We start from the raw sequence: 57,671 nt of genomic DNA on the forward strand, positions 1-57,671 counted from the left end.
TCGCGCGCGAGCCCGAGACCCCAGAGCTCGTCGAGGGCGACGCACACGGCCGCCTCGATCGCGGCCGACGAGGACACGCCGACGCCGACGGGCACGGCGGAGTCGAGCAGCAGGTCGAATCCCGGCTTGTCGTCGAGTGCGTGCTCCTGCCCGATGGCCCAGGCCACGCCGAGCACGTACGCGGCCCAGCCGGCGGCCTCGGCGAGCGTGTCGAGGCTCGACTCGTGGTGGCGCTCGTCGATCGTCGACACGACCCGGACCGTGCGGTCGCCGCGGAGCGCGACCGCGACGCGCGCACGGCGATCGATCGCGAACGGGAGCGAGGCGCCCCCGTTGTAGTCGGTGTGCTCACCCACGAGGTTGACGCGACCGGGCGCGCTCCACTCGCCGTCGGCCGGACGGCCGAAGTGGGCGGCGAAGCGATCGAGGAGGTCATCGGGCGCGGCGGCGGCTCCACCGTTCACGTCGGGGCTCACGGCAGCGGCCGTTCGGCGTCGAAGCGTGCGAGGGCCTCACGCAGCGCGTCGGCCTGCCGCTCCGGCGCGATGTCGCCGACCCAGGCACCCATCGCGGCCTCCGAGCCGGCGAGGAACTTGAGTCGATCGGCCGCGCGCAGCGGGCTCGTGATCTGCCACGTGAGGTGCACGTCACGATGCCGGACGGGTGCCTGATGCCATGCGGCGATGTAGGGCATCGTGCGGTCGTAGCGCCGGTCGAGGGCGCCGAGGAGTCGGATCGAGAGGATCGCGAGTTCGTCGCGCTCGACCTCGTCGAGCGCCGCGAGATCGGGCACCTGACGCTTGGGCATGACGTGCAGCTCGAGCGGCCAGCGGGCCGCGAACGGCACGAACGCCGCCCAGTGCGGCGTCTCGGCGACGACGCGGGGACCCGCGAGCTCGGCCGCGAGCACCTCGGCCTGGAGCGCGGCGCCGTACTTCGCGCGCTGCTCGACGACGCGCTTCGTGCGCGGCGTCACGTACGGGTAGGCGTAGATCTGACCGTGCGGGTGGTGGAGCGTCACGCCGACGTCGACGCCCCGGTTCTCGAAGACGAACACCTGCTCGATGCCCTCGAGTCGCTGCAGCTCGTCGGTCCGGTGTGCCCACGCGTCGATCACGGTGCGGGCCCGTGCGACGGTCTGGGTGGAGAAGGAGCCGGTGCGATCCGGCGCGAAGCACACGACCTCGCACCGCCCGGTCGCGGGGACGGCGAGGTGGATCCCCGTCGTGTCGGGGACGGGGGTGCCGAGCTCGGGGCCGAAGGACGGCGAGCGGTTCTCGAACACGGCGACCTCGTAGTCGTCGGGCACCTCGCTCGGATTGTCCGCTGACTGGGGTGCGAGCGGGTCGAACTCGGCGGCGGGCAGGTGCACGCGCCCCTGCCGTGCCGTCGCGATCGTGATCCACTCGCCCGTGAGCGCGTCCTGACGCAGCTCGGGGGTCGCCGGCCGTGGGGGCAATTCGCGTGTGTCGACGCTCGGCTCGCGTGCCGGGCTCGTGTCCTCGTCGAAGTAGAGGAGCTCGCGGCCGTCGGCCATCCGGGTTCTCGTGACCCTCGTCATGGTCTCTCCGTTCCGAGCGGGACGTGCCTCCGACGGCACCGTCGTCGTCCGATCGCTCATCGGGAGCCTAACCGACTTGTGGCGTTTTGTGAACTCTGTGATTTTTTGAGATGTTCTGTGTGCCTTGTGGCTCGACCGCTCGCCGGACGTGACAGGATGAACACGAGGAGGGGCACATGGCACAACTGCCCGACGAACGTCGCCGGGCCCTCCTCGATCACGTCCTCGAGGTGGGCCCGATCGACTACCCCGCGCTCGCCGACGCGCTCGGGGTGTCCGTCATGACGGTGCGACGCGACGCCGAGTCGCTCGCCGACGAACAACTCCTCGAACGCGTGCGCGGCGGCGTCCGGCCACCCGATCCGCTCCGCGAGCCGACACCCGCCGAGAAGCGCGTCCTCCACCCGGGACGCAAACACGGCATCGCGCGAGCCGCACGCGAACTCGTGCGGCCGGGCGCGGTGCTCGGCATCGGCGCCGGCACGACGACACTCGCGTTCGCGCGCGCGATCGCCGACGTGCCCGACCTCACCGTCGTCACGAACGCGATCCCGATCGCCGATGCGCTCTCGGTGCTGCCGCCCGAGCGCGTCGTCCTCACGGGCGGCACACGCACCGTCTCCGACGCGCTCGTCGGCCCCGTCGCCGATCAGGCCCTCGCGGGCATGCACCTCGACCTCGCGGTGCTCGGCTGCCACGGCTTCGACGCCGCCGCGGGATTCACGGCCCCGAATCTGCAGGAGGCGGCCACCGACCGGCGCTTCCTCGAACGCGCGACGAGCGGCGTCGTGCTCGCCGACGCGTCGAAGTGGGGCACCCGCGGCCTCACGAGCTTCGCGTCACTCGACGAGATCGACGTGCTCGTGAGCGACGCGACGCTCCCGTCGGACGCGGCACTCGACCGCATCATGCGCGTCGTCCGCGCCGGGTGAGCGGTGCGACACTCCCGGCGCGGACGACGCGATGGATCAGAACGAGCCGTCGATGTCGCTCACGACGACGGCCTTCTGGTTGACGAACTCGGTGATGCCGAGGTCGATCAGCTCGTGCCCGTAGCCCGAGTGCTTCACGCCGCCGAACGGGATGTCGGCCTTCACGCCCGTGGGCTGGTTGATGTAGACCATGCCCGTTTCGAGCGCGCGCGAGACGCGCTGGCCGCGCTCGGGGTCGTTCGTGAACACCGAGCCGCCGAGCCCGAACGGTGAGGCGTTCGCGATGCGGATCGCGTCGGCCTCGTCCGTGGCGCGGTACAGCTGCGTGACGGGGCCGAAGAACTCGGTGACGAACGTCTCGCCGTCCTCGGGGATGTCCGTCAGGAGCGTCGGCACGTAGAACGCGCCCTGCTCCGGGACGGGCGAGCCGATCGCCTCGACCGTTACGCCCTCCTCGCGGGCACGCACGACCTGTGCCGCGAGGTCGTCCGCCGCCTTCTGCGACGAAAGCGGGGCGAGCGTCGTCGACGGGTCGAGCGGGTCGCCCGCCTTGAGCGCCTCGACACCCTCGCGGTAGCGGGCGAGGAAGTCGTCGTACACGGCGTCGTCGACGATGAGGCGCTTCGACGACACGCACACCTGGCCGGCGTTCCAGTGCCGACCGAACACGGCCCAGTCGGCCGCCTTCTGCACGTCGGCGTCGTCGAGCACGATGAACGCGTCGGCGCCACCGAGCTCGAGGGTGCTCTTCTTGAGGTTCTCGGCCGCGAGGGCGGCGATCGCCGCGCCCGCACGCTCGCTGCCCGTGAGCGCGACGCCGCGCACGCGCGGGTCGCCGATGATGCGCTCGGTCGCCGAGTGGGGCACGAAGAGGTTCGTGAGGAGGCCCTCGGGCGCGCCCGCCTCACGGAAGAGCGACTCCATCGCGAGCGCCGACTGCGGCACGTTCGAGGCGTGCTTGAGCAGCACCGTGTTTCCCGCGGTCACCTGCGGGGCCGTGATGCGGATGACCTGGTAGTAGGGGAAGTTCCACGGCTCGACGGCGAACAGCACACCGAGCGGCTGGTTCACGAGCTGCACGTCCTGACTGCCGAAGCCCTCCGCCGGCAGGTAGCGCGGCTTCAGGAGCTCGGCGCCCTTGTCGACGTAGTACTCGAGGATCTTCGCCGACAGCTCGACCTCGGCCTCCGCCTCGGCGATGAGCTTGCCCATCTCGAGCGTGAGGATCTCGGCGTAGCGGCGCTTGTCTGCGCGCAGCAGCCGGGCGGCCTCGCGGAGCACGGCCGCGCGCTCCTCGGGGCTCGTGTTCCGCCACTCCTGGAAGGTCGCGTCGGCCCGTTCGATGGCGGCGTCGATCTGCTCCGGCGTCGCGTCGTCGAAGGTCCGCACGACCTCTCCGGTGTACGGATTCGTGGTTGCGTAGGGCATGAGTCCTCTATTCCTGTCGTGGTGCGCCTGCCTGGATGTCGTGATGCGGCGGCGGACGGGCGGCGTGGGGTGCGGGCACGGCCGTCGTCGACCGGCCCGGAGCGAACCCCGACCGCCGGCGCGATCCTCCCACGCCACCCGTTGCAGAGGAGCTGCACGTGACGGATTCCGACGCAGCGTGCACCCGACGGTCAGCGGGCGGTGAGCATCGAGCGGTCGCCGCGGTAGCCGATCGAGTCGAGGGTGACGGCGACCGAGCGGTCGACGAGTTCGTCGTCGATGGGCGGCAGGCCGGGCATGAGGGCACGCATGAGGAGCGGGCCGGTGAGGACGTCGGCGACCCAGTCGGCGTCCGTGCCCGGGTCGAGCTCGTCGCGCTCGACGGCCCGCGCGAGGAGCACGTGGGTGAAGCGGCGGCGCGGTGCGAGGTAGCGGTCGACGAACGGTTGGGCGACCTCGGGCGCGGTGCGCAGGCGTTCGAGTCCGGACCCGAGCGCCCCGACGACGAACTCGTCGCGGAACATCGTCGCCTGGCGACGCTGGATCTCCAACAGATCCCCCGCGAAGGACCCCGTGTCGACGTCCTCGTCGGTCCCGTAGCGCTCCGTCAGCAGCGTCGCGACCGCCTCGGCGAGGCCCGAGAAGCGTCGGTAGAAGGCCGGTTTGTTCGTGCCCGCCACCCGGACGACGTCTTCGATCGTCACCGCGTTGAATCCGCGCGCCGAGACGAGTTCCACGACCGCCCGGCGGATGCCGGCGTCGATGTCGTTCGCCCGAGGGCGACCTCGTGTTGCCATGTCGGTCAACATTAGACCGACGCGAGCGCGACGGATTCAGCGGATACGCGGGAGATGCGGAGGGATGCGCGCGGGGCCGGATGTCCGGGCCCGGCGGTGAGGCAGCGGCCGTGGGATCGGGCTCCTGTGGCACCTGTGCTGGGGCGGCAGCGGTCGTGGGGCAGCCGCCGTGAAGCAATGACCGCGAGGCAACTGCCGCGAAGCAACTGCCGCGAATCCGCCACCCTGAAGCAACTGCCGCGAGGCAACCGTGCGTCGGCCCGAGTGAACATGAACAAGGGATGCGCTGCCCGGAATGTGCCCACTTCACGCTGTGTCGGGGTGCGACCCCGTACCCTCACCGCACCACGCCGACGCACGACCCCGCACCCCACTGCGTCCGCCACCTCGTCCCGCACACCGCTTGCCGCTCGCAGCTTCTCGTTCGCCCTTCCCCACTGCTCGCCGCTCCCCGCTGGCCGAGAGAGCCGGGTTGTTGCTACCCGGCCCCGGGCCGGGTAGCAACAACCCGGCTTGCTGTGTGGCTCGTCGGACGCAGCGGGGCATCCTCGCAGCGTTCTGGGGCCCGTCGCAGTGGATCTCCGGATTGTCCGAGGGTGGTGATGGGGTGTGGGTATGAACGGTCACGAGCCCGACGGCACCGCTGCCGCACCGGCACCGGGCGCCACCACGCGTCCGGCGGCCGGCGGTGGCGCGGGTTGTCGCTCGTGGTCGTGTCTGGCCGGTTCGACGGTGTCGCCGTTCCCGTTCTCGATTCCGGCCCGTTCCCGAGCAGGGTCGGATTGTCCGAGGGTGGTGATGGGGTGTGGGTATGAACGATCACGAGCCCGACGGCACTGCCGCCGCACCGGCCCCGGACGTGACACCGCGTCCGGTGGCCGGTGGTGATGCGCGCCGTCTCGGGCTCTCGCGGTCGCACCTGCCCGGGTCCACGGTGTCACCGTTCCCGTTCCCGTTCTCGATTCCGGCTCCGTTCCTGGGCCGGGTCGGATTGTCCGAGGGTGGTGATGGAGTGTGGGTATGAACGATCACGAGCCCGACGGCACCGCCGCCGCACCGGCCCCGGACGCGACCTCGCGTCCGACGGTCGGTGGTGACGCGCGCCCGTCGGCTGGTGGTGACTCGCCTGCTCGGCCGCGTGGTCAGGCGACGCTCGCGCCGCACGTTGCGTTCATGATGCACCTGCAACATCTCGACGGCATCGGTGCCCACGACGAAGCCTTCGACCTGGCGCTCGACGCGATCCGCGCCGAGGACAAGCTCATCGCGAAAGCCGAAGCGCGCCGCGCGGAGTTGCTCGCGTTCATCCACGAAGCGACCCTCGCTTCGGCTCGGGAGGAGTTTCCCGGGAGCGATGATGCGGTGGTGACGGCGATGCGTGAACGCACCGCCCAGCTCGCGCTCGCGACCAGCCGGTCCGAGCCGGTCGTGTCGCGTGAACTCGGCGAGAGCCTCATGCTTCGCGACGCGTTCCCCACCACGGAAGGAATGCTCCGCGATGGGCACCTCTCCCTCGCGCACGTTCGCGTGATCCTCGCCGAAGGCAGGCGACTGCCCGACGACGAGGCGCGCAAAGCGTACGAACGAGCGGTGGTGGACGGGGCCTCGCGGGAGACGCCCGCCCGGCTGCGGGCTCGCGCGCGGCGAGCCGCGCAGACGCTCATGCGGGAGAGTCTCGACGAGCGCCACAAGATCGCTCGCGAGCAGCGCGGCGTGCGGGTCGTGCACGAGGACGACGGCATGAGCCGACTCGAAGCACACGTCCCCACCCTCCTCGGCGCGGCAATGCTCGACCGCCTCACCGAACAGGCCAAAGCCCTCACCGGGCCGGACGAACCTCGCACGCACGATCAGATCCGCGCGGACCTGCTGTGCGAACTCGTCCTCACCAGCGACCCCGCCGACGGGTGCGGGTCACCGCACGGCGCGGCCGGCGGCATCAACGCGCGCGTCGCGATCACGGTGCCCGTGCTGTCGCTCCTCGATGGTGGTGATGATCCCGCGTTGTTGGACGGCGTGGTGCCGGTTCCGGTGGAGCAGGCGCGGGAACTCGCGGCGCGTGCACCCTCGTTCCTGCGGGTCCTGACCGATCCGATCACGGGCGTCGCTCGCGAGAGCGACACGCGCTTCCCGACGGCGGCGCAGCGCGAGTTCCTCCGCGTGCGGGACGGGCACTGCCGCTTCCCTGGCTGCACGCGCCCCGCCAGGCGGTGCGATATCGACCACACCATCGCGGTCACCGACGGCGGCACGTCCTCGCTGGGGAACATGGCGCACCTGTGCCGCCGACACCACACCTTCAAGCACGCCACCCGCTGGCGCGTCGAACAACGCGAGCCGGGACGGTTGATCTGGTTCGCGCCGAACGGCGATCGCTACTCCGACCGGCCCGTTCCCATCGGGCCGAGGTTCAGACCGTCATGGGCCTACCACGACGATGATCTCGACAGTCCACCCGGAACAGGCGTCACCCAAGCCGCCCCGGCGGGGCTGGTTCGCGCGCTCGACACCTCCGAACACGCGATCGCGCCCACCATTCGACCGGCGACCGAGCGTCCACGCACCAGCATGGAAGCCGAGTTCGAGTTCGACCCCGCGCTCGAGTCGTCCACGGTTGGGCATATGAACGCCGAGCGCCCAGCCGGCCCTCGCGGACACCGGCCGAGGAGAACCGAAACCAACGCGCACGCAGACGCCGATTCCGAGAACGACCCGCCGCCCTTCTGAGCGCAGTGAGACCCGAACCGGGCAAAGCAACATACCCCGGAGGCAACGACACGGGCGCCACGCGCCGTCAGATCTCGCCGCGACGCTTCGCCGCCAGACCGCGCATCGCCAGTCCGGAGGCCGTCAGCCCCCGCGCCACGGCGCCACACGCCGTCATGCCAAGCACCCGCCGCCGGGCCACTCGCCGTGCGCCACCGACACGCGCCTTCAGTCCGCGCAACGTCACCCCGAGCGCCATCAGCCGACTCGCCGGTCGCGCCCGCGTGTCGCCGAGTCCCACGGCGGGAGCCGCGGGGCCCGCTCCAGATCAGCTACAGGTCGGTCCCGATCGGCGCGTCCGGGTCGACGAGCTTCTCGTGCGGGAACAGCTCCGCCACGCGATCGTCCGGGCGTCCGTGCCGGTGCGCCGTGATCGAGATCGTCTGCTCCCGCAAGAACGGCAAGAGCTCGACCCGCCCGGCATTCGTCACCGGATCCGCCCACAGCGCAAGATCCGGATCACCACCGACCGACTCGCGGAACGCCGCCCGATCGCCACCGATGAGCCTGATGCGCAACGAATCGAGCTCACGCCTGCGCGTCCGTTCCGCGAACGCCTCGTCGCCCTCGACGCGCACCACGAACTGCAACTGGTCGAGCACCCCCGCGATCTCGACGGGCAACGGGAACGGCACCGACACGTCGGGAACCGCCCGCACGACGCGCGCCCCCACGAGCACGCGCACGAGATCGGCGAGATCGCCACCCTCCGCCAGACGCACCGTCACCGCCGCCGGGCGGTAGCGCAGCAGGTTCCGCTCGATGCCGAGGTTCGACACGTCGCTCACCTCGCCGAATTCCTCGTTCCACGCGATCTGGTCGCTCAACGCCGACCGCCGCACCCGATCGAACGCGTCGTAGTCGAGCGACGACTGCGCCGCCTCGATGAGCCGCACCGCCTTCTCGTCGAGACCGCGCAGATGCAGCGTCGACGACTGCTGCCCCGGATCGATGCGCCACGTCCCGAGCGCCATGAGCGCATTCGGGCCACCCGTCTTGTACGACCGACCGACCGCCGACCGCCTCCACCCGCCGAACGGCTGCCGCTGCACGATGTCACCGAGCAGATCCCGATTGATCATGAGATTGCCCGCCTCGACCTCCTGGATCCAGCGCGCGATCTCGGCACGGTCGAGCGAATGCAGCCCCGCGGAGAGCCCATACGGCGTCGCGTTCTGCATCGCGATCGCATCGCCGAGCGTGAGCGCGTGCATGATGCTGAGCACGGGACCGAAGAACTCCGTCACGTGCGTGTAGCTGCCCGCCTTCACCCCGGCACGCACACCCGGCGACCACAGACGCCCCGTGTCGTCGAGCTGCCGCGGCTCCACGAGCCAGCTCTCCCCCTCGGCAAGCTCCGTGAGCGCGAAACGCAGCTCCGGCTCCGGCGGCGCGATGAGCGGCCCGATCGCCGTCGCCGGATCGGTCGGATACCCGAGCCGCATCGACGTCACGGCGTCCGCGAGCTGCTCGTGGAACCTCGCCGACCGCGCGACCGAACCCACGAGGATCACACTGCCCGCATGCGCCGCCCGCTGACCCGTCGAGCGGAACGCACTCACGGCGACATCGCGCGCCGCCTGATCGAGGTCCGCCGACGGCGTCACGACGATCGAGTTCTTCCCGGCCGACCCCGCGATGAGCGGCAGCGACGGACGCCACTGCAGGAACGTGCGGGCCGTCTCCCACGTGCCGTTCAGCAGCACACGCTCGACGCGCTCGTCGACGATGAGCCGCTGCCCGAGCTGCTCGTCCGTGACGATACGCTCGTCACACACCGCGACCTGCAACAGATCCCGCGGGATCCCCGCATCCCACAGCACACCGATCGCGACCGCAGCGATCCGCGCCGTGCGAGGCGACGGCTTCGCGACGACGGCCGATCCCGCGGCGAGCGCCGTCAGCACCGGACCGAGCACGCCCGCGACCGGCGGCGACCACGGCGTCGCGACGACGCTCACCCCCACCGGATGGAACGCCGCCCCCTGCATGCGATCGAGCTGCCGCGCGAGGTGCGCCGCGTGATTCGCGACGTCGATCGCGCGACTCACGTCGTGATCCGCGTCCGCGATCGTCGCGCTCGCCTCGCTCATCGACACCTCGATGAGGCGGGCACGGTTCGCCTCGAGGGCCTTCGCGACCTTTTCGAGGTTCGCCGCGCGCTCCCACCCCACCTGATCGCGCCACGCCGGTGCCGCGGCCGCCGCACGCGCGACGAGCTCGTCGACCTGCTCGATCGACGTCACGACGAGACGTCGCGCCTCCTCGACCCCGATCTCGCTGCGCGCGACGCGACGCTGCACACGCGACGCCCACTCACGGTTCGCCGGGATCGTCAGGTCCGTGTCGGGCGCATTGCGGAACGTGTTCCGGAGGATGCGGCCACGCCGCAGCCCGAGCACGATCTCGGTGAGCCGGGCGCTCGGGCCCGTCTCCGCCGGGTTCTCGGTCGCCTCGTCGGGCACGACCGGACGCTGCGCGGCCGATGCACCCGGCGGCAGGAACTCGCCGTCGACGGGCGCGAGTTCGGGGATGAGTTCGTCGTCCGCGCCCGTCGTTCGTGGAGCATCGCGCGGCGTCGGCGTCGGCGGCGCGGGCGCCACGGCCGCCGGCTCGGCCTCGTCGACGAACAGGCCGTCGGGGAACAGTTCGAGCTCGATCCCCGCCGTGACCGTCGCGGCGTCATCGGCGTCGACGCGCTCCTGCTGGCGGTTCTGCCCACCGGGCAGCTGGAACATGCGACCGATCGCGTCGAGCAGCCGCGCGTCGTCCGGATGAATCGACTCGCGCCCCGCGAGCGACGCCTCCGACCACTCGAGCGCCGACGCGGACGCCGTCTCGACATCCACGCGCCGCAGCAGATAGTCGACGGCCGGGCGGAGCGACTCGTCGGGAACGAGCGGCAGCCGCTGCACGACCTCCGCACCCACCGACCGCAACCGCTCGACGGCCGGATCCCCCGCCCCGACCGGGACGACGACCCGCACGGGGTCGGGTCGCCCGCGGGCCTGCCCGATCGCGATCGCGAGCGCCGCCTCGCGGGCCAGATCGGCATCTATCTCCGCGCGCACGGCGGGCGCGTGATCCGGGTGCAGCAACTGGTCGAGCAGGCGGACCGTGTTCGCCGCGACCTCGCCCTCCTCGGCGAAGCTCGCGAGCCGCCAGCCGCCGAGCACGGCGTCCACGCGCTCGGCCGCGAGGTCGCCCGCGTGCGTGACGGCCACCGTCACCGGCGCGCCGAGATCCTCCCGACGCATGTGGGCGCGACCACTCACGCGGCGAAGCAGCCCGGGTGTCTCGGGGAACTCCGCGGGGATCGCGATACCCATCGGCAATTGCAACAGCGCGTCCTCGTCGAGCAGCCGGAGGAAGACCTGCACGGCGAGCTCGAGGTCCCTCGAACCCGTCGCACGCAGCACGAGCAGCGTCGATCCCGTTCCCGGTGCGCCGTTCGGCTGCGGCGCGTCGAGCGCGACGGCGTACACGGGCGCGAGCTTCGCGGCGATCCGCTCGACCGCGCCGTCGAAGTCCCACAGCGAGGTCTGCGGATCGACGTCGGCGAGCGTGAACTCGACCTCCGGGACCGTCGGGTCCGCGACGAGCGCGGCGAGGCGCTGCAGACGTGTGTGCGCCCCGTGCTCGCCCAGCACCGGATCACCGAGCAGCCGCACGCGCGGGATAGCACCGATCTCGCGCGCGTGCGCGATCGCGTTCAACCGCGCATCCGTGGTGTCGGTCACGACCTCACGACCGAACACCGCCCACGCGACCCGCTTCACGAACGGCGCCGTGAGCCACGGCACGCCCGGCCCCGCGAAGGCACCCGCCCGAAGCGCGAGACGGGCACGGCGTGACATGGCAGCGGGGATCCGCTCATTCAGGTCGCCGAGCTGCTGGCCCGCGACGACGGCGTCCTCGGGCCGGACGACGTCGTCGAGCAGGTGGCGCAGGAAATCGCCGCCGCCGGGCTGCTCCGCCGCGCGGCGCAGATCGCCCGACGGGTCGAGATGGTCACGCGCACGCTCGCTGCGGGCCTCCGCCTGTGCCTCCGCGAGCGCCTGTCGATCGGTCTCCGCGTCCGCGCGCCATCGACGCAGGATGCCGAACGCGATGGGTGCCGCGTCCGAGGGGGAGGAGAGCGAGCTCGCCTCGACGACGGGGATGACGGCCGTCGGCGGCGCGAAGGGGTTCTCGGCTTCCGGTGCTCCGTGCCCGGCGCCCCCCGGGGCGGCATCGTCCACGACACCGTCGACGGTCGGATCCGCGGCACGATGCCGGAGCGGATCGATCCGGACCGTGTCGGAGGTGTCCGGCACGGCCGTCGACGCGGCCCCCGGGCCGCGGGTTCGGCGCAGTTCCTCGCGATCGATGCGCACCGTCTTCTCCGCGGACACCGCGTGGGGCGCATCGGGTGCGGCGGCCGCACGACGCAATTCGCTCCGATCGACCTGCACCGTCTCCGACGTGTCGGGTTCCCCCGGCGCGGGCACCCCACCCGGCACGATGACGACGGCCTCGCCGTCACCGACCGTCGCGGCGGACCCCACCGGCGACGCGGGGCCGTCGTCGAACGCCCGCGGCGCCTCCCCCGCGGCCGCGTCGTCGGCGACGTCACCCGCCCTGCTGACCGACGCGACGATGCCACGCTCGGTACCCGGCGCCGCCCGGCGGCCTCGACGGAGCTGCACCGTGTCGTCCGGCCCGCCCGGGGCCGCGTCACCCGTGCGCTCCTCCTCGGGAAGTCGTTCCTCGGCCGTGGCCGCGTCGCGACGCTTGCGGATGATCGAGCGCACGAGATCGGCACGCTCGACGCGTCGTGCGTCGACGTCCTCGAATTCGCGTCGCCCGATGCCGCTCGTCTGCCGTCGCTGCGCGCCCCGTCCCGCGCGTGCTGCGTGTTCGGCGGCGTCCTGGTCGTCGGAGTCGGAAGGTGGCCGCATAGAGCGACCATAACGACCGAGGCTGCACGATCCGTCGGACGCGCCGAGTCGTGCCGACGGAGACGCCGATCAGCGGCGCGCGCCGCTCGGCAGCTCCTCCACGTCCTGCACGCCGCCGCCGTACCGGCGCACCGTCGCACCGGCGAACGCCATCGCACGATCGAGAACCCGGCTCGCGTCCGCGGGGGTCGTCGGGATGCCGTCACGGACGACGGCCTCTACCGCGACGGCGAACGCCGCATCGCCGCCGCCGAGCGTGTCCGCGACCTGCACGTCGGGCTCGACGGCCGGCACCCACGAGTCGATCCCGTGCCGGTTCACCCATCGCCCACCGTGGCGTCCCTCGGTCGCGAGGATGTTCGCGGCGCCGAGGTCGAGGAGGTCGCTCGACGCCTCGTCGATGGGCGACGAGAACACGAGGTCGGCGTCGCCCGTGCCGAGGTGCACGAGGAGTGCACCGGATGCGTGGCGCTCGAAGTTCACGCGGAACTCGTCGAGGTCGGCGATGAGGCCCGCGCGAGGGTTCGCGTCGAGCAGCAGACGGTTGTGCGGCTGCCGGACGGCCTCGAGCAGGCGACGCTGCTGCTTGCGCTCGTCGAACGGGAATCCCGCCACCACGACGTAGGGGGCGACGCCGATCGCTTCGAGCTGGTGCTCGTCGAAGCGCACCTTGCGCCTGCGGGCCGCGTCGTCGAACCACGAACGCGTCACACCGCCGACGGTCTCGTTCTTGACGAGCCCCGTACCTGCGTCGCTGCGCGTCGGGATCACCTCGATGCCGTACTCCTCGAGGTGGCCCGTGATGCGTTCCGCGCCCTCGTCGTCGCCGAGCGACGTCACGAGGCGCGTCGGGACACCGAGGTGGGCGAGGTCGGTCGCGACGTTGACGCCGGACCCACCGACGAACGTCGCGAGCACGTGGCCGCGGCCGTCGTAGAGCTCGTCGATGTACGCGTCACCGATGACGACGAGTGGCGCACCGGGGACGGGGAGGGCGGCGGACGAGCTGAGCGGGGACACGCGGTGATTCTGTCACCCGCACTCGAACGCGCGGTTGCCGCGCGTCGGGTGGGCGGGCTGGAACGGTCGATCTCAGTGGTCTCGGTGATCCTGCACCGTCATGCGCGGACCGCGTCGCGGCTTGCCGCGCCCACTGCGTGAGAGGAGCCGCATGATGCGCTGCCGGTGCCCGCGCCACGGCTCGAGCAGCTCGCGCATGCCGTCGTCGTCGACCGGGCCGCCCGTGAACGCCCACCCCACGGCTGCCGCCAGGTGGTAGTCGCCGAAGCTGGGGGCGTCCGGATCGCCGTGCGAGCGCTGCGTCGTCTCGGCCGCCGTCCACACGCCGACGCCGGGCAGGGAACGCAGGCGACGCGTGACCTCCTCGGCCGCATCGGCCTCGAGGCCCCGCGGTGCGGCCCCCGGGGCGGAGCGCGCGCCGGGCACGTCGAGCGTGCGCTCGAGGGCCGCGGCGAGCGGCGCAGCGCGCACGATCGTGCTCGACCTCGCGCGGTCGACGCCCGCCCGGTGCCAGCGCCACGACGGGATGTGCCGCCACTCGTCGGGCGAGAGCGGCAGGGTCATGCCGTTCGGCACGAGGTGTACGGGCCCCGGCGCCGGCTGCGCGACGGCGAGGTGCAGCGCGCGCCAGGCACGATGCGCCTCGAGCCCCGTCACCTTCTGCTCGAGCACCGCGGGCGCGAGCGCGTCGAACACCGAATTCGTGCGCAGGAGCCGCAGCCCGGGATTACGTCGCCGCACCTCGGCGAGCCACGGCGCCGCCCGCAGATCGAGGCCGGACCAGTCGTCGCCGCGACCGAGCAGCTCGGGCGCGAGCTCGACGGCTCGCTCGGCGCCCGGCCCCCACGCGACGATGCGCACGCCCGTCCGGCTCTGACGGAAGCACACGGTGGCCCCCCCGAGCTCGGTGCGGCACGTGCGCCAAACATCGCCGCTCGTCGCGTCGACCCGGTACGTGGGATCGGCCTGACCGCGGAACAGCGGCGAGAGTGTGGCGTGCAGATCGACCGGCTCGCGCGGCTCGTAGTGATCGACGACGCGGGGTTCGTCGTGCATCGCACGCGCACCGGCCGTACCGGCCGTACCGGCACCGCTACCGGTACCGGCTGAATCTCCTTCGACCCCGCCGAGCGCACGCACGGGCTCGGTGGGATCGACCGCACCGTCGATGCGGAGGGACACCGCTCTGCTGCTCATGCGATCAGGCTAGGTTCCCCCACGGACACGACCCCGCGCACACGCGAGCGAGGTGAATCCGTCCGTGCGTCCGCACGCTCACTCGGCCCCGGGGCCGGTCCACACGCTCGGGGCGTCGGCCTTCGACGGGGGCAGCGCGGTCGCAGCCGCCCACGGCTCGATCCACGCGGGCAGGCGCAGGTCCAAGGTCTCGATCTCGGGCACCGCCTCGCGCAGCTCCGCCATCGTGACCGTGCCGCCCTCGCGCTTCACGAACCGTGCGCGCACGAACGAGCGGGCGCGGATCTGCCCGTCGACCGTGAAGCGCTGCTCCATGAACACCGCCTTCTCATCGGCACCGATGAGCCGCGTCTCGAGCAGGAACCGCTCGCGGTAGTGGAGGGACGAGCGGTAGGTGATCGTCTGCGCGACGACCACGGCGCCCCAGCCGCGTTCCTGGAACCGCCGGAACAACCCCGTCCGCAACATCCAGTCGGTGCGCCCGAGGTCCTGCAGCGTGAGATAGGTGCCGTTGTTCATGTGACGCATGACGTCGAGGTCCTTGAGCGCGACGCGCAGCGGGATGCGTGACACCCCACCGATCGGGACGGCGCGGAGGCGCAGCGTGCGGAGCCAGACGAGGAGCATGCGGAGCGGGTACTTCACGTCGCACAGCGTAGGCACGGGGCCGCGACGTCACGGCAATCCTCTGTCGCACCCCTACAATCGCCCCGTGCCCGTCGCGAAGATCCTGCTCTACTACGTCTTCACGCCGCTGCCGGACCCCGAGGCGATCCGGCTGTGGCAGCGGGAGCTGTGCGAGTCGCTCGGCCTGCGCGGCCGCATCCTCATCTCGCGCGACGGCATCAACGGCACGGTCGGCGGTGACCTCGACGCGTGCAAGCGATACGTCCGGCGGACGAAGTCGTATGCCCCGTTCCGCGACGTCGACATGAAGTGGTCGGCGGGATCGGGCCTCGACGACGACGGCGCGAGCCTCGACTTCCCGCGCCTGAGCGTCCGGGTGCGTGACGAGATCGTGTCGTTCGGTGCACCGGGCGAGCTGCGCGTCGACGAGCACGGCGTCGTCGGGGGTGGCGAGCACCTGACGCCCGAGCAATTACACGAGCTCGTCGCGGCCGAGCCCGACGTCGCCTTCTTCGACGGGCGCAATCGGATCGAGGCCGAGATCGGGCGGTTCGCGGGCGCGATCGTCCCCGACACCTCGACGACGCACGACTTCGTCGCCGAGCTCGAGTCCGGGGCCTACGACGAGCTCAAACAGCGGCCCGTCGTCACGTACTGCACTGGCGGCGTGCGGTGCGAGGTGCTCTCCGCGCTCATGCGCGAGCGGGGGTTCGAGCGCGTGTACCAACTCGACGGGGGCATCGTCCGCTACGGCGAACGGTTCGGGAACGACGGCCTGTGGCAGGGCGCGCTCACGGTGTTCGATGCGCGCGAGCACGTCACGTTCGGCCCCGGCGAGGCCATGCTCGGCCGCTGCCGCGGTTGCGGCGCCCCCACGCACCGGCTGCGCAATTGCGACGATCCCGCCTGTCGTGAGCGGCTCGTCGTGTGCGAGGCGTGCGACGACGATGCCGCTGCGATCCGGTGCGCCGACCACGTGGGGACCGCCTGACGTCGAGGCCGCAGCACATCGCGCCCGGCCTGGCTACCTCAGTGCTTCCGCGCCTCAGCGCCTCCGTGATCGTGACACCGCGCCGCCGCCCACGGCCGAGGACGCGCTCGCGCCGGCCCCCGCACGCGCGCCGAGGCGTTCGAGCGTCGCCGCGAGCCCACCGTCGGCTTCGTCCGCCCCCTGCCGGACGCCCGACACGATCCGTCCGGCCTCGGCGAGCGCACGTGCGGCGTCGCCGTCGCGCTCGCCGAGCGCGCGCGTCACGACGGCCGCCGTGCGCGCCGCCGCGAGCGCCGAGGTGCGCGCCCGTTCGACGCCGTCCAGGAGCGCGGTGTTGCCCGCGCGCACGACGTCCATCGCGAGGTAGGACTGCGCGCCCACCGCGAGCTGCGTGCGGAGTTCCGCACGGCGTCCACGCACGACGAAGCGCACCTCGCCGTCGAGGACGGCGGCGTCGGGGTCGCCCGCGCGTTCGAGTACGGCGATGCGCTCGGACACGACCCGGTCGAGCTCCGCGAGCAATCGCTCGTGGGTCTCGAGCTCGACGAGCCCGTCCCACAGTGCGCGGCGTTCGACCGAGAGGACGGCGTTGTCGCGTCGGAGTCCGTCCTGATCACGCTCAAGGAGGACGAGCAGTTCGTCGACGCGCACGAGCGCGGCCTCCCGCTTGCGCCGCTCGCGCGGGGCCCGCGCACCGGTTGCCCCGAGTGTGTCCAGGAGCCGCGCGAGCTCGCCGAGCCGATCGGCGATCGCCGTCGTGCCCCCGCCCGGGAGGCCCTGCCCGCGCTTTCGGCGGGCCTGGAGGAACCGGCCGAGCGCCTCCGCGGTGCCGCCGAGCGCCTGACGGCCGACATGTTCGATCTGGCGGATCCGCGCCGCGTAGTCGGGCGAGCGACGCGGGACGGCGTCGAGGCCCGCGAGCCACAGCTCGGCCCGGCGCGGGAGCTCGCGTTCGACCGCCTCGGGCAGCGGGGGCAGCAGCCCGTCGAGCTCGGCGGCCGTCACGTCGTCGACGATCTCCCCGGCGCCGAGTTCGGGGGCCGCGCCCGGCGCCGCGAGCCGGAGCCGGGAGTCGACCATCAGCGCCCGCCCGGGAGTCCGGGTGTGCCGCCGTCGCCGTCCGAGGTCGTGATGTCGGATCCGGGGTCGAGCGGTCGCCCGAGGTCGAGGGGGTCGGCGGCCGCGATACCCGAGTTCCCGGTGCCCTGAGCCCCGCCAGCGTGACCCCCGCGGCCCCGATCGCCTGCGCCGGTCGGCCCGTCGAGGGGCGGCAGGGGCCGCGACACGTCGAGCACCGAGCCGGTGTCGAGTTGCCCGAAGCGCAGTTCGAGGAACGCGGCGTGCTCGTACACGCTCTGCGTCGAGCCGCGCACGACGTCGGTCTCGACGCGATCGAGCGCCTCCCCGAGCACGGCGACCTGCTGTTCGAGGCCGTGCACGTTCTGCTCGACCTGCTGGCGGGACGCACGCCCCGAGAAGGCGGAGTGCATGCGATCGTGCTCGATCGCGAGGTTCACGATCGCGGGCAGATAGTCGGTCGCGAGCAGGTAGAGCATGTTCACGTCGCCGTCGACCGTCGGGCGCGACGCGAGCGCGGTGGTGCGGGCGAGCCCGCGCATGCCCTGCAGGAGCTCGTCGACGCGGGCCGTGAAGGCCCCCGATTGCCAGAGCTGCCGGTTCGTGAGCCGCGCGGTCGTGCGCTCCGTCTCGTCGACGGCCTCCTCGACGCGCGCGAGCGTCTCGGCGACGGTCGCGGGCGGCGGGCCGCCGAGCTCGAGGTGGGACGGTGCGAGCGGCGAGAACACGAGCGCACCGCCCGCTCCGGTGGCGACGCCGATGACGCCCGCGACGATCGGCCCGAAGCCGAGCCCGAGCCACAGGAGCGCGGCGACGGCGAGCGCCCCGCCGATACCGATGAGCCACGGGATCGCGCGGCGCGCGCCGCTCCCCGCGCCGCGCTTGGTCACAGGTAACCCCGGATCTCGCGGAACACGCTCGAGAGCGATGTCGACGTCCCGTCGAATGCCCGGCCGCCGGTCGATTCGGCGAGCGAGGTGAGCTCGTCGACATCCCCCTCGCCGAACAGCACGACGAAGACGGGGACGCTCGCGACCTCGGGGTGGTCACGCACGAGCTGCTCGTGTCGCGAGCGGAAGGTGCTCGCGTCGATCCCGTCGGTGTTCTCGCCGTCGGTGAACAGCACGATGCTGCTGATGCGGTCGTCACCGGCGCCCGCGAGCACCTGCTCGTACGCGGTCTCGAGCGTGTCGTAGATCGCCGTGCCGCCCTGCGGCGAATAGCTCGAGGTGCGCTCGTTGATCGTCGCGAGCGCGCTCGCGTAGCCCGCCTCGTCGCTCGGGATGTCGACCGTGAACTCCGACTTGATGGACGCCGCGAACTCGAGGTAGGTGATGCGCTCGCGCGGCTGGAGTTTCAGGAGCTGCCCGGACGTGGAGTCCTGTTCGCCCGAGAGCACCCCGAGCGCCGCACGCAATTGGTCCATGCGATCGCCCTCGCCCATCGAGCCGGACGTGTCGATCGCGAAGACCATGTTCGAGGGCTTCTTGATCGACCCGACCCACGTCGTCAGAAGGCTCTGGACCGTGTCGAGCTGGTTCGGGAAGGGCAGCTCGAACACGGTCGCGTCGACGCTCGGCGGCGTCGCCGTCGTGCGCCGCAGCGTCTCGTTCGCGATGCGCTCCTGCACGTCGTCGCGCAGGAGGTACTCGACGGCTTTCGTGAACGAGGCCGTCTTGTCCTCGTTCGCGCCCGCGAGCAGCGTGAGCGGGTAGTCGCTCGTCACGACCCCGTTCGAGGGGATGACCACCTGCAGCTCCTGGCCCCCGACCGTCGTGCCGCGCAGGACCGACTCGTAGTTGAAGACCCCGTCGACGAGGTCGGGCTGCTCCGCGAAGCGCTCCGCGAGCCAGCCGCTCGACCCCGAGGCGAGCTGCTGCCCAGCCGCGAACCCTTCGAGCTGCGGCGTCGTGCGCTCGATGTCGGCGGGTTCGAGCACCGTGCCCGTGCCCGAGAGGGCCGTCGTGAGCTGCACGAGCGTCGTGAAGCCCGAGTTGGACGAGACGGGGCTCGTCATGCCGTACGTGAGCTCGCCCGCCTCGATCGCGGCGACGATGTCCTGCCACGTCGGTTGCGCGTCGTCGCTCCAGCCGAGGCGCTGTGCGACGTCCGGCTTGACGCCGAACGCGACGGGCGAGCGCATGATCGACTCGGAGCGGTCGATGAGCGACTGGCCCTCGGGGAAGAGCGAGAGGTATCTGTTGGACGGGAACCACGTCGCGTCCCAGGCACGGTCCTCACTCGCGCTCAGCAGCGCCTCGGTGCCGTCGAGCGTGCCCATGAACTCGAACTCGACGCGGACGCCCGTCTCGCGTTCGAGGTCGTCGAGGATCGGCTGCATGTCCTGCACCTCCGACCCCGCGAGGATCCGCAGCACGTCGCCGTCGGACGAGCAGCCCGTGAGCGTCGCGGGCACGGCGAGTGCGAGCGCGAGGCCCGCCGCGAGCCGCGGGAGGAGCCGTCGCAGTCGGTGCGGGGCGGTCGTCACGGGGTGCCTCCCGGCGGTTCGGTCGATTCCTCGGTCGGCGGCGGCGCGCCCGAGAGCGTGTACGCCTCACCGATGCGGGTGAGCAGGTAGTCGAGGGTCTCGTACGCGGGTTCCTGCGCGATGTTCACGAACGACGACGAGGGCGCGTAGGCGTCGCTGAGCCCCTGCTCGGCGATGAACGCGTCGAAGACGCCCGCGTGCTCACCCTGAGCGCGGAATCCGTGCGCCGCGAGGAGCCGCGCGAGGTCGGCGTCGGTCTCGAGCAGGCGCATCACCTGCTCGCCGCCCTCCGAGAACGTGACGCCCGTGTGGGCGCTGAAGATCGTCGGGCCGGGCGTCGCGAGCACCATGTTCGGCTGGATGCGCGAGTTCGGTTTGAGCTGTTCCTCGAGGAACTGGCCCTCGTAGATCATCACCATCGGGACGGCGCCCATGCCCTGCGAAAGGTAGTCGGCGAACGGTGCGGCCGAGGAGGCGCCCGCGTAGCCCTGCGAGACGAACAGGTGGGTGAGCGCGGGGAGCAGTTCGTCGGCCTGTTCGACCGTGCTCACGACGCGGTCGCCGCCGAGCACGTAGCTCGCGAGCGCGAGGTACATGCCGGCCGAGTTCGAGGTACGGATGTCGGTCGACGTGATGAGCACGCTGCGGGGCGAGTCGTAGACGCCCGCCGCGCCCGGCAACTGGTTCCAGCGCACATCGGTCGACACGAGCTCGAGGTACGCGGCCATGTCGATCGTCCAGCGGCCGTCGGCGCCCTGCGAGGCGACGCCGCTCTCGGCGAGCACGCGCAGGACGGGCTCGAACGTCGCGATCGCCATGGGTGAGAAGAAGGGTTCGTGCGTGCCGACGACCGCGTCGGGGTGCACCTGGGCGATGTGCTGCGCCGCGACCTCGGAGGCGGGGAACGCGAAGTCGCCGTCGGTGAGCCCGGGGCGTTCGGCCATCGACCACGACCCCGCGGTCGTCACGTCGACCCGCAGGCCGTTGTCGGCGAACACCTTCTGCACCTCGGGATCGGCGAAGAACGCGGCCTTCTCGCTGCCGACGACGCCGTTGACGGTCGTCAGGCCGAAGCCGTTCGTGGCGGACTTCCCGAGGCCCGTGAGCTGCACGACGAGCACGGCGATGATGCCGATCGCGAGCAGCGCGATGCCGACGATGTGTGGTGCGCGGAGTTTCACGAGCCCCCTCTGTGTCCCCGCCGACGATGTGCGGCTCCAGCCAGACGCTATTGCCGGTAGGTGAACAGCGGGTCACGCTCCGTGGGCGGTGGGTCACCCCGCCGGACGACCCGGCCGTTGAAGCGCGATCCGCACCGTCAGCCCGCCGTCGCTCCCGGGGGAGACGACCTCGGCACGGCCCCCGTGTGCCGTGGCGAGGCACGCACGATCGCGAGTCCGAGCTCCGCCCCGCCCGCGGGGGCACCGGGCGGGTCGCCTCGCTCGCGCACGAAGCGCCCGAACGGATCGGCGCCGACCGCGTGCGACAGGCCGGGCCCGTCGTCGGACACCTCGAGGATCGCCTCGCTCGCGTCGGTCGCCTCGCCCGTCGCGAGCGCGCCGGGCTCGGCTGTCCCGCCGCGGCGGAACAGCTCGGCGTAGCCGCGCACCGTCGCGACGGGGGTACGCAGTTCGTGCGACGCGTCCTCGAGGAAGCGGCGCAGATCGTCCGCGGGATGCTCGTGCCCGCGCTCGTCGCGGTGTTCGGACGGGCGCACGCTCGCGACGACGAACGCCTACGCTCGTGCCCGCGCTCGTCGCGGTGTTCGGGCGGTTCAACTGGTGGTTCCCGGGCGGGCCACGGCTGCGACGGGACTGCGACGGGCCGGACGCCGTCGCCGTTGGCGCGCCGGTGGCAACCGGCGAGCGGGCACGCGTCCCGATGCCCGCCGTGCACCGCGTCGCCACGGACGGATCGTCGCGCACGATCTCTTGACGCACGTGCGGCGCGGCCCGTGACGGTCACAGGCCGCGGCCGGGTTGCCCCCCTCGAGCGAGCGGGGCACCTCGCGCGCGTCGGTTGCGTCGGCGCACGGCTCGGATGTCGACCACTTGCGGCATAGGCGGGGCTCTGTCGGCTCTGTCGTCAATCGCGCGATGCGGCCAATCGTCGCGCAGCCATGACGACGGACGCTCGGCGGCGTGCGTGTTCTGCTTCGCTTTCCGCCGCGGTGATCATGCGGGCAACCTGTGGCACCGCTGACCACCAGCCTGCGAGCGAGAGCACGAGGAACATCAAGTGGTCTGCGTCGATGGCGTTGGACACAGCACCCGTGGACTGACCGTCGCTCATGGCTGCGACCTTGTATCCGTAGTATTCGCGACGCTCGGCCTCGTCGGGGACTTCGGCGTCGAAGGCGAGCCCTTCCCAGCGCATGAGCCGTCCGAGCTCGGGGTGCGCGCGGTGGTAGTCATAGACGCGACCGGCATACTCGCCGACATCCTCGGTGGCGAACGACTCGACGGGCACGTCACGGGCGACCTTCGCCAGTTCCTCGCGCAGGACCGTAGCGAAGAGTTTGTCCTTGCCCCCGAAGTGTGTGTAGACGCGCTCCTTGTTCACCCCGGCGGCCTTCGCGATCCGCTCGATCGTCGTGCCGTCCGGCCCGTGCGCGGCGAACTCGGCCACCGCCGCATCGAGGATTCGGCGCTTCCTGCCCTCAACATCCCAGCCCATCGCTCCTACCTCCCATCTCGTGCAATAAACCCAACGATCACGTTGCATCTTTGAAAGCAGGCTACTACGGTCAAACCCAACGCAAACGTTGGAAAGGGGCGATGGTGTCCGGGAACTCGACAGAACAGATGCTCGGAGTCGGCGATGCGCGCGAGCACCCGGCAGGGAACGGCGTGGTCGCGCTGCTGGTGGTCACGGCGCTGCTGGTGCTCACGCAGTTGTACGCGGCGATCCCGTTGATCGCCCCGATCGGTGCAGAACTCGACTCGGAGGTGACGTTCGCACTCTCGACGGTCTTCAGCCTGTGCTCCGCGGTCGGGTTCTTGATCTGGGGACCGCTGGCGACCAGTACGGGCGAAAGCGGGTCATGGTCATCGGCCTCGTGTTCCTCACCGCCGCGACCATCGCCTGCGCCTTCGTCTCCACGGTGCCGATGCTCGCTGGGCTGCGCGGAGTACAGGGAGTGATGGCGTCCAGTTTCGCGCCCGTCGCGCTCGCATATCTCGCCGAAGCGACCCCGCTGAAGCGTCGGGCAACGGCGATCGGGGCCATGTCGACGGCGTTCCTCGCGGCCGGGATCGCGGGCCAGGTGCTCGCCACCGCGCTCAGCCTGACGTTGGGCTGGCAGTGGGTATTCATCCTCTCCGGCATCGGGCTCGGCCTCTGCATGATCGGCATCGCCGTGCTCGTCACAGAGCCAGGCAGTCGCAGAGAAGATGCGAATCTGGTACGTCGTTTCGCAGCGGTCGGGAGGGTCGCCGCCCGGCCCTCGGTGCTGCTGCTGAGCGTCGCGCACCTGACCCTGCTGTTGTCGTTCGTCGGCATGTACACCGGCCTCGGCCCGCACCTGGCGGATCTCGGCCTGGACGCTTCACAAGTGATCTGGCTCCGCCTCGTCGGGTTGCCGGGCATGTTCGCCTCCTTGTTCGCGGGTGCCCTCGCGAAGCGGCTCGGCGGTGCAGGCGTCGCGCGGACGGGATTCGCACTTGCCGCGGTGGGGCTGCTGCTCGAAGCCACACTCTCCGCATTCCTCATCGGTGCGGCGCTCGCGAGTCTCGTGTTCGTCACCGGGGTCGCACTCGCTGTGCCCGCGATGATCACACTGTTCGGCGAGACCGCCGCCCCGAACCGTGCCGGTGGGATGGCGCTCAACGGGTTCGTACTGTTCCTCGGGGCCAGCATCGGCCCATTGACTGCCCAGCTGGGCTTGAGTTTCCCGATTCTGCTCGTCGGTCTCGCCGCGCTCATGGTGATCGCGGTCGCCAGCCTCACCGGGTTCGCCCGTCTCACCCGCACAGCCGCGTCGGAGGTAACTGCATGACTCGCATCCTGATTCTCGGCGCGACCGGCCGCACTGGAGCCGCCATCCTCGCCCATCTCCCCGCGGGCATCGAGGCGACCGCTGCGCTGCGCGATCAGGCGGACACCGCCCGGCTCGCCAAGACCGCTGCATCGCTGACCTCGACGGTCGTGAACGTCGACGAGCGCACCAGTCTCACGCAAACCATGCACGGCTTCGACGTCGCGGTGAACGCGATCCGACTGCGTGACGACATCGCCCCAACCGAACTCGTTGCGGTGCATGATCGACTCATCGAGGCAAGCACCAAGGCCAACGGCGCTCCGTCACGGATCGTGACGGTCGGCGGGGCAGGAGCACTTCGACTTCCCGACGGACGGCGGTTCTGGCAGGACCCCGGGTTCTCGGAACCCACCCTCCCGCGCGGGAGAGCACACGCGGTGCTGCGCGATCACCTCGAAGCGGGCGACGCAGGATCGGAATGGGCCTATCTGATCCCGCCGCCCGTCTACCGACCGGAGGGGCCGACGACAGAATGCTGGGAACGAGTCGCCCCTTCCGCGGACGAGACTGCGTTCACCCGACGAGCGATCAGTTATGCCGACTTCGGCGCAGCGGTCACGGAGGTCATCACCGACGAGGATGAAGGCACCCATTTGATCTCCTGGCCGGTCGAGGTCTTCGAGTGATGTCACCGAAAGCACCAGTTCTCTCGATGGGTGTTCGCCGTTGGTGGTGGTACTCGGCCGTTACCCACTATGTGCCGGATCAAGCGTTCTGGCATCACTCCCGGATCCTCGCCGACCGACACAATGCCCCGGACTCGCGGACATGCGCTATGCGGAACCGGCGCACGTGCTCCGCCTCGAGGAAGACCTGACGGGGATGATGATGCCCTGGCTGGACGAACTCGTCAGGCTCAGCGTCGACGCCGGATTCACCCAGCACTTCCACCGGATGCAAGCGCTGTGGTTCATGACCGTCAGCGAGATCGCCCCGCACGTCCGCATCTCCCCGACACGGCGGCGTCGGGACCGCGGCGGGCGCGGGCCGCGACCACGCGGGTGCCCCGCCCGCTCGGGCGGGGCATCACGCGAGCATCAGCTGCTGCGGCGCATGGCGCGGATGCCGACCGCGAGCCCGACGATCATGAGCCCGAGCGCGGCGACGACACCCCACAGCACATCGGGTGTGCCGAAGTCGCCCGCGAGCAGCGCCCGCTCGGCCGACACGAGCCAACGAACGGGGTTCACCGCGGCGACCGCACGCATCCACGCCGGCCCCTCCTCGATCGGCAGCAGCATGCCGGAGAGGATCATGAGGGGGAACAGGAGCGTCTGCTGCACGCCCCAGAACAGCCACTCGCGATCCTTCGTCTGCAGGGCGAGCGCGTACGAGAGCGAGCCGAGCCCGACGCCGAACACCGCGAGCAGCACGATCCCGAGTGCGAGCCCCGCGACGTTCGCCGCGAACCCGAACGGCCAGGCGAGCAGCACGATGACCACCGCCTGCACGACGATCGGCGCGATCTCCTTGAGCGCTCGGCCCACGAGCAGTGACGACCGGGCGATCGGGGCGACGAGGGTGCGCTCGTGGGAGCCGGTCATCATCTCGAACTGCAGGTTCGACCCCGTCGCGCCCGTGCCGAACAGCACGATCATGACGAGCACGCCCGGCACGAACCATCGCAGGGTCTCGCTCGTTCCCGCGCCCGTCTCGCCCGCGAGGAGCGGCGCGAACAGGCCGAGGAACACGAGCGGTTGCACGAGGCTGAAGATGAGCGAGAACGGGTCGCGGACGACCGGTCGCAGCTCGCGGACGAACACGTTCCACGTGTCGCGGGCGAGTGAGCTGCGCCGTGGCGGCGCAACCGTGGGCGTATGTGGCGTGGTCGGGGGCGTGTGGGTCGCGGTCATCGCTTCGCTCCGGTCTGCTGGGCCGCCTCGGCGGCGCGGGTGGTGGCTCGGTCGGTCGCCGGGAGTCCGGTCGTTCCGGTCGGTGCGGCCCCTGGCTCGTCGCCGGCGACGGATGCCGAGCGGGGGGCGGCGTGCGCGTCGGGTGCCGCATCCGCGTCGGGTGCCTCGTGTACATCGGGTGCCCCGTGTGTGTCGGGCCCCTCGCTCGCGGCGGCCGGCCCGTCCCGCAGGGAGCGTCCCGTGAGTGCGAGGAAGACGCCGTCGAGCGTGGGCGGCACGCACGTCGCGCGCACGACCTCGATGCCCTCGGCGCCGAGCACGCGGACGGCGCGCGGCAGCAGCTCGTCGCCGCCCGCGACCGTGAGCTCGATCGTGCTCGCGTCGCTGCGCCTCGGCGTCGCGGCCGCGAGCCCGGCGAGCACGCCGACGGCTCGCACGGTCGCATCCGGCGTGGCGAACCCGAGCGTCAGCACGTCACCGGTGAGCTTCGCCTTGAGGTGCGAGGCGGTGTCGTCGGCGATGACCCTGCCGTGGTCCATGACCATGACGCGCTCGGCGAAGCGGTCCGCCTCCTCGAGGTAGTGGGTCGTGAGGAACACGGTCGTGCCGTGCTGTTCGCGGACGTCGAGGATGTGCTGCCAGAGGTTCTCGCGGCTCTGCGGATCGAGCCCCGTCGACGGTTCGTCGAGGAACAGCAACCCGGGCGCGTGCACGAGCCCGAGCGCGACGTCGAGCCGGCGCTTCTGACCGCCCGAGAGCTGCTGCACCGTCCGATCGGCGAACCCGCCGAGATCGAGCGACGCGATGAGTTCGTCCGCCCGGCGGCGCGAGTCCCGGCGGGACAGACCGTGGAACGCGCCCTGGCTGCGCAGCTCGTCGCGCACGCGCTGCGCGTGGCTGCCGCTCGTGAGCTGGCCGACCGAGCCGATGCGACTCCGGACGCCCGCCGGGTCGCGCAGGATGTCGTGCCCGGCGACACGCGCTGTGCCGCTCGTCGGGCGGACGAGGGTCGTGAGCATGCGCAGGGAGGTCGACTTCCCCGCCCCGTTCGGCCCGAGGAAGGCGACGAGCTCGCCGGCGCCGACCGCGAACGACAGCTCGCTGACCGCGGTGACGTCCGACTTCCCCTTCCTGAATCGCTTCGTGAGTCCATCGGTTTCGATGATCGCTTCGTGAGTCATGTGGGCACGGTAAAACCACATGCGGACCGATCCTGTCCGCATCACGAGGCAGAATCGCTGGCATGAGCGACACGACGACCCGGGCCCTCGAGCTCCTGAACCTGCTGCAGACGCACCGCCACTGGCTCGGCCCCGAGCTCGCCGAGCGGCTCGGCGTGACGGAGCGCACCGTGCGGCGCGACGTCGAGCGGCTGCGCACCCTGGGGTACCGCATCGAGTCCTCGAGCGGCGCGACGGGCGGCTACCGACTCGAAGCGGGCAGCGCCCTCCCGCCGCTCCTCCTCAACGACGAGGAGGCCGTCGCGATGGCCGTCGGTCTCCGCCTCGCGGCCGCCCAGCGCCTTCTCGCCGGGCCCGACACGACCCTCACGGCGCTCGCGAAGCTCGAGCAGGTGCTGCCGGGGCCACTGCGGCGCCGCGTCAACGCGCTCACGAGCACGATGCACCCCGTCGCGACCGGGCAGGGCGCGCCCGTCTCGCCGGACGTGCTCGGCGACCTCGCGCTCGCGTGCCGCGACCACGAGCGCATCCGCTTCGACTACACCGCCGCCGACGGCGCCGACACGCGCCGCTTCGTCGAGCCGCACCTGCTCGCGCCGGCGCGCCGCAACTGGTACCTCATCGCGTGGGACCTCGACCGCGGGGCGTGGCGCACCTTGCGCGTCGACCGCATCGGCACGCTCGACCGGACGCGCACGACCTTCAGCCCGCGGCCCCTGAGCGAGGACGAGGCGGAGGAGCTGATCCTCATCGCGACCTCCATGTACCGACAGCGCGTCGAGGCCGAGGTTGTCATGTCGCTCCCCCTCGACGACGTCGTCGCCCACTTCGGTGCATGGGCCGAGGGGGCGAGCGCCGAGGACGAGGCGCACACCCGGTGGCCGCTCGGCGGCGCGGACTGGCGCGAGGCGCTCTACGGCATGCTCTACGTGCCCGAGGGCGTCGAGTTCACGACCGATCTGCCCGAACCGCATCGCGCGGCGATGCGCGAGTCCCTCGTGCGCGTGCTCCGCGCGCTCGACGCCGCACCGCCGGAGCCGCGTGCGGACGGTGCCGACGACGCGGGCCCCGTCCGTACCGTCGACGGCTGAGCGTGCGAGGTCCGGCGCGGCGGGCCGCTCGCGTCAGAACCCTCGCTCGCCGCGCACGCGCGGCACCCCGGCGGGCGCACCGTGCGCACCGATCCGGGCACCGTCCCACGAGTGCGCCCGCCAACCCGCACCCGGGTCCCCGTCGAGCGTGACGATCGCGGTGTTCGGGAGTGGATTCGCGGCGACGAACGCAGCATCCAGGTTCTGGGCGCGCAGCCCCGTCCACGTGCGGAGCATCGCGCCGTGGCTCACGACGACGACGGACTCGTGCCCGAGACCGGCGATCTCCTCCACGACCCCGTCGAAGCGGCCGATGAGATCGTGGCCCGATTCGGCCTCCGGGTTCGCCGCATCGAGCCGTCCGGCCGCGACCGACGCGATCGTCGCCGCGTACGCGCCGACCGCGTCGCCGTCCGAACGCATCTCGAGCGTGCCCGCACCGATCTCACGAAGGCCCGGCCGCACGACGACCTCGAGCCCGCGCGCGACCGCGAGCGGCGCGGCGGTCTGCTGCGCGCGCACCTGCGACGAGGCGAACACGGCGTCGACCCGTTCCCCCTCCAACAGCGTGACGAGCGCCTCGGCCTGCCGCTCACCGAACTCGGTGAGCGGCGCCCCCGGCACCGTGGTGTCGAGCAGACCCGCCACGTTCGACGGCGTCTGACCGTGGCGGATGAGAATGAGTCGCACGTACACTCCGATCGATCGACGAGCCGCGAGCCGGGCCCGTCCCCCGGCGTGGCCCTGTCTGCGCGGACAGGTGCCCATGCTCTCATCCGCGCCTCGTTCGGGCACATCGACCACCGTCGAACGGCCGGACGGCGACCGTCCCGTGTCGAGCACTTCTCGCCTCGGCGGGCTCGATCACGCGTGCCCGTCGGGTGGGCCCGTGGAATGCGGGGCTCGCACGGCTCACCGGAAACACTCAGGATTGTTGGCGCCCGATCCGACGCGCGATGCAGGTGGCCCCGTCTCCTGCTCGTTCGCGTCGCTCGTCCCCCCGGCGCCGCGGGCGCCACGAACGTCCCGGAGTTCTCGTGCACCCTTCCGATCCCTGTGTCCTCGCGACCACCGGCCCGCTCGACGGGTCACTCGCCCTCGGTCTCGCGGGCATCGGCCTGGTCCTCGTGGCTACCGCGCTCGCGCTGCTCGCGCTGCGCCGGAACCCGGAGCGCCGGGGAACGCGCACAGCGGGACTGTCCCTGACCGTCGCCGTGCTCGTCGGAGCGCTCGCGTTCGGCGCCGTCTCCGGTGCCGCGCCCGCGCAGGCGAGCGAGCCCGATTGCACGACGACGGCACCGAGCGCGCCGCCCACGACGACCGGTGCGCCCGCCAGGGACGCGCCGGGCACGACGACACCCGGCTCGACGACGCCCGCGCCCACCATGCAGACGCCCGAGCCCACCACTCCGGAACCCACGACGCCGGCGCCAACAACGCAGACGCCCGAGCCCACCACGCCGGAACCGACGACACCCGAACCCACGACACCGGAACCGACCACACCCGAACCGACCACACCCGAGCCCACGACGCCCAAACCCACGACACCCGAACCGACGACACCCGAACCCACGACACCGGAACCGACCACGCCCGAACCCACCACGCCCGAGCCGACGACGCCGACACCGACGTGCACGCCCGACCCGCTGGGCCTCGAAGGGCTCTCGCCGAGCGTCGCGCTCACGAGCGGGAACCGTGCCGGCGTCTCGGGCATCCCCGCCGAGGTGTACGAGCGCCTTGTCGAGGCGGGTGCCGTGTTCCGGCTCACGGACTCGACCGTGACCCCGACCGAGGTGCACTGGACGGAGATCGTCGACGGGGTCGAGGTCGACCGCGGCACGCAGACGGTCGAGCGGGAGCGCACCTACTGGTCGGAGACCTTCGTCGTGACCGAGGGGCTCCTCGTCCCGACCGTGCCATACGACTCGCGCATCACGAGCGACGCGGAGTTCGACGCGCGCGTCGCCGCGAGCGGTGCCGCCGCAGGCGTCGTCGACCCCTCGGCCGCCACGAGCGAGCTCGTGACCGGGCAGCCCGAGCGCACGCTCACGTTCTCGATCACGGTCACCGACTCGTGCGGCGCGGAGCAGCGCGTCAGCTACGCGCTGCCGGTCGACTGATCACGCGTGGCGCGGCCCGCGAGGAGCCTCAGCCCTCGTCGGGTCGCGCCGCGGCGGCGGCCCGCGCGGCCGCGGGCACGGCGGCCGCGATCCGCTCGAGCGCCGCGTCGTCGTGGGCGGCCGAGCAGAACCACGCCTCGAACACGCTCGGTGCGAGCGAGACGCCGCCGTCGAGCATCGCGTGGAAGAAGGGTGCGTAGCGGTACGCCTCCTGCCGCTTCACCTGCGACTCGTCGGCCGGGCCGCCGCTCTCGCCGGTCCACCCGAGTGCCGCGCCGTCGCCGAACGCGAAGCCGAACAGGTTGCCGACGCGCTGCACGGCGTGGGCGACGCCCTCGGCCTGCAGCGCGCCCGACACGAGCGACACGACCTCGTCCGCCGCACGGTCGACGGCCGCGTACACGCCGGCGTCCGCGAGCCGAAGCGTCTCGAGCCCCGCGGCACACGCGACGGGATTCCCCGAGAGCGTGCCCGCCTGGTACACCGATCCCTGCGGCGCGAGGTGCGACATGATCTCGCGCGAGCCGCCGAGCGCGGCGACGGGCATGCCGCCGCCGATGACCTTGCCGAACGTATAGAGGTCGGCCTGCCAGCCGGCGGAGGCGACGCCACCGCTCCCCCGGCCGGCCTGCTCCTCGCCCCACCAGCCCGCGGGGCCCGTGCGGAATCCGGTGAGCACCTCGTCGCACACGAGCAGCGCGCCGTGACGGCGCACCTCGTCGGCGAGCGCGCGGTTGAAGCCCGGCGCGGGCGGGACGACGCCCATGTTCGCGGGCGAGGCCTCGGTGATGACGGCCGCGATCTCGCCGGGGTGTGCCTCGAACGCGGCGCGCACGGCCTCGAGGTCGTTGTACGGCACGACGATGGTCTGCGCCGTGACGTCGGCGGGTACGCCCGCCGAGCCGGGCAGCGCGAGCGTCGCGAGCCCCGAGCCGGCCGCGGCGAGCAGGCCGTCGGAGTGCCCGTGGTAGCAGCCCGCGAACTTGATGATCCGGTCGCGTCCCGTGACGCCGCGCGCGAGGCGCAGCGCCGTCATCGTCGCCTCCGTGCCCGTCGACACGAGCCGTGCCTGCTCGACCGGCGCGATGCGCGAGACGATCTCCTCCGCCAGCTCGACCTCGACGGTCGACGGCGCACCGAACGAGAGGCCCTTCGCGGCCTGCTCGCGCACGGCCTCGACGACCTGCGGGTGCGCGTGGCCGAGCAGCAGCGGCCCCCAACCGCACACGAGGTCGACGTACTCGTTGCCGTCGACGTCGGTCACGACCGCGCCCGAACCCGAGGCGAGGAACGGGGGCACCCCGCCGACCGAACCGTAGGCGCGCACGGGCGAGTTGACCCCGCCGGGCGTCACGGTCTGCGCCCGCTCGAACCAGTGGGCGGATTCGGTGCGGTCGACGGTCATCGGGTCTCCTTCAGCGTGCGTGCGTACTCGGTCGCGTAGTAGGTGAGGACGGCGTCGGCGCCGGCCCGACGGATCGCGGTGATCGACTCGGCGATCGCGCGCTGGCGGTCGATCCAGCCGTTCGCCGCGGCGGCCTCGATCATCGCGTACTCGCCGGACACCTGGTAGGCCCAGACGGGAACGATCGACTCGGCCGCCACGTCGGCGAGCACGTCGAGGTACGGCAGCGCGGGCTTCACCATGACGATGTCGGCGCCCTCGTCGATGTCGAGCAGCGTCTCGCGCATGCCCTCGCGCCGGTTCGCGGGGTCCATCTGGTACGTCCGCCGGTCGCCCTGCAACTGCGAGTCGACGGCCTCGCGGAACGGCCCGTAGAAGACGGACGCGTACTTCGCCGAGTACGCGAGCAGCGGCACGTCCGAGTGGCCGTGCGTGTCGAGCGCCTCGCGCGCGGACGCGATCTGGCCGTCCATCATGCCCGACATGCCGATGAGCCCGGAGCCCGCCTCGGCCTGCGCGAGGGCCATGTCGTCGTAGCGCTCGAGCGTCGCGTCGTTGTCGACGCGGCCTCGGTCGTCGAGCACGCCGCAGTGGCCGTGGTCGGTGAACTCGTCGAGGCACAGATCGGTCTGGACGACGATGACGTCGCCCACCTCCTCGGCGAGCTTTCGCGTCGCGACGTTGAGGATGCCGTCGGGGTCGGTCGCTCCCGAGCCGGTCGCGTCGCGGTGCTCGGGCACGCCGAAGAGCATGACGCCCCCGACGCCCGCCTCGGCGGCCTCGACGGCGGCCTCGCGGAGCGAGTCGAGCGAGTGCTGCACGACGCCCGGCATCGATCCGATCGCGACGGGCTCCGAGAGGCCCTCACGCACGAAGAGCGGGAGGACGAGCTCCGCGGGGTGCACGCGCACCTCGCGCACGGCCCGGCGCACGGCCTCACCGGCACGGAGTCGACGCGGACGGATGGTGGGGCTCATGACTGGTCCTTCTGTGTGGTCGTCGGAGGGTTCGCGGGTTCGGCGCTCGTCGCGGGATCGCTCGCGTGCGTTTCGTCGGTGTGTTCGCCGGGCTCGGTGGTCTGTGTGTGCTCGACGATCTGCACGGGCTCGGTGACCCGCCGGGCCTCGGCGGCCTTTCCGGCCTTCGCGGCCGCCGCCGCGTCGGGCGCGTCGGTGGCCGGCGAGGGGGCGGGGGCGTCCTCGCGGCTGCGCCCCGCGGTGGACGCCTCGTGCCGCTCGCGCCAGTCCTGCGGGATCTCCCCCGTCTGCTGCAGGTCCATGATCGCGCGCAGGTCGAGCACCGCCGTGTCCTGCATGACGGCGCCGGTCGCGAGCCATTCGAGGCCGTCGAGGAGCGACGCGATGGAGCGGTGCTTCGCGACGACGTCGATGCGCAGCCCGAGGCTGCGAGCGTCCTTCGCGGTGCGAGGGCCGATCGCCGCGAGCCTGATGCCGGGCCGCACGGGCGCGAACTGCCGGTACACCTGCGTCGCGACGGAACCGGAGGTGACGAGGATCGCCTTGATGCGCTCGTTGCTCACGTCGTAGCGGATGCTCTCGGCGACGGGGACGCCGACCGTGCGGTACGCGACGACCGAGTCGATCCGGTGGCCGCGCCGGGCGAGCCCGTTCGCGACGACCGGCTTCGCGATCTCGCTGCGCAGCCACAGCACGTTGATCGGCGGCATGCCGCGCGCCGCCTCGGGCCACTCGACGAGCATGCCCTTCGCGGAGTTGTCGTGCGTGGGGACGAAATCGACGCGGTACCCCGCCGCCGAGAGTGCCGCGGCGGTCGTCTCGCCGACCGCGGCGACGAGCGTGTGGTCGGGCACGTGCACGCCGAGGGAGTGCATGACGTCGACGGCCGTCGCACTCGTCACGACCACCCAGTCGTACATGTCCTGTTCGAGCCGATGCAGGGCCGCGCCCAGCGTCCGCGCGTCGTCGGGGCTCGGGCTCGCGAAGTTGATGAGGGGCGCGACGATGGGGAACGCGCCCCGGGCGCGGACGGCGTCGCCCACGTCCTGTCCCCAGGTTCCGCCACGCGGCACGAGGATCTTCCACCCCTTGAGTGGTCGTTCCATCCCGACGCTCCCTTCACCCACGGTCACGCGAGCAGTGCGGCGGCTCCCTGGTCGAGCAGTTCGGCCGCGACGGCACTCGCGAGTTCGTTCGCGATCTGCGACGGCGGCGCCCCCTCGGGGAGGGGTGCAGTCCCCGCAGCCGAGAGCCGACGCGATCCGTCGCCTGCGTACACGCTAGCCCACACAGCGAGCGTTCCGTCCGCGAGCCTCCCAGTCGCGGCGACGGGAGCGGAGCAGCCGGCCTCCAGCGTCGCGAGCACGCCGCGTTCGGCGAGGACGGCGGCGCGCGCTGCGAGGTCGTCGAGTTCGGCGACGCCGGGCACCTCGTCGCCCTCGCGCGCCTCGACCGCGAGGCAGCCCTGGCCGGGCGCGGTCGGGAAGCGGTCGAGCGGCAGGCGCTCGCTGATGACCTCGGTGTTCCCGAGCCGTTCGAGGCCGGCGCACGCGAGCACGACGGCGTCGAGCTCGCCCGAGGTGACGAACGCGAGGCGCGTGCCGACGTTCCCGCGGATGTCGCGGATCTCGAGGTCGGGGCGCTGTTCGAGCAGCTGCGCGATGCGGCGCGGGGAACCCGTGCCGACCTTCGCGCCGTGCGGGAGCGCGTCGAGCCCGGGGCCGTCCGCGCCGCCCGCCGAGCAGAGCGCGTCGCGCGCGTCGACGCGTCGGGGATACGCGGCGATCGTCAGTCCGGGCGCGGGCGCGGTCGGCAGATCCTTGAGGGAGTGCACGACGAGATCGCACTCGCCCGCGCGGAGCGCGTCGCGCAGCTCGGTCGCGAACACGCCCGTGCCGCCGAGGGTCGCGAGCGACGCGCGGTTCACGTCACCGTGCGTCGTGACGCGCACGATCTCGGTCTCGATGCCCGTGCGCTTCGTGAGTGCCGAGGCGACGAGCTGCGTCTGCGCGACCGCGAGCCGCGAGCCGCGAGTACCGACCCGCAGCACGCGCGGCGCGCCCTTCGGCGTCCCGGTTCTCGGTGTCCCGGTCCTCGGCGTCACGGCTCGAGCCCGGCGACGGCCGGCTTGAACCCGAGCCGAGCGTTCGCGCAGCAGCCCGGGCGGCACACGTCGAACCACGGGCCGAGCGAGGTGAGCGCGGGGCGCTGCGTCGCGGGGACGCCGTCGCGCCGTTCGAGCACGAGGTCGACGAGCCCGGCGACGTAGTCGCGGTGCACGCCCGGCGTCGCGGTGCGGCGGAACGCGAGCCCCGCCTCGGCGGTCGACTCCTTCGCCTCGTTGTCGAGGTCCCAGAGCACCTCCATGTGGTCGGACACGAAGCCGACGGGCACGACGACGACGGCCTTGCGACCGAGGGCGGGCAGGCCCTCGATGACGTCGTTGATGTCGGGTTCGAGCCACGGCTGCGAGGGCGGGCCGGAGCGCGACTGGAAGACGAGCTGCCAGTTGACCGACGCGGGTGCACTCGCCGATTCGGGGCCGGCACCGAGCTCGGCGAGCGCGAGCTCGACGACGACCGACGACACCGCGAGGTGCTGCGCGAAGTACGCGCCGTCGTCGCCGTAGTCGCGGTCGTCCGGGCCCGAGCGCACCGCGTCGGCGGTCGGCACGGAGTGCGTCGTGAAGAGCACCTCGACCTCGTTCTCGAGGTCGAGGGTCGGGTCCTCCGCGCGCAGTTCGAGGAGTGCGTCGCGCACGCCGTCGATGAAGGGGCGCACGAAGCCCGGGTGGTCGAAGAACTGGCGCACCTTGTCGATCGTCATGACGCCCTGCAGGCCCGTGTCCTCGAGCGCGTCGGCGAAGTCCTCGCGGTACTGCCGGCAGCTCGAGAACGACGAGTAGGCGCTCGTGGCGATCGCGATGAGCGTGCGGCAGCCCGCTTCGCCCGCCTCGCGCACGGCGTCGTTCATGTAGGGCTCCCAGTTGCGGTTGCCCCAGAACACCGGCAGGTCGATGCCGCGCCGTTCGAGCTCCTCCTCGAGCGCGCGCTTGAGCTCGCGGTTCTGCTCGTTGATGGGGCTCACGCCGCCGTGGCTGCGGTAGTGGACGGCGACCTCCTCGAGGCGCTCGTCGGGGATGCCGCGGCCGCGCGTCACGTTGCGGAGGAAGGGGATGACGTCGTCCTGGCTCTCGGGCCCACCGAACGACGCGAGCAGGATGCCGTCGTACGCGACGGGCTCCTCGACGTGCTCGGGGCCGAGCTGCGCGGGGACGGACGCGGCGCTCACGAGTGCGCCGGGCTCGAGCGGTGCGCTCGTGGCGGGGGCGGGCTTGATGCCTCGGGAGGCCACTACTGGAGCACCTCCACGAGCTCGGCCGCCGTGATGCGACGTCCCGTGTAGAACGGGACCTCCTCGCGCACGTGCAGCCGCGCGTCGGTGTAGCGCAGGTCGCGCATCATGTCGACGAGGTTGATGAGCTCGTCGTCCTCGAGCGCGAGCAGCCACTCGTAGTCGCTGATGCCGAATGCCGCGACGGTGTTCGCGAGCGTCGAGCGGAACGCGGCGCCGCGCCGGCCGTGGTCGGCGAGCATGCGGCTGCGCTCCTCCTCGGGCAGCAGGTACCACTCGTAGGAGCGCACGAACGGGTACACCGTGACCCACTGCTGGGGCGCCTTGCCGAGCATGAACGCGGGCATGTGGCGCTCGTTGAACTCGGCCGCGCGATGCACGCCGACGGCCTGCCAGCTCGGCAGGAGCGGCGCGAACAGCTCGGTGCGGCGGATCTGCCGAAGCCCCCACTGCAGGTCGTTCGGGACGGGGCCGTGCAGCCACACGAGCACCTCGCCGTCGGCACGGAAGCCCGAGACGTCGTAGAGGCCGCGCACCGTGACGCCCGCGGCGGCGAGTTCGCCGAGGATGCCGTCGAGTTCGTCCACCGCTTTCTCGATGCCGCGCCCCGCGAGTTCGAGCTCGTTCGCCGGGTCACGTCGGAACACGGCGTACATCGTGAACTGCGTGAGCGGGCGGGCGGTCGTGGCTTCGGATTCTGGCGCGGGAGCGGACGACGCGGCGTCCTGCTCGGGGACGGACTCAATCATGCGTCCTATTCTACGAAGTGTCGAAGACGCCTGCATCTCCTCGACATCCTGTCGGCAACCCGCGCGCGGCGGGTGCCCGTCACGGTGTGTGCGCGGCGCGGCGCGTGGCACTCAGCCCGCTCCGAGCTACGGACGCGCCCGGGGGGCGCCCTCGGCCGCTCACGTGACCTCGAGCGGCAGCACGGATTCGTGCACGATCCCGTCGAACTCCTGCCGCACGATCTCGACGCGCACGCCGAACGCGGCGCCGAGTCGCTCGGCCGTGAGCACCTCCGCCGCCGTGCCCCACACGGGTGGCGCGCCGCGCGAGAGCAGGAGCGCGTCGTCGGCGACCCGCAGCGCGTGCGACGGGTAGTGCGTGTTCATGACGACCACGAGCCCGTCGCGGTGCACGAGCTCGTCGAGCAGATCGAGCACGATGAGCTGGTTGCGGAAGTCGAGGCCCGTCTCGGGCTCGTCGAGCACGAGGACGGTCGGCTCGCCCACGAGCGCCCGCGCGATGAGCACCATCTGGAACTGTCCACCGCTCATGTCGCCGCACGGCACCCCGCCAAGGTGTGCGATGCCGATGCGCTTCATGGTCTCCTCCGCGAGCGCGACGTCGGCTTTCGATGGTTGCGCGAACGGGCCGAGGTGTGCGGCACGACCGATCGTGACCATGTCGAGGCCCGAGAGCGCGAGCGTGACGGCGCTGCGCGCCTGCGGGACGAACGCGAATCGGCTCCAGCGCTCGCGCTGCGTGAGCGTCGACGCGTCGACGCCGTCGAGCAGCGTGCGCCCCGATCGCCACGGCAACAGTCCCACGAGGCAGCGCAGGAGCGTCATCTTGCCGACGCCGTTGGGGCCCAGCACCGCGAGGAGCCGGCCCGACTCGACCTCGAACTCGACGCCGTCGAGCACGGGCGCGCGGCGTCCGTACCCGAACGTTCCGGATTCCACGTGCAGGGTCATACGGCGGTCCCTCCCGTTCGGCGCAGCAGGACGATGAACACGGGTGCGCCGACGAACGCGGTGAGCACCGAGATCGGGATCTCCGACGCCGACACGCTGCGCGAGAGTGCGTCGATGACGACGAGGAACGACGCGCCGAGGAGGATGCTCGTGGGCACGACGAGGCGGTTGTTGCTGCCGCACAGCATGCGGGCGCAGTGCGGCACGAGCAGGCCGATCCAGCCGACCTGGCCACACATCGAGACGCTCGACGCGGTCACGAGGGTCGCCGCGATGATGATCGTGATGCGCATCGCGCGCACGTTCGTGCCCGAGGCCTTCGCCTCGTCGTCGCCGAGCGCGAGGACGTTGAGCCGCCAGCGCAGCACGAAGATGATCCCGACACCGACGAGGACGAGCGGTGCCCCGATCGCGATATTGCCCATGTCGGCGCCCGCGAGCGAGCCCATGAGCCAGTACGTGATCTGCGGGAGCTTGTCGTTGGGGTCCGCGACGAGCTTGAGCACCGAGGGGCCGGCGTTCGCGAGCGCAGCGACGACGACGCCCGCGAGCACGAGCATGACTATGCTGCTGCGTCCGCGCTGCCGCGCGATGAGCATCGTGAGGCCCACCGCGACGATCCCGAACAGCAGCGACACGAGTTGCACGCCGAGGATCGGCAGGCTCAGGAGCATCGCGATGACCGCGCCGACGGACGCGCCGGCCGTCACGCCGAGTGTGTCGGGCGTCGCGAGCGGGTTCGAGAACAGGCTCTGGAACGCGGCACCGGCCGTGGCGAGGCCCGCACCGACGATGGCCGCGCACTACCGTCGCGCACGCGCACCGGTTCCCCGTGTCCAGCCGTCATCCCGATCCTCCGTCGCGCCGCCGCACCCCTGCGTTCGCGGAACGGGAGCGGACTACCACTCGACCGGCGAAGTTAGGTGAAGCTAGCCTGTTGTCGGAAGTGTTGCAGTCGCCGGAGCATCCGTCGGTTGCCTCGGCAACAGGAGGGGAAGATGCGCGAGTTGTCGCTCGTCGCCGCGTCGACGGCCGGGAGGCCCGTCTCCCCCGGTTGGCGGCCCGGCGAGCTGTTCGAGGGCATCGACGGCGCAGGGTTCGAATGCGTCCGGCGTTGCCTCGGTGCGCACGTCGTGGAGTTCTCGAAGCGCGATCGCATCGCGTCGGAGCGCGACGATCGGCCGCGGATCGGGGTGCTGCTTTCGGGTGTGGCGCTCGACGCGTCGGAGCACGCCGACGGCACGAGCAGCGTCCTCGATGTGATCGAGCCCGGTGGCCTGTTCGGCGACGGGTGGGACAGCGCCGGGGGCGCCTCGCGCGTGCTCGTCGCGGCCGGTGAGGGGCGCGCGGTGCTGCTCGGGTCGGAGCGGCTCGTGGGCGGCCACGAAGGGTGCGGCGTGCGGCCGCGCCTCGTCGACAATCTGCTGCGTGCCGTGCTGGCGAAGAATGAGCGGTTGCGCGGGCACCTCGAGCTCGTGTCGCGGCGGACGCTGCGCGAGCGGCTGATCGGCTATCTGCGCGGTGAGTCGGAGCGCGTCGAGGGCTCGACGTTCACGATCCCGCTCTCGCGCGCCGAGCTCGCCGACTTCCTGCACGCGGATCGCGCCGCCGTTTCGCGCGAGCTGTCCCGCATGCGCGATGACGGCCTCGTCGCCTACGACCGCAGCACGTTCGCGCTCACGCGCGGCTGACGGCGCGGGGTCGCGTCGCCCCCGTGGACACGCGAGTGTCCGAGGCCGGGACCGCGGTGGCCACCCACCGTGCCCGCGAGTCGCCTCGGCTCGGGACCCACGACGAGCGCCCGCACGAGGTGCGGATCAGGCGTCGAGGCACGACCCTCTCTCGGGCGGTCGCGCGGTCGCGGAGACGGTCGTGTCTCGGCGTCCGGGCTCGGAGCCGTGCCGTCGCGTCGCTCGTCCGTCGCCGCGCTCGGCCGTCCCCGCGCTCGGCCTCAGAGCTCGAACTCGTCGCGGCGTCGCAGCACGATGCCACCGACGATCGCACCGATGACCGCGACGGCCACGCCGACGCCGACGCCGATGACGAGCAGCGGGTTGTCGTCCCACAGCTTCGCGGCGCTGCGCTTGCCGGTCTCGACGAACTCGGGCAGGCGTGCGGGGATGTCGAACTTGTACTCGAGCGCGTCGAGCGTCGACGCGAGCTGCTCGCGCGAGCGCGCGATGTCGTCGCGCAGCTCGCCGTCGGTGCGCGTGTCCTTCTCCTTGGGCTCCTTGGGAGCTTCGTGCGCGTCACTCATACTGTCCGACCCCCTTCAGGGCGTTGACGTCCTCCTGGACGCTCGCGATCGTGCGCTCGGGTGCGAGCGAACCGGTGCGCTTGAGGGACGCGATCCCGAGGCCCGCGAGCAGCGCGGTGATGACGAGGAACGCCGCCGCGACGATGAGCGCCGAGAGCCACGGCGCGAACGCCTCATTGAGGCCGAGGATCGCGGCGGTCACGAGGACGGCCCAGAGCGTGAGGCCGAAGAACGCGGCGCCCGCGAGGAGGCCCGCGCCGACGCCGGCCTTCTTGCCCTTGCCGATGAGTTCGCGCTTGGCGTGCTCGAGTTCGTCCTTGAGCAGCTGGATGAAGAGGCGGGGCGTGTCGGCGACGAGCGTGCCGATCGTTTCCGACTTCTTCGGGTTGTTGCGCTTGAGACGGGGGCCGACTCCGGGGAACGGTCCCCGCAGCGGCTCAGGACCGTGGCTGACGTCGTGGTCGCTCATGCTTCGTGTGCACTTCCCTCGTGGTGTGCCGCTCGCGCGGCGAGGATCCTGGACCTAGTTCGCGGCCGGGGCCGCGCTCTCGCGCTTGGGCTTCGACTTCCTGCTGTCGATGACCTGGCCCGCGAGCTTCTTCACGCCGTCGAGGGCGGCGTCGCTGACCTTGGCCGCCTGGTCCTGCACGACGTCCTCGAGCTTGTGGACCTGGCTCTGCACGGGCTTCGACTGCCACACGCTCTGCGCGGCGGAGGCGATCTGCTCGTACCGCTTCCTGCCCGCCCGGGCTCCGAGGACGTACCCCACGGCAAGGCCGAGGACAAAGACGAACTTCTTCATGAGCAACTCCGATCGATGACGGATCCGCCGAAACGCCGCGGTGACGCGGGACCCGACAAGCCTATCGGTTCGTGGGCACCCAGTTCGAACGTGCGCCGGGAACGCACGGCCCCGGGGCGAGGCGTGACCGTGGGAACGCGCCGCACCTTGAGAACGCACCGCACACAACGGGTTCTGCCGGTCCGGGGCGATTCGCCCGGGACGCCGTGGCGGGACGTGCCGCGCTGCCGTCGAAGATCCGCCGGCCCTGCGCCGCGTTCGCGACACGATGCCCGGCTTCCCGCTCGTTCGACGGGCTCGACACGAGCCACCCGGACCCGCGCTCGGCGGCGGGACTCGGAACCGCGCCACGTTCCGAACACGACGCGCGACTCCCCACCAGTTCGTCCGTCTCGACACGAGTCAGCCGAGCTCGTGTTCGGCGGCGCTGACTCTGATCTGCGCCACGTTCCCCACGCGGCGCGCGGCTCGCCCCACTCGTTCGACAAGCTCGACACGAGCCACCCGGACCCGCGCTCGACGGCGGACTCGGAACCGCACCACGTGCCGGACACGACGCGCGGCTAATCCGACTGGGTCGACGCGAGTCGGCGGGCCGCGTGTTCGGCGGCGGGGACGACGCTCGCGAGGCCGGTGCCGTCGATCCACGTGCCCGCGATGTCGAGTCCGGGCGTCGCCGTGGCGGCCGCGCGCAGCTCGTCGAGCCGAGCGCCGCGGCCGATGCGTGCGGCGGGTTCGGGGATGCGCCACTCGTGCCGGTCGAGCGCGAGCACGTCGTCCGCGGCGAGTTCGACGCCGAGGAGCGTCGACGCGTCGGCGACTGCGAGCGCGCGCAGCTCGTCCACGTCGAGGCCGCGCGTGCGCGGCACGCAGCTGCCCTCGTCGGGCCCGTAGGACAGGCGGAGCACGTGCACACCCGCGGGCAGCGAGGCGGCGAGCCACGGCCATTTCGCGCTCACGTGGGTGAGGGCCTTCGCGCGCACGTCCCCCGCGGGTTCACCGACGAGCACGCCCGTGCCGCGGGGGGCCGCGTCGAGTTGCGGCGCGCGGACGAGCAGCGCGACGACCTCGGCGGGAACGGTCGAATCGCGGCGGCGCGGTGGGATCGCGTCGACCTCCTCAAGGGGAACGCCGGCGCCGGCCGAGGGCGACGAGGGTGCATCATCCCCGTCCGCGATGGCTCCGCGCGACGCGGCAGTCGCGTCCCCGTCATCCGTCCCGTCGAGCACGCGGGCCGCGAGCTCGGGGACGGTCAGCAGCAGCCGGGGCGCCTGCAACTCGGCACCGTCGGCGAGCCGCACGCGCCAGCCGTCGTCGGTGGCGACGATGTCGTCGACCCGTGCGTCCGTGCGGACGTCGACGCCGAGGCGCGCGAGTTCGGCGTCGAGCGCACGGACGACGCGGTGCATGCCGCCGCGCACGCCGCGGATCGCGGCACCCGGCGGGGCGGCCGCGCGGACGGTCTGGACGGCCGCGGCGAGCGTGCCCGTCTCGGCGAGGGCGGCGCCGAGGCCAGGGGCGAGCGCGCGATGGTCGAGCACGTCGGCGTCGAGCGAGTAGACGCCGCGCGCGACGGGCGTGACGAGTCGCGCGACGACGGCGTCGCCCATGCGGGCCCGAACGAGCTCGGCGAGTGAGGTGGCGTCGAGGCCGACGGCCGCGTCGAGGGTCGCGTCGGCGGCCGCTGCCCGCGCCCCGTCGGCGCCGAGCGCGTCGAGCACCTCGGGTGAGCTCGGGTCGGCGGGCACGCCGAGGAGGCCCGCGAGGGGAAGGCGGTAGGCGTCGCCGTCGGCGTGCGCCCACGAGCCGAGCCTGCGGGGTTCGACGACGTCGTCCGCGAGGCCGAGTTCGTCGAGGAGCCGTTCGACCGCGCCGCCACGCGTCGCGAACGCCTCCGCGCCGATGTCGATGACCGTGTCGCCGAGCCGTCCGGCGCGGAGCATGCCGCCCGTGACGTCGCCCGCGTCGAGGAGCGTGACCCGCAGGCCGTCGAGCGCGGCGCGGCGGGCGGCGACGAGTCCCGCCATGCCGCCGCCGACGACGATCAGCTCGGGGCCGGTGGCGACGTCGTCGTCGGACGCGTGCACGTCCTCGCCGACACGGCGGTCGTCGCGGTCTGCTCCCGAGCGGACTCCCCTGTCGCTGCCGTCGCCGCCGCGGCTCGCACCACTGTCGGCGAGCCGGCCGCCGTCGCTCCCGCTCATCGCTCGGGCGGGACGTCACCGCGCAGCGTGTGGGCGAAGGTGACGAGGTCGGTGAGCACCTGGGGGTCGGCCTCGGGCGGCACGCCGTGGCCGAGGTTGAGGATGTGCGCGGGGGCGTCGAAGCCGCGTCGGACGACGTCACGCACGTGCGCCTCGCGCACCTCGCGACCGGCACCGAGGACGGCGGGGTCGATGTTGCCCTGCAGCGGCACGGTGCCGCCGAGACGGCGGGAGGCCTCGTCGAGAGGGATGCGGTCGTCGACACCCTGCACGTCGGCGCCGGCGTCGTGCATGTCGCGCAGGAGTTCGGCCGTGCCGACGCCGAAGTGGATCGTGCGCACGCCGTCGCCCGTCGGTGTGCGCAGGGCGTGGACGCGGGCGAGGGCGAGGGCGCTCGACGGCTTGACGCTCGCGCGGTAGCGCTCGACCGAGAGCGATCCGGCCCACGAGTCGAACAGCTGCACGACGCTCGCGCCCGCGCGCACCTGGGCTTCGAGGAAGGCGCCGGAAAGTTGGGCGATCGCGTCGGCGAGTTCGAGCCACGCGTCGGGTTCGGCGAGCATGAGGGTGCGGGTGCGGAGGTGGTCCTTCGAGGGGCCGCCCTCGACGACGTAGGCGGCGACCGTGAACGGGGCGCCCGCGAAGCCGATGAGCGGCGTCTCGCCGAGTTCGGCGACCGTGCGGCGGACGGCCTCGTCGATGGGGGCGAAGAGGGTGGGGTCCTCGGCGCGGGCGCGCACGCGGGCGGCGAACTGGCGTGCCTCGGCGGGTGTGCGGACGGGGTTCGCGAAGACGGGGCCGCGGCCAGGGACGATGTCGACGTCCTCGCCGATGAGTTTGAGGGGCACGACGATGTCGGAGAAGAAGACGGCGGCATCGACGTCGTGGCGCCGGACGGGTTGGAGGGTGATCTCGGCGGCGAGTTCGGGCCGCAGGCAGGAATCGAGCATCGCGATGCCCTCGCGTGCGGCGCGGTATTCGGGGAGCGACCGGCCGGCCTGGCGCATGAACCACACGGGGAGGCGTTCGCTGCGCTGTCCGTTCGCGGCCCGCACGAGGGGCGAGGCGGCGGTGCGTCCGCTCGCGAGGGGGTGGTCGGCGTCGAGCGGCGGCGGGGTGGTCGAGTCGTTCACCGTTCGATCATCCCGCACGCGGCGCGACGCGCGCTCGGCTCGCGTGCGTCGCACTCGAACTATGATGGCCGGATCATGCTGCTGTGTTTGAGCGCGAGCCACCGGAGCGCCGACTTCTCCCTGCTCGAGCGGCTTTCCGCCGCCGAGCGCGATGCCGTCGACCGTGAAATCCGCGGTGTCGCGGGGGTCGACGGGGTTGTGCTGCTCGCGACGTGCAACCGCTACGAGCTCTACATCGACGCCGCCGAGGGCGTGTCGGTGCTGCCGCGCGTGCGGGCCGCGATGTCGCGTGCGCTGGGCGTGTCTGAGGCGGAGTTGAGCCGCGGGCTCGTGTTCGTGCCCGCCGAGCGCGTGCCGGAGTACCTGTTCGCGGTGACGAGCGGCCTGCACTCCGTGGCCGTCGGCGAGGGCGAGATCTCCGGTCAGGTGCGCCGAGCGCTCGAGGAGGCGCGCGATGCGGGCCTCACGACGGCGTCGCTCGAGCACCTGTTCCAGACGGCGTCGACGGCGTCGAAGGGCGTGAAGCAGCAGACGGATCTGCAGCAGGAGGGCCGCTCGCTCGTGCGGCTCGCGCTCGATCTCGCCGAGTCGACGGTGAGCGACTGGTCCACGGCCCGCGTCCTGCTCATCGGCACCGGCGCCTACGCCGGCGCGACGCTCAAGGCGCTCGAGGACCGCGGCGTCACCCGCGTGTCGGTGCACTCCCCCTCCGGCCGTGCCGCGGGGTTCGCCGAGCGGCACGGGATCGCGGCGGTCGCCGACCGTGAACTCGGCGAGGCACTGTCGAGCGCGGATCTCGTCGTGACGTGCTCGCGCGCGGGCCGCATCGTGCTGGACCACGACCGGATGCGTACGGCGCGCCTGAGCCCCGGCCGCCCCGACGCGGTGCTCGTGATCGACATGGGCATGCCCCGCAACGTCGACCCGCTCGTCGCGAAGCTCGACGGCGTCGACCTGCTCGACCTCGAGACGATCCGGCTGCACGTGCCGCTCGACGACTTCGGCGCAGCCGAGGAAGCGCGCTGCATCGTGGCGCGGGCCGCGAGCGAGTTCTCGGCGCAGCAGGCCGAGGCGGAGCTGAGCCACGCGATCGCGGCGCTGCGCAAGCACATCTCGGGCATCGCGGAGCAGGAGATCGCGCGCGCCGAGACTCGCGACCCCTCTGGCACCGCCGCGGTGTCGCTGCGCCGCCTGACGAACACGATCCTCCACGAGCCCTCCGTGCGAGCGAAAGAACTGGCCCGCACGGGCCGCGGCGACGAGTACATCCGCGCGATCGAGGTGCTGTTCGGGATTCGTGGGACGGTTGATGTCGGGATCGATGCACCGTCGAACGATGTGTCTGCCTCGGCTGCGGCGCACGACGACTCGACCGCAGTCCACGCGTCGACGCCCGCAGAGGGTGCGTGTCCCTTCCTCGCGGCTCCGCCGCTCCCCCTCCGCGAGCAAGGTCGCGTGCGCGCGTGCCGCGCCACGGTGGGTGGCTGCGTCGCAGATGCGTGCGCGGTGCCGGAGCCTTCGGGGCGCTAGCTCGGGGCGGGAGCGTCCAGCACGGGAAGACCCACCCGACGGCAGTCGGTCTCGACGGTGACGCGATCTCTCGGCATGTCAGGGGCTGTGCCCGAAATGGTGCACGAACACCACGGTCGACGGGAGCATCGTGCCCCGCCCCCGAGTCCGCGGCCACCGCATTGCGGCGCGTCTAGGCTGAGGACCGCGCACCCCGCACGCCTCGCACCGGGTCTGCGCAGGACAGGAGGCGAGCCGTGTTCATCGAGCTGCGATCCGGTGACGAACGCCCCCACGTCGACCTGCGCCGCGGGGCCCTCATCCCGCGACTCGTGTCGACCGGCCCGCAGCATGCGACCGTCGCCGTCACTGCGGGCGGGGCATTGCTGCTCGCGGGCGACGAGGTGCGCATCGAGATCCGCGTCGACCCCGGCTGCACGCTGCGGCTAGAGGACGTCGGCGGCACGGTTGCGTACGGCGGCGACGCCCGCTCGCACTGGAGCGCCGACATCTCGCTCGCCGCGGACGCGACACTCGTGTGGGACGCCCTGCCGTTCGTGCTCGCCGACGATGCCCGCGTCGACCGCGACACGACCGTGCGACTCGCATCCGGTGCCGTCGCCTGCCTCCGCGAGACGCTCGTGTTCGGGCGCACGGGCGAGGAAGGCGGCAGCATCGTCGCGAGCACCGCGGCGAGCATCGAGGGCCGTCCCCTGTTCCACGAGTCGCTCGAACTCGACGGGTACGACCCGCAGATCGGCGTGCTCGGCGCGCATCGCGTCATGGACTCCGCCCTCTGTCTCGGCCGCCGCCATGACGAAGCGCCCGTCCCCGCACTCCAGCTCGACGAACCCGGCACGATCGTGCGCGCGCTCGGCGACCAGACGCACCTCGCGACCGTCGAGTCGACCTGGCGAGACTGGACGCTCGCGGCGCGGCACGACTGACGACTGCGGGCGCCGGCGCGCATCCGGGATCGTGACCGCCGGATCGTCCCGCGGGATCCTCGCGCCGCACGAGGACCGGCCGGCCGACGCCGGCACGTCGTGGAGGCCCGCGATCACCGGCGCCGAGCGGCCGTTCGCCGCGAGTAGGGTTGAGCGCCGGGGACTTGCGTGCGTGCGATCGAGTACCCCGGAGTCGATGTCCTTCCCCTTTGCTACGCTCGCCGCCACGGGAGACGCGGAGGCAGCGTGACTGGTCAGGCATACGACGTCGACGACATCGCGGCGATGGCCGCGCAGCTCGAACGACTTCCCGCCCCCACGGGCGACGAACCGACGCTCGTCGCACTCGGCGCGGCGATCCGCGACTACCTCCGGGTCGCGCCCGGTCGGGTCTCCGCCTCGGACGCGAAGATCGCCCTCGGCACCGCGATCCTCGATCTGTGGGCGCACCTGGACCTCGCGGAGGACGCGGCCCCCGGATCGACCGGTTCATCGCCGAGCGCGACGACGCCCGGCGTCCTGCTCGATGCCGACACCCTGAGCATCATCACGATCGCCGCGGCGACCGCCGCCGTGGACGCGGGCGACAACGAGGCGGGCGTCGCGGTCCGCCACGCTCGGTCGCGCATCGACGAGGCGAGCCGCGTCGCGCCGCGCCTGGCCGGGGTCCGGGACGCGGCCGACGCGCTCGGACGACACACGGCGTTCCGGCTCGACCTGGAAGCCGGTCGCGCCGAGCGCATCTGGCGCGCCATGTTCGCGTTCGCGACCGACCGCACGCCCCTCGTCCCCACGGATGTGCCCGACGACGCCCGCACACTCGTCACGACGGTCGACGATCGCATCGACGCGACGGACGCCGCCACGCGGTCCGCACTCGGCGCGGCGTGGCCCGCGCCGGTCTCGGGCGGCACGATCGGCGTCCGCGAGCTGCCGTCGGCCCCGACCGTCACCGCGCCCGAGCCCCGCACGGTGCGCGAACAGCCGACGCGCGGCGTCCCGGTGTGGTTCGCCACCAATCGCACGCCGACCACCCGGAGCGACGAGACGTCCGGCTATCGCAACGCGCTCGATGGCGGCGAGCTCCACTACGGCCGATGCTTCGTGACCGTCCCAGCGGTCGACGAGGTGACGGGTGGCCTGCTGGACTTCGTGTCCGCGTGGTTCCGCATCGGCTCGACCCGCGCGGCGCGGTTCCGCGTGGAGTCGTTCTACCGCTTCGAGGACGGCGGCTCCTTCCGCGACGAGCTCGGCGCCGAGCTCGGGCGCATGAGCGAGGACGCCCGGAGCATGCTCATGTACATCCACGGCTTCGGCGCGACGATGCGCAGTGCCGCGGAGAGCGCGGCGCGGCTCTCGGTCGCGATCAAGCACCCCGGCGCGACCGCAATGTTCTCGTGGGCGTCACGCGCGAACGTGCTGCGCTACTGGGACGACGAACGCACCGTCGACGCGAGCGGAGCCGCCCTCGACGAGTTCCTGCAGACGCTCGCGACCGTGGACGGCGTCGACCACATCGACCTCGTGGTGCACTCGCTCGGCAACCGGCTGTTCCTGCGCACGCTCGTCGAGCGGGTGCGCTCCGGCGCGGTCCTCCCGTGGCCGCTGCGGAACCTGTTCCTCGGTGCCCCGGACATCGATCAGTCCGAATTCCTGAACGACGCGTCCGCGTACGGGCAGGCCCGCGGCACGATGACGCTGTACGGCTCGAACAGCGACACGGCGCTCCTCATCTCGTCGCTCCTGCACCAGACGGCCCGCGCCGGACTCATGCCGCCACCCGTGCTCACGGACGGGGTCGACACGATCGAGACGAGCGGCATCGACTCGTCGTGGCTGCGACACAGCGGCATCCTCGAGAGCCCCGTCATCCACGCCGACATCGCCCAGATCCGCTCGGGAATCACCGACCCGGACGATCGCACGGGCCTCCACCGCGTGGATGCGACGCCCGTGCCGTACTGGCGGTACTGACGTCGGGGCCCGCATCGACCGTGTCGGCGTCCGGGCACGGGCGACACCGCGGGGCGTCTCGCCGAGCCGAACGCATCTGCCGTTACCCGATCAGCGCGTCACGCCGCCCGCCCCGAGCGCACTCACCTGCGGCCGCGCGAAGCGCCACACGAGGACCGCGACGATCCACGTCACCGCGAGCAGCCCGACGACGCCGAAGCCGACCGCGGTCAGATCGATCGCAGCACATCTCAGCCCAGAGGCGCACCTTCGCGGGGCTGCGCACGGGGACAGCAACGGCACCCCATGACGGTGCGTGCTGCCCGCCATGTCGTTCATGTCGGCTCCGGTCGCCGCGAGCCAGAGTCCTCGTCCATCCCTGGTGCTATGCGCGGGCGGAGCCGAGCTCGAGGACGTGGCGCCGCACAAGTGCCTGGAACCGGGGGATCTGCACGCCCGCCTGAACGAACCCCGGAGTGCGCCGTGCGCCCCGGGCGAGCTCGGTGAGTTGGCGTGCTGCGTCGCCTCGCGCCCCTGTCCGAGCTGCCTCGCCGTCGAGCTTCCACCCGCCGATATCGTCGACGTCGTGGGCGTCGGCGATGCGCAAGAGCGTGTCGAGGTCGGCGTAGTCCTTCGCGGCAGTGCGCGTCCGAGTCGCGAGTGCCTTGATGATGACGGCGCATTCGACGGTCGGCACACGGACCTCGATCGACATCCCGGTGCCGTCGCGCAGCGTCACGTCGAGGTCGACGTGGAGGGGAGGCACACTCACGGCCAGGTGGAGTCCGGGCACGCCGTCGAAAACCCGCTCACCGCATCGCTGCTCGCCGAAGCGACCGTCTGGCGAAGGCACGAGGAGGTCGATGTGCCGGTCGCCGGCCGCGTAGGAGTTCCCGGCCGTCGGTTCGTAGCCGGAGGCGAGCAGAGCCGTGTGCACATCGCCGCTCGCCGCGATCGCCGTCGACATCGCGGCGTCCGCGTCGACGGTGCGGCGCTCGACGAGGTCGGGGGCCGGGAACGCGGCCGTGAGCAGGCTCACCATCTGGCCGCCGACGACACGCACGTCGTCGAGTTCGGCAGTGATGCGCGAGATGTCGGCGAGCGCCCGAAAGGCGGCATCGTCGGCGGCCGAGAACGAGAGCTTGTGGACGTTGCGCTTCACGACTGCCACGTCGCCGCCGCCTGATCTCGGAGATGCCGTGCGGCATCCTCGGCGTCCGGCCCACCCGAGCGGAGGACGTCCCACGCGGCGATGAGCGGGTCCACGATCTCGGCGGTGGCGCCCCTGTCGGCGCGCCAGGCGCGGGCGGTGGACCAGATGGTGGCGTCGGTCGGCACGATGAGCTCGAGTGTCGCCTCGGAGGACAGCGCGGCCGTGAAGCCGAGGCTGCTCGGGTCGAAGCCCTCGCGGGCGTAGGCCACCGTCCGACGCGGGATGCGCCACGGCACGAGCAGGTCGGCGGCGGCATCGCCGGACACGAGGAGCACGGCTTCGTCGGGTGCCTCGCGGGTGAGCCTCTGCACCTGCTCCGGCACCGGGTCGAGGCTGTACCACGCCGTGCGCAGCCCACGCGGCCCGGGATACTCGAGCAGGAAGCGGTCCCACAACGGCTCGAACGCCGTGGCGACGACATGTCCCCGGCCACGCTCGACCTCGCCCCCGAGCGCGGTCAGGTGCTGCGAGATGGCGGCCTGCGAAAGGCCGCACTCCACCGCCAGCTCGCTTTGCGTGCGGGGCTCGCGCGTTCGAGCGAGCGCGCGCATGAGCGCGTACCGCCCCCAGGGCACCCGTCCACGGCGGGCTGGAGCTTGCTGCCGCTTCGGCGCGTCAGTTGCGTCGAGCTGGTGGCCCGCGATGATCGCGCTCCGGTCGCGCACCGAGACCACCGAGACCTGAGGCAGCAGCTGTGCGGCGAGACGCAGCGACTCGTTCGCCTGCTCGACGACGTAGGTCACGGACGGCGCACCCTCGGGCACCGGCGGAAGCGATGCCCCGATGGCACCACGGAGCTCCGTCATGACTCGCTGCATCGATTCCTGCGGGAGTGCGCGCAACGCGACATCCCGCAGGACGCTCGTCGTGCGGTCGAGGAGGTCAGCAGGAAGGACTGCACGCATGGCCGCCGTGGTCGCCTCGAGCGCGCGGGGGTCGACGGTGCGCGCCCTCAACGTCTCCTGCAGTCGGCCGGCCGCGTCGAGCATCGCGAGCGCGAAGGCCGGTCGGTCGGGCCGCGCCACTCGCGCGAGCTCGCGGATTGTCGGAGGGGTTCGTGGCGCCGTGAGCTGGATCCGGACGCGGTCCTCGTCGACCCCGAGGCCGAGGTCCAGTTCGGCGGCATCGTGATCGAGCGGGACGACGGTGACTCCGGCGGCGCTCAGCACGTCGACGGCATCCGACGCAGTGACCTTGCCCATCTTCCCACCTCCATAAGCTAAATCACGATTTGGTGCTTTAGCTTATATAAGCTCGCTGTCAGCCGCACGCACTCCTCCGAAGCGAGGCGTCCGCGCATGCGCGCCAAGGCGGGATGTGCCGGAGCGGTTCGGGAACCGGAACACGGTCTACAAGAACTTCAACCGCCGGCCCGAACAGGGCGTTCGGGCGCGAATGCTCGAGCAGGTGCAGTCCCTCACGCACCGACGTGGCGAGCTGGACTGGATCGCATCCCCGGACTCGACCATCGTGCGCGTGCACCAGCACGGCGCGACCCTCCCCGGGGACACAGGGGCCAGATCGAACGACAAGACTTTCGGGCGGGAGCCGCCTGATCAGACGATCGGCCGATACCGCGGCGGGTTGACGACGAAGAACGACCTCGACCGCGACGGGAAAGGCCGAGCGCTCGCGTGCCTGTTGACGCCTGGCCAGGTAGTGGTCACGAGCATGCTCGCCGACACGCTTCGCGAGATCCACGTCAAGGGTCGGCTTGGCGGACGCCGCACGCGACCGGACCGAGTCGTCCCTGACACAGGCTACGCCTCGAAAGCGCACCGGGTCTGGCTGTGCGAGCACCGCATCGCTTCAATGATCCCCGAACGCGTCGACCATGCCGCCCACCGCCGCAGACTCCCCGGCCGGCCGATCGAGTTCGGCACCGTTCAGTGGAAGCGCTACAAGCGCCACGACGTCGTCGAGAACTGCTTCAACCGACTCGAGCAATAGCGCGGCATCGTGATGCGAACCGAGAGGGCCGCCCGCAACGATCACTCCACCACCTGCCTCGCCGCACCCCTCCTATGGGTTGCGCAACACGCCCTAGGAGCGCACGGAGCGACTGTCGCGCGACACTGCATTGGGCCCCGGCGCGAGGGCGACTCCAGTCCCGGAAGCAGAATGTCACGCGCGCTTCACAGTTCGCGTATCCCGGCTCACGGGGCTGTCCGTCGGACGCCGAACGCTCCCGGATCACTCATGATCCGGGAGCGTTCGGCGTCACCTGAAATACGTCAGCCGCGCGCGTTGAAGTCCGCGCAAAGCTGGTTCATTCCCGTCAGCCACTTGTGCATGAAGATGAACGGGCCGACGAAGATGACGGCACCGAGAATGCTCCACAGCCAGAAATCGGCGGCCGTGACGGTCACGGGGAGCCCGCGCCGCTGCTGCTCGTTACCGATCCGTTCCGACGTGACGTGCCACCAGACGAGAGGTGCGATGCCCAGTGTCAGCGGCCCGACGACGAGCGCCAGGAGCCAGAAGTTCATCGAGCGACGGTTGTCCCAGCGGCTCGCAATCGCGTTCAAGTCGTCACCCGCACGGGCGGTCGACCAGATCATGTAGATACCGAATGTGATGATTCCGAGCAGCACGAACTTCGTCAGCGAACGATTCGTGTCGTAGTTGGCGTGAACGGGGGCGAATTGCGGCGCAGATTGCGGCAAGGAGCTGATGGTCATGAAGGTCCGATTCATCTGAAGACGCCGGAGCACGAGGGCGCAGCGATGATGCGGCGTCGAGCGCGACCTGACGTCGGGTGGGGGAATTGGGCGTGAAGCCCACCGAAGCGTAGTGGCGCGTGAGTGTTCCTCGCAATGTCGCGCCCGAGTGGCGCTCCGGGCTATCGCCGCGAACTCCGGTGTCCACGGACGACAGCACCGCGACAGCACCGCGCGACCTCGCCTTCCACGCTGCGGGCCGCGTTCGTGTTCACCGATGATTCCTGCAGGGCGTCAACATGGTCGATCGCATCTGCCGTTACCCGATCAGCGCGTCACGCCGCCCGCCCCGAGCGCACTCACCTGCGGCCGCGCAAAGCGCCACACGAGGACCGCGACGATCCACGTCACCGCGAGCAGCCCGACGACGCCGAAGCCGACCGCGGTCAGATCGATCGCGCCGACCGCGTCCCAGAACGCACCGTGCAGCTCGAACCGCTCGCCGACGAGCGAGAGCACCTGCAGCGCACCGATCACGAGCGCGATCACGACCGAGAGCGTCGTCACGACCACGTTGTACGTCAATCGGCGCACGGGCTGCGCGACCGCCCAGCGGTAGGCGACGTTCATGAACGCGCCGTCGAGCGTGTCGAACAGGCACATCCCCGCCGCGAACAGCAGCGGCAACGACAACATCGCCCACCACGGCAGGCCGCTCGCGATCGATGCCCCCGCCAGCACGAGCAGGCCGACCTCGGTGGCCGTGTCGAAACCCAGCCCGAACAGCATGCCGAGCGGGTACATCTTCCACGACGCGTCGATGCGATCGCCCACGCGGCGGAACAGCCGTGTGAGGAACCCGCGCTTCGCGAGCTCGGCCTCGATCGCCTCCTCGTCGACCTCACCCGCCCGCGCACGCCGCAGCGAGCGGACGAGCGACACCGTCACGGCGATGTTCACGGCCGCGATGAGGAACAGGAACGTCGCCGACACCGTCGTCCCGATCACACCGGTGACGAGCTGCAACGGCGAGCCCTCGTCCTGCACCTGGCTGCCGAGCGCACGAATACCGAACGCGAGCAGGATCACGAGGAGCAGCACGATCGTCGAGTGTCCGAGCGCGAAGAAGAAGCCGACCGCGAGCGGACTGCGCCCCTCCCCCACGAGCTTGCGCGTCGTGTTGTCGATCGCCGCGATGTGATCGGCGTCGAAGGCATGCCGCATGCCAAGCGTCATCGCGAGCAGGCCCGTACCGAACCCGAACGCGGCCGTCGCCGGCACCGCACCGCTCGACGTCGCCGCGGCGAGCAGCGCGAATCCGCTCGCGAACAGCGCCGCGATGACGCCGCCCATCAACAGGAGGGTGCGCGCACCGGCCCGTCCGACGCGGAGCGGAGAGCGCGGCGGCGCGGCCGTCGCAGCCGCACCGGCTTTCGCGGGACGCTCGCTCATCGGTCCACGTGATCCGCGGCGGCTGCGGGCGTCGCGCCCTCGGCGCCGTCGTGCACGTGCTCCTGGTCGCCGTCATGGCCGTGCTCGTGCTCACCGTCGTGGCCGTGCGCGTGCTCGCCGTCGTGCGCGTGCGGCTCGTCGTGCGCGTGCACGTAGCCGCCGTCCTCGTCCGCGTGGAAGTGCGGCGCCATGGGGCCCGGATCCTGCGGCACGTGGCGGCCCGAGACGTGGCTGTCGAGCAGCTCCAGCACCCACGCGCGCAGCGCCGCGACCGACTCGGCGTCGTCGCGCGACAGCGCGAGCACGGGTGCGCCCTCGCGTGCCTCCGTCGCGTCGGCGACCATCTGCGGCACGTCGACGCCCACGTACGGCGCGAGGTCGGTCTTGTTCACGACGAGGAGGTCGGCCCTGGCGATGCCCGGTCCGCCCTTGCGGGCGACATCGCCGCCGCCCGCGACGTCGAGCACGAAGATCTGCGCATCGATGAGGGCGGGCGAGAACGTCGCCGTCAGGTTGTCGCCGCCCGACTCGATGAGCGAGAGCTCGAGCGGCGCGAAGTCGGCCTCGAGCTCCTCGACGGCCATGAGGTTCGCGGTGATGTCGTCGCGGATCGCCGTGTGCGGGCACGCGCCCGTCTCGACGGCGCGGATGCGCTCGGGATCGAGCACCCCCGCCGAGCGGAGGAAGCGGGCGTCCTCGTCGGTGTAGATGTCGTTCGTGATGACGCCGATCTGCAGCTCGTCGCCGAGCGCGCGGCAGATCGTCGCGATGAGCGAGCTCTTGCCGGTACCGACGGGGCCGGCGATGCCGAGGCGGAGCGAACGGGTCGACGTGGGCGTCGACGGGCCGGTGGTCTGCGGGGTGTCAGGCACGGAACAACCTCCTGGTCGTCGAGGCGTGGGCTTCCGCCCACCCCTCGATCTGCGGGGCACCGGCGGCGGGGATCGCCGCCGGGTCGTCGAGCGGAGCGATCCGCTCGACGAACGGTTCGAATCGGGCGCAGGCGTCAAGCACCCATCTGCTCGCGAGCGCCGGTTCGAGGGGTTCGAGTTTGAGGGTCGCGGCGGCGACCGTCTGCGCGTCGTCGTATGCGACGAGCCGCGCGAGCTCGACGGCGCCGAGGCCGGTCGCGCCGGCGATCGCGCCGAGCACGACCGGCCGGGCGAGTCCGCGCGACGGCATCACCGCGAGCGGCCCGCTCTCGGGCCACACGCTTCGCGCGAGCCTCGTGAGGCCCGCGCCGAGCGAGCGGCCGATCTCGCGCAGTGCCCGGCTCGGGGTGCGCGCGGCCCACGCCGCGTCGACCGTGCGCAGCGCGTCGGGCACCTCGTCGGGGTCGGACGCCGAGCGGACGAGCGCGCGGGCGACGACCGCGGTGCCCGCCTCGACGCGCGTCACGGTACGCATGCGCGTCTGCAGGTAGCGGGGCACATCGCTCGGCGGCATGCCCGCTCGCAGGGCGGCCTCGAGCGTGTTCGAGCAGACGTGCGCGCCCGACGGCAGTCGCGAATCGGCGAGGAGCATCGCGACGGCCGGAGCGGTGTGGGACTCGCTCGTGGGGACGGTGTGCACGGGCCCGTGTCAGAAGAGGTTGTAGAGCTGCGCGAGCGGCAGCACCGATGCGGGTGCGGGGACGACGCGTTCGCCGTCGATCGAGATCTCGAACGTGTCGGGTTCCACCTCGATGCGCGGCAGGGCGTCATTGTTCTTCATGTCGGCCTTCCCCACGTCGCGCGTCGGCGCGAGCGGTAGCAAGCGTCGACGCAGACCGAGACGCCCGGCGAGGCCGTCGTCGAGCGCAGCGGAAGAGACGAAGCTGATCGACAGATCGGCCCCGATCGCGTCGCCGAACGACGGCCGCATGAGGACGGGTTGCGGCGTCGGGATCGACGCGTTCGGGTCGCCGAGCGCTGCCCACGCGATCGCGCCGCCCTTGAGCACGACGGCCGGCCGCACGCCGAACAGCTTCGGGTCCCACAGCACGAGATCCGCGAGCTTGCCCGGCTCGATCGAGCCGAGGTGCTCGTCGACGCCGTGCGCGATCGCCGGGTTGATCGTGTACTTCGCGACGTAGCGGCGCGCCCGCAGGTTGTCGGCGGGCAGACCGCCACCGAGGTCACCGAAGCGGGCCTTCATGACGTGCGCGACCTGCCACGTGCGCGTCACGACCTCGCCGATCCGCCCCATCGCCTGTGCGTCCGACGACGTGATCGACAGGGCCCCGAGGTCGTGCAGGATGTCCTCGGCCGCGATCGTCGTGGCGCGGATGCGCGATTCCGCGAACGCGAGGTCCTCCGGCACGGCCGGGTTGAGGTGGTGGCACACCATGAGCATGTCGATGTGCTCGGCGACCGTGTTGACGGTGTGCGGCAGCGTCGGGTTCGTCGAGCCCGGCAGGATGTGCGGCAGCGACGCGATCGTGAGGATGTCGGGGGCGTGCCCGCCGCCCGCACCCTCGACGTGGAACGCGTGGATCGAGCGGCCACCGATCGCGCGCACCGTCGAGTCGACGTAGCCCGCCTCGTTGAGCGAGTCGGAGTGCAGGGCGACCTGTAGGCCGTACTCGTCGGCGGCGCGCAGGGAGGCGTCGATCGCGGCGGGCGTCGCGCCCCAGTCCTCGTGCACCTTGTAGCCCGCGGCCCCCGCGAGCGCCTGCTCGGCGAGGCCCGCCGCGGAGACCGTATTGCCCTTGCCGAGGAGCAGGATGTTGAGCGGGAGCGCGTCGAGCGCGCGGTGCATCTTCTCGAGGTGCCAGGCGCCGGGCGTCACGGTCGTCGCCTTGCTGCCCTCGGACGGGCCGGTGCCGCCGCCCGCGATCGTCGTGATACCCGTCGCGAGCGCCTCGTGGAGCTGCGAGGGGGACAGGAGGTGCACGTGCGTGTCGAAGGCACCCGCCGTGAGGATGCGCCCCTCGCCCGAGATGACGTCGGTCGACGGGCCGATGTGCAGCTCGGGGTGCACGCCGTCGGCGACGTCGGGGTTGCCGGCGCGCCCGAGCGCGACGATGCGGCCGTCGCGGATGCCGACGTCGGCGCGCACGACGCCCCACCAGTCGAGCACGATCGCGTTCGTGATGACCGTGTCGAGGGCCCCCTCGGCGCGCGTCGTCGTGCCCTGTGCCATGGATTCGCGGATCGACTTGCCGCCGCCGAAGACGGCCTCCTCGCCACCGAAGGTGCGATCCTCCTCGATCTCGATCCACAGCTCGGTGTCGCCGAGGCGCACCTGATCGCCCCTCGTGGGGCCGAAGAGCGCGGCGTACCGTTCGCGGCTGATCTCGACCATCAGTACTCGCCCTCCCCGTGTCGCGTGGCGTCCCCGGACGGCGAACCATCGGCCGCCCCGTCGGCGGGGAGCCGGATGCCGGGCACGCGGCGTGCGCCGCGCAGCGCGACGGCGTCGAGCTCGCGGGAGGCGCCGGGCTCGAAGCGCTGAGAGGTACCCGATGGCACGTCGAGGCGGAATCCCTGCGCCGCGGCGCGGTCGAACTCGAGGGCGGGGTTCACGTCGGGCAGGTGGATGTGTGAGCCGATCTGGATGGGCCGGTCGCCCGTGTTCACGAACACGATGCGGATGCGTTCGACGTCGCTGCGGTCGGCGTTGAGGTGCACGGTGCCGGGGGCGACGCGGACGGCGCCGGGGCCGGATGCGGAGATGGAGGCCATGGTGCTCCTAGGCGATCGGCTGGTGGATCGTGACGAGTTTGCGGCCGTCGGGGAACGTCGCCTCGACCTGCACGTCGGCGAGCATGTCGGCGACGCCGGGCATGACCTGCTCGCGGCCGAGCACGAAGCGTCCGTCGACCATGAGCTGTTCGACGCCGACGCCCTCGCGTGCGCGTTCGATGACCCACGTGCTGAGCAGCGCGATGGATTCGGGGTAGTTGAGGGGGATGCCACGTGCGAGTCGGTCGCGTGCGACCATGCCCGCGACGGCGAGCAACAGCTTCTCGGTCTCGGCCGGCGTGAAGTTCATCGCTCCCCTCCCACGT

The 57,671-nt window shown here is 72.0% G+C and carries 52 protein-coding genes (1 of these 52 only partly in view); 12 read left to right on the forward strand and 40 right to left on the reverse strand.

What is annotated here, in order from left to right:
- On the reverse strand, positions 1-476 hold the beginning of the coding sequence (galK, locus tag HNR16_RS14730; protein ID WP_225737958.1) for a galactokinase. The gene continues 697 nt to the left of window position 1, outside the view; only the first 476 of its 1,173 coding nucleotides appear in the window; the start codon lies at positions 474-476; the stop codon falls past the left edge of the window.
- Positions 473-1,561 (reverse strand): galactose-1-phosphate uridylyltransferase, encoded by a 1,089-nt coding sequence (gene galT / locus HNR16_RS14735; protein WP_158041651.1) that lies wholly within the window; start codon positions 1,559-1,561, stop codon positions 473-475. The genes galK and galT overlap by 4 nt, the downstream gene beginning before the upstream one ends.
- Positions 1,562-1,737: 176 nt before the next feature.
- On the opposite strand from galT, the gene HNR16_RS14740 reads away from it, so the two are divergent.
- The gene (locus tag HNR16_RS14740) at positions 1,738-2,493 is read left to right on the forward strand and encodes a DeoR/GlpR family DNA-binding transcription regulator (protein WP_158041650.1); all 756 of its coding nucleotides are present in this window, start codon (positions 1,738-1,740) and stop codon (positions 2,491-2,493) included.
- Between the two features lie 36 nt (positions 2,494-2,529).
- Here HNR16_RS14740 and HNR16_RS14745 read toward each other — a convergent pair whose 3' ends face one another.
- The gene (locus HNR16_RS14745; RefSeq protein WP_179558280.1) at positions 2,530-3,921 is read right to left on the reverse strand and encodes an NAD-dependent succinate-semialdehyde dehydrogenase; all 1,392 of its coding nucleotides are present in this window, start codon (positions 3,919-3,921) and stop codon (positions 2,530-2,532) included.
- A gap of 191 nt (positions 3,922-4,112) precedes the next feature.
- Positions 4,113-4,718 (reverse strand): TetR/AcrR family transcriptional regulator, encoded by a 606-nt coding sequence (locus tag HNR16_RS14750; protein ID WP_179558281.1) that lies wholly within the window; start codon positions 4,716-4,718, stop codon positions 4,113-4,115.
- Positions 4,719-5,738: 1,020 nt separating this feature from the next.
- Between HNR16_RS14750 and HNR16_RS14755 the strand changes: the two genes are divergently transcribed.
- Entirely contained in the window at positions 5,739-7,445 is a 1,707-nt protein-coding gene (locus HNR16_RS14755) for an HNH endonuclease signature motif containing protein (RefSeq protein ID WP_179558282.1), read from the forward strand.
- A gap of 311 nt (positions 7,446-7,756) precedes the next feature.
- Here the strand turns inward: HNR16_RS14755 and HNR16_RS14760 are convergent, their stop codons facing one another.
- The 4 genes from HNR16_RS14760 to HNR16_RS14775 form a co-directional block, all read right to left on the reverse strand.
- The gene (locus HNR16_RS14760) at positions 7,757-12,424 is read right to left on the reverse strand and encodes an aldehyde dehydrogenase family protein (protein WP_158041489.1); all 4,668 of its coding nucleotides are present in this window, start codon (positions 12,422-12,424) and stop codon (positions 7,757-7,759) included.
- Positions 12,425-12,493: 69 nt separating this feature from the next.
- Positions 12,494-13,444, reverse strand: a complete 951-nt coding sequence (locus HNR16_RS14765) for a carbohydrate kinase family protein (protein ID WP_158041488.1) — start codon at positions 13,442-13,444, stop codon at positions 12,494-12,496.
- A gap of 72 nt (positions 13,445-13,516) precedes the next feature.
- Positions 13,517-14,641: a DNA-3-methyladenine glycosylase family protein gene (locus HNR16_RS14770; protein WP_225737937.1), complete on the reverse strand. Its 1,125-nt coding sequence runs from the start codon at positions 14,639-14,641 to the stop codon at positions 13,517-13,519.
- A 78-nt stretch (positions 14,642-14,719) separates the two neighbouring features.
- Complete coding sequence (locus tag HNR16_RS14775) at positions 14,720-15,286, reverse strand: acyl-CoA thioesterase (RefSeq protein ID WP_225737936.1); 567 nt, start codon at positions 15,284-15,286, stop codon at positions 14,720-14,722.
- A gap of 67 nt (positions 15,287-15,353) precedes the next feature.
- On the opposite strand from HNR16_RS14775, the gene trhO reads away from it, so the two are divergent.
- Positions 15,354-16,259, forward strand: a complete 906-nt coding sequence (gene trhO, locus HNR16_RS14780) for an oxygen-dependent tRNA uridine(34) hydroxylase TrhO (protein ID WP_158041487.1) — start codon at positions 15,354-15,356, stop codon at positions 16,257-16,259.
- Between the two features lie 54 nt (positions 16,260-16,313).
- On the opposite strand, the gene HNR16_RS14785 is transcribed toward trhO, so the two are convergent.
- The 6 genes from HNR16_RS14785 to HNR16_RS14810 form a co-directional block, all read right to left on the reverse strand.
- Positions 16,314-17,339, reverse strand: a complete 1,026-nt coding sequence (locus tag HNR16_RS14785; protein WP_179558283.1) for a toxic anion resistance protein — start codon at positions 17,337-17,339, stop codon at positions 16,314-16,316.
- Positions 17,339-18,226 (reverse strand): hypothetical protein, encoded by an 888-nt coding sequence (locus HNR16_RS14790; RefSeq protein ID WP_179558284.1) that lies wholly within the window; start codon positions 18,224-18,226, stop codon positions 17,339-17,341. Before HNR16_RS14790 ends, HNR16_RS14785 begins: the two co-directional genes overlap by 1 nt.
- The gene (locus HNR16_RS14795; RefSeq protein WP_158041486.1) at positions 18,223-19,824 is read right to left on the reverse strand and encodes a VWA domain-containing protein; all 1,602 of its coding nucleotides are present in this window, start codon (positions 19,822-19,824) and stop codon (positions 18,223-18,225) included. Before HNR16_RS14795 ends, HNR16_RS14790 begins: the two co-directional genes overlap by 4 nt.
- Positions 19,821-21,005 carry a hypothetical protein gene (locus tag HNR16_RS14800; RefSeq protein WP_158041485.1) on the reverse strand — a complete coding sequence of 395 codons (1,185 nt, stop codon included), beginning with the start codon at positions 21,003-21,005 and terminating at the stop codon, positions 19,821-19,823. Before HNR16_RS14800 ends, HNR16_RS14795 begins: the two co-directional genes overlap by 4 nt.
- 137 nt (positions 21,006-21,142) lie before the next feature.
- Positions 21,143-21,541, reverse strand: coding sequence for a sensor histidine kinase (locus HNR16_RS19065; protein WP_158041484.1), 399 nt, complete (start codon positions 21,539-21,541; stop codon positions 21,143-21,145).
- A gap of 368 nt (positions 21,542-21,909) precedes the next feature.
- Complete coding sequence (locus HNR16_RS14810) at positions 21,910-22,500, reverse strand: TetR/AcrR family transcriptional regulator (RefSeq protein ID WP_158041483.1); 591 nt, start codon at positions 22,498-22,500, stop codon at positions 21,910-21,912.
- 367 nt (positions 22,501-22,867) lie between these two features.
- Between HNR16_RS14810 and HNR16_RS14815 the strand changes: the two genes are divergently transcribed.
- Positions 22,868-23,821 carry an MFS transporter gene (locus tag HNR16_RS14815; protein WP_218868458.1) on the forward strand — a complete coding sequence of 318 codons (954 nt, stop codon included), beginning with the start codon at positions 22,868-22,870 and terminating at the stop codon, positions 23,819-23,821.
- Complete coding sequence (locus HNR16_RS14820) at positions 23,818-24,489, forward strand: NAD(P)-dependent oxidoreductase (RefSeq protein WP_158041482.1); 672 nt, start codon at positions 23,818-23,820, stop codon at positions 24,487-24,489. Before HNR16_RS14815 ends, HNR16_RS14820 begins: the two co-directional genes overlap by 4 nt.
- 411 nt (positions 24,490-24,900) lie before the next feature.
- On the opposite strand, the gene HNR16_RS14825 is transcribed toward HNR16_RS14820, so the two are convergent.
- Positions 24,901-25,716, reverse strand: coding sequence for an ABC transporter permease (locus tag HNR16_RS14825; RefSeq protein WP_158041481.1), 816 nt, complete (start codon positions 25,714-25,716; stop codon positions 24,901-24,903).
- On the reverse strand, positions 25,713-26,897 hold the full coding sequence (locus tag HNR16_RS14830; RefSeq protein WP_179558285.1) for an ATP-binding cassette domain-containing protein: 1,185 nt from the start codon (positions 26,895-26,897) through the stop codon (positions 25,713-25,715). Before HNR16_RS14830 ends, HNR16_RS14825 begins: the two co-directional genes overlap by 4 nt.
- Before the next feature lie 62 nt (positions 26,898-26,959).
- Between HNR16_RS14830 and HNR16_RS14835 the strand changes: the two genes are divergently transcribed.
- Positions 26,960-27,988, forward strand: coding sequence for a helix-turn-helix transcriptional regulator (locus HNR16_RS14835; protein ID WP_158041480.1), 1,029 nt, complete (start codon positions 26,960-26,962; stop codon positions 27,986-27,988).
- Between the two features lie 33 nt (positions 27,989-28,021).
- Here the strand turns inward: HNR16_RS14835 and HNR16_RS14840 are convergent, their stop codons facing one another.
- Positions 28,022-28,678 carry a histidine phosphatase family protein gene (locus HNR16_RS14840; RefSeq protein ID WP_158041479.1) on the reverse strand — a complete coding sequence of 219 codons (657 nt, stop codon included), beginning with the start codon at positions 28,676-28,678 and terminating at the stop codon, positions 28,022-28,024.
- A gap of 347 nt (positions 28,679-29,025) precedes the next feature.
- Here HNR16_RS14840 and HNR16_RS14845 point away from each other — a divergent pair, with 347 nt between their 5' ends.
- On the forward strand, positions 29,026-30,114 hold the full coding sequence (locus HNR16_RS14845; RefSeq protein WP_179558286.1) for a hypothetical protein: 1,089 nt from the start codon (positions 29,026-29,028) through the stop codon (positions 30,112-30,114).
- A gap of 28 nt (positions 30,115-30,142) precedes the next feature.
- Here the strand turns inward: HNR16_RS14845 and hemL are convergent, their stop codons facing one another.
- The 8 genes from hemL to HNR16_RS14885 all read right to left on the reverse strand — a co-directional run bounded on the left by hemL (position 30,143) and on the right by HNR16_RS14885 (position 38,344).
- Positions 30,143-31,519 (reverse strand): glutamate-1-semialdehyde 2,1-aminomutase, encoded by a 1,377-nt coding sequence (hemL, locus tag HNR16_RS14850; protein ID WP_158041478.1) that lies wholly within the window; start codon positions 31,517-31,519, stop codon positions 30,143-30,145.
- Positions 31,516-32,496, reverse strand: a complete 981-nt coding sequence (hemB, locus tag HNR16_RS14855; protein WP_158041477.1) for a porphobilinogen synthase — start codon at positions 32,494-32,496, stop codon at positions 31,516-31,518. The genes hemL and hemB overlap by 4 nt, the downstream gene beginning before the upstream one ends.
- Entirely contained in the window at positions 32,493-33,602 is a 1,110-nt protein-coding gene (locus HNR16_RS14860) for a uroporphyrinogen-III synthase (RefSeq protein WP_179558287.1), read from the reverse strand. Before HNR16_RS14860 ends, hemB begins: the two co-directional genes overlap by 4 nt.
- Positions 33,603-33,625: 23 nt before the next feature.
- A complete protein-coding gene (hemC, locus tag HNR16_RS14865; protein ID WP_225737934.1) occupies positions 33,626-34,600 on the reverse strand; it encodes a hydroxymethylbilane synthase in 975 nt (324 codons plus the stop codon).
- Positions 34,597-35,787, reverse strand: a complete 1,191-nt coding sequence (locus HNR16_RS14870; protein ID WP_225737941.1) for a ferrochelatase — start codon at positions 35,785-35,787, stop codon at positions 34,597-34,599. Before HNR16_RS14870 ends, hemC begins: the two co-directional genes overlap by 4 nt.
- A 62-nt stretch (positions 35,788-35,849) precedes the next feature.
- Complete coding sequence (hemQ, locus tag HNR16_RS18405) at positions 35,850-36,599, reverse strand: hydrogen peroxide-dependent heme synthase (protein WP_158041475.1); 750 nt, start codon at positions 36,597-36,599, stop codon at positions 35,850-35,852.
- A 159-nt stretch (positions 36,600-36,758) separates the two neighbouring features.
- Positions 36,759-37,550 (reverse strand): ABC transporter ATP-binding protein, encoded by a 792-nt coding sequence (locus HNR16_RS14880; protein WP_158041474.1) that lies wholly within the window; start codon positions 37,548-37,550, stop codon positions 36,759-36,761.
- On the reverse strand, positions 37,547-38,344 hold the full coding sequence (locus HNR16_RS14885; RefSeq protein WP_158041473.1) for a FecCD family ABC transporter permease: 798 nt from the start codon (positions 38,342-38,344) through the stop codon (positions 37,547-37,549). Before HNR16_RS14885 ends, HNR16_RS14880 begins: the two co-directional genes overlap by 4 nt.
- Positions 38,345-38,548: 204 nt before the next feature.
- Between HNR16_RS14885 and HNR16_RS14890 the strand changes: the two genes are divergently transcribed.
- Positions 38,549-39,241: a Crp/Fnr family transcriptional regulator gene (locus HNR16_RS14890; RefSeq protein ID WP_158041472.1), complete on the forward strand. Its 693-nt coding sequence runs from the start codon at positions 38,549-38,551 to the stop codon at positions 39,239-39,241.
- 260 nt (positions 39,242-39,501) lie between these two features.
- Here HNR16_RS14890 and HNR16_RS14895 read toward each other — a convergent pair whose 3' ends face one another.
- The 5 genes from HNR16_RS14895 to hemE form a co-directional block, all read right to left on the reverse strand.
- A complete protein-coding gene (locus tag HNR16_RS14895) occupies positions 39,502-39,807 on the reverse strand; it encodes a DUF3618 domain-containing protein (RefSeq protein WP_158041471.1) in 306 nt (101 codons plus the stop codon).
- Positions 39,800-40,276: a phage holin family protein gene (locus HNR16_RS14900; protein ID WP_158041470.1), complete on the reverse strand. Its 477-nt coding sequence runs from the start codon at positions 40,274-40,276 to the stop codon at positions 39,800-39,802. Before HNR16_RS14900 ends, HNR16_RS14895 begins: the two co-directional genes overlap by 8 nt.
- A 54-nt stretch (positions 40,277-40,330) precedes the next feature.
- Positions 40,331-40,609 (reverse strand): hypothetical protein, encoded by a 279-nt coding sequence (locus tag HNR16_RS18410; protein ID WP_225737933.1) that lies wholly within the window; start codon positions 40,607-40,609, stop codon positions 40,331-40,333.
- Between the two features lie 563 nt (positions 40,610-41,172).
- A complete protein-coding gene (locus HNR16_RS14910) occupies positions 41,173-42,813 on the reverse strand; it encodes a protoporphyrinogen/coproporphyrinogen oxidase (RefSeq protein WP_158041469.1) in 1,641 nt (546 codons plus the stop codon).
- Complete coding sequence (gene hemE / locus HNR16_RS14915; RefSeq protein WP_158041468.1) at positions 42,810-43,946, reverse strand: uroporphyrinogen decarboxylase; 1,137 nt, start codon at positions 43,944-43,946, stop codon at positions 42,810-42,812. The genes HNR16_RS14910 and hemE overlap by 4 nt, the downstream gene beginning before the upstream one ends.
- 75 nt (positions 43,947-44,021) lie before the next feature.
- On the opposite strand from hemE, the gene HNR16_RS14920 reads away from it, so the two are divergent.
- From HNR16_RS14920 to HNR16_RS18905, 3 genes are all read left to right on the forward strand, one after another.
- On the forward strand, positions 44,022-45,476 hold the full coding sequence (locus HNR16_RS14920; RefSeq protein ID WP_158041467.1) for a glutamyl-tRNA reductase: 1,455 nt from the start codon (positions 44,022-44,024) through the stop codon (positions 45,474-45,476).
- Between the two features lie 236 nt (positions 45,477-45,712).
- Complete coding sequence (locus tag HNR16_RS14925) at positions 45,713-46,402, forward strand: urease accessory protein UreD (protein WP_158041466.1); 690 nt, start codon at positions 45,713-45,715, stop codon at positions 46,400-46,402.
- 246 nt (positions 46,403-46,648) lie between these two features.
- A complete protein-coding gene (locus HNR16_RS18905; protein WP_158041465.1) occupies positions 46,649-48,376 on the forward strand; it encodes an alpha/beta hydrolase in 1,728 nt (575 codons plus the stop codon).
- A gap of 90 nt (positions 48,377-48,466) precedes the next feature.
- On the opposite strand, the gene HNR16_RS14935 is transcribed toward HNR16_RS18905, so the two are convergent.
- From HNR16_RS14935 to HNR16_RS14945, 3 genes are read right to left on the reverse strand one after another with little or no spacing between them, the layout of a single operon-like run.
- Positions 48,467-48,694, reverse strand: coding sequence for a hypothetical protein (locus tag HNR16_RS14935; protein ID WP_158041464.1), 228 nt, complete (start codon positions 48,692-48,694; stop codon positions 48,467-48,469).
- Between the two features lie 46 nt (positions 48,695-48,740).
- The gene (locus tag HNR16_RS14940) at positions 48,741-49,517 is read right to left on the reverse strand and encodes a hypothetical protein (RefSeq protein WP_158041463.1); all 777 of its coding nucleotides are present in this window, start codon (positions 49,515-49,517) and stop codon (positions 48,741-48,743) included.
- Complete coding sequence (locus HNR16_RS14945) at positions 49,514-50,770, reverse strand: ArsR family transcriptional regulator (RefSeq protein WP_158041462.1); 1,257 nt, start codon at positions 50,768-50,770, stop codon at positions 49,514-49,516. The genes HNR16_RS14940 and HNR16_RS14945 overlap by 4 nt, the downstream gene beginning before the upstream one ends.
- Positions 50,771-50,885: 115 nt before the next feature.
- On the opposite strand from HNR16_RS14945, the gene HNR16_RS14950 reads away from it, so the two are divergent.
- Entirely contained in the window at positions 50,886-51,518 is a 633-nt protein-coding gene (locus HNR16_RS14950; RefSeq protein WP_179558288.1) for a hypothetical protein, read from the forward strand.
- Positions 51,519-51,802: 284 nt separating this feature from the next.
- Here HNR16_RS14950 and HNR16_RS14955 read toward each other — a convergent pair whose 3' ends face one another.
- From HNR16_RS14955 to HNR16_RS14985, 7 genes are all read right to left on the reverse strand, one after another.
- Complete coding sequence (locus HNR16_RS14955) at positions 51,803-52,249, reverse strand: DUF4234 domain-containing protein (RefSeq protein ID WP_158041460.1); 447 nt, start codon at positions 52,247-52,249, stop codon at positions 51,803-51,805.
- 306 nt (positions 52,250-52,555) lie between these two features.
- The gene (locus HNR16_RS14960) at positions 52,556-53,680 is read right to left on the reverse strand and encodes a HoxN/HupN/NixA family nickel/cobalt transporter (protein WP_218868459.1); all 1,125 of its coding nucleotides are present in this window, start codon (positions 53,678-53,680) and stop codon (positions 52,556-52,558) included.
- The gene (gene ureG / locus HNR16_RS14965) at positions 53,677-54,552 is read right to left on the reverse strand and encodes an urease accessory protein UreG (protein ID WP_158041459.1); all 876 of its coding nucleotides are present in this window, start codon (positions 54,550-54,552) and stop codon (positions 53,677-53,679) included. Before ureG ends, HNR16_RS14960 begins: the two co-directional genes overlap by 4 nt.
- Positions 54,545-55,252, reverse strand: coding sequence for an urease accessory protein UreF (locus HNR16_RS14970; protein ID WP_225737932.1), 708 nt, complete (start codon positions 55,250-55,252; stop codon positions 54,545-54,547). The genes ureG and HNR16_RS14970 overlap by 8 nt, the downstream gene beginning before the upstream one ends.
- 9 nt (positions 55,253-55,261) lie before the next feature.
- Positions 55,262-56,965: an urease subunit alpha gene (locus HNR16_RS14975; RefSeq protein ID WP_158041458.1), complete on the reverse strand. Its 1,704-nt coding sequence runs from the start codon at positions 56,963-56,965 to the stop codon at positions 55,262-55,264.
- Entirely contained in the window at positions 56,965-57,345 is a 381-nt protein-coding gene (gene ureB / locus HNR16_RS14980; protein WP_158041457.1) for an urease subunit beta, read from the reverse strand. Before ureB ends, HNR16_RS14975 begins: the two co-directional genes overlap by 1 nt.
- Positions 57,346-57,352: 7 nt before the next feature.
- Complete coding sequence (locus HNR16_RS14985) at positions 57,353-57,655, reverse strand: urease subunit gamma (RefSeq protein ID WP_158041456.1); 303 nt, start codon at positions 57,653-57,655, stop codon at positions 57,353-57,355.
- Between the last annotated feature and the right edge of the window lie 16 nt (positions 57,656-57,671).

The organism is Pseudoclavibacter chungangensis (assembly GCF_013410545.1).
Lineage (GTDB): Bacteria > Actinomycetota > Actinomycetes > Actinomycetales > Microbacteriaceae > Pseudoclavibacter > Pseudoclavibacter chungangensis.

Coding starts and splice junctions, on each gene's coding strand:
- galT (WP_158041651.1), bottom strand. CDS start 1,561: ATGACGAGGGTCACGAGAACCCGGATGGCCGACGGCCGCGAGCTCCTC.
- HNR16_RS14740 (WP_158041650.1), top strand. CDS start 1,738: ATGGCACAACTGCCCGACGAACGTCGCCGGGCCCTCCTCGATCACGTC.
- HNR16_RS14745 (WP_179558280.1), bottom strand. CDS start 3,921: ATGCCCTACGCAACCACGAATCCGTACACCGGAGAGGTCGTGCGGACC.
- HNR16_RS14750 (WP_179558281.1), bottom strand. CDS start 4,718: ATGGCAACACGAGGTCGCCCTCGGGCGAACGACATCGACGCCGGCATC.
- HNR16_RS14755 (WP_179558282.1), top strand. CDS start 5,739: ATGAACGATCACGAGCCCGACGGCACCGCCGCCGCACCGGCCCCGGAC.
- HNR16_RS14760 (WP_158041489.1), bottom strand. CDS start 12,424: ATGCGGCCACCTTCCGACTCCGACGACCAGGACGCCGCCGAACACGCA.
- HNR16_RS14770 (WP_225737937.1), bottom strand. CDS start 14,641: ATGAGCAGCAGAGCGGTGTCCCTCCGCATCGACGGTGCGGTCGATCCC.
- HNR16_RS14785 (WP_179558283.1), bottom strand. CDS start 17,339: ATGGTCGACTCCCGGCTCCGGCTCGCGGCGCCGGGCGCGGCCCCCGAA.
- HNR16_RS14810 (WP_158041483.1), bottom strand. CDS start 22,500: ATGGGCTGGGATGTTGAGGGCAGGAAGCGCCGAATCCTCGATGCGGCG.
- HNR16_RS14815 (WP_218868458.1), top strand. CDS start 22,868: ATGGTCATCGGCCTCGTGTTCCTCACCGCCGCGACCATCGCCTGCGCC.
- HNR16_RS14820 (WP_158041482.1), top strand. CDS start 23,818: ATGACTCGCATCCTGATTCTCGGCGCGACCGGCCGCACTGGAGCCGCC.
- HNR16_RS14825 (WP_158041481.1), bottom strand. CDS start 25,716: ATGACCGCGACCCACACGCCCCCGACCACGCCACATACGCCCACGGTT.
- HNR16_RS14830 (WP_179558285.1), bottom strand. CDS start 26,897: ATGACTCACGAAGCGATCATCGAAACCGATGGACTCACGAAGCGATTC.
- HNR16_RS14835 (WP_158041480.1), top strand. CDS start 26,960: ATGAGCGACACGACGACCCGGGCCCTCGAGCTCCTGAACCTGCTGCAG.
- hemL (WP_158041478.1), bottom strand. CDS start 31,519: ATGACCGTCGACCGCACCGAATCCGCCCACTGGTTCGAGCGGGCGCAG.
- hemB (WP_158041477.1), bottom strand. CDS start 32,496: ATGAGCCCCACCATCCGTCCGCGTCGACTCCGTGCCGGTGAGGCCGTG.
- HNR16_RS14860 (WP_179558287.1), bottom strand. CDS start 33,602: ATGGAACGACCACTCAAGGGGTGGAAGATCCTCGTGCCGCGTGGCGGA.
- hemQ (WP_158041475.1), bottom strand. CDS start 36,599: ATGATTGAGTCCGTCCCCGAGCAGGACGCCGCGTCGTCCGCTCCCGCG.
- HNR16_RS14880 (WP_158041474.1), bottom strand. CDS start 37,550: ATGACCCTGCACGTGGAATCCGGAACGTTCGGGTACGGACGCCGCGCG.
- HNR16_RS14890 (WP_158041472.1), top strand. CDS start 38,549: ATGCGCGAGTTGTCGCTCGTCGCCGCGTCGACGGCCGGGAGGCCCGTC.
- HNR16_RS14895 (WP_158041471.1), bottom strand. CDS start 39,807: ATGAGTGACGCGCACGAAGCTCCCAAGGAGCCCAAGGAGAAGGACACG.
- HNR16_RS14900 (WP_158041470.1), bottom strand. CDS start 40,276: ATGAGCGACCACGACGTCAGCCACGGTCCTGAGCCGCTGCGGGGACCG.
- HNR16_RS18410 (WP_225737933.1), bottom strand. CDS start 40,609: ATGAAGAAGTTCGTCTTTGTCCTCGGCCTTGCCGTGGGGTACGTCCTC.
- HNR16_RS14910 (WP_158041469.1), bottom strand. CDS start 42,813: ATGAGCGGGAGCGACGGCGGCCGGCTCGCCGACAGTGGTGCGAGCCGC.
- HNR16_RS14920 (WP_158041467.1), top strand. CDS start 44,022: ATGCTGCTGTGTTTGAGCGCGAGCCACCGGAGCGCCGACTTCTCCCTG.
- HNR16_RS14935 (WP_158041464.1), bottom strand. CDS start 48,694: ATGAACGACATGGCGGGCAGCACGCACCGTCATGGGGTGCCGTTGCTG.
- HNR16_RS14945 (WP_158041462.1), bottom strand. CDS start 50,770: ATGGGCAAGGTCACTGCGTCGGATGCCGTCGACGTGCTGAGCGCCGCC.
- HNR16_RS14955 (WP_158041460.1), bottom strand. CDS start 52,249: ATGACCATCAGCTCCTTGCCGCAATCTGCGCCGCAATTCGCCCCCGTT.
- HNR16_RS14960 (WP_218868459.1), bottom strand. CDS start 53,680: ATGAGCGAGCGTCCCGCGAAAGCCGGTGCGGCTGCGACGGCCGCGCCG.
- HNR16_RS14975 (WP_158041458.1), bottom strand. CDS start 56,965: ATGGTCGAGATCAGCCGCGAACGGTACGCCGCGCTCTTCGGCCCCACG.
- ureB (WP_158041457.1), bottom strand. CDS start 57,345: ATGGCCTCCATCTCCGCATCCGGCCCCGGCGCCGTCCGCGTCGCCCCC.
- HNR16_RS14985 (WP_158041456.1), bottom strand. CDS start 57,655: ATGAACTTCACGCCGGCCGAGACCGAGAAGCTGTTGCTCGCCGTCGCG.